This is a genomic window from Acinetobacter sp. V102_4 (genome assembly GCF_031799005.1).
Classification (GTDB): Bacteria; Pseudomonadota; Gammaproteobacteria; order Pseudomonadales; family Moraxellaceae; genus Acinetobacter; species Acinetobacter calcoaceticus.
Window position 1 is genome coordinate 112,417 of sequence record NZ_JAVQNR010000053.1, and the last position, 57,671, is coordinate 170,087.

Annotated in this window: 49 protein-coding genes and 2 pseudogenes (2 of these 51 only partly in view); 24 read left to right on the top strand and 27 right to left on the bottom strand. The window is 38.2% G+C overall.

Annotated features, from left to right (window positions below; all coding sequences use genetic code 11):
- Positions 1-640: the 5' portion of an urease accessory protein UreD gene (locus tag RMB13_RS20960; RefSeq protein ID WP_311086276.1), read on the bottom strand. 236 nt of this gene lie to the left of the window's left edge; the window shows 640 of its 876 coding nt (coding positions 1-640); it begins with the start codon at positions 638-640; its stop codon lies beyond the left edge, outside the window.
- Between the two features lie 201 nt (positions 641-841).
- Here RMB13_RS20960 and RMB13_RS20965 point away from each other — a divergent pair, with 201 nt between their 5' ends.
- Both RMB13_RS20965 and RMB13_RS20970 read left to right on the top strand, forming a co-directional pair.
- Complete coding sequence (locus tag RMB13_RS20965) at positions 842-1,165, top strand: hypothetical protein (protein ID WP_005042208.1); 324 nt, start codon at positions 842-844, stop codon at positions 1,163-1,165.
- A gap of 186 nt (positions 1,166-1,351) precedes the next feature.
- Positions 1,352-1,822 carry a copper resistance protein NlpE gene (locus tag RMB13_RS20970; protein WP_005042211.1) on the top strand — a complete coding sequence of 157 codons (471 nt, stop codon included), beginning with the start codon at positions 1,352-1,354 and terminating at the stop codon, positions 1,820-1,822.
- A 59-nt stretch (positions 1,823-1,881) separates the two neighbouring features.
- Here RMB13_RS20970 and RMB13_RS20975 read toward each other — a convergent pair whose 3' ends face one another.
- Positions 1,882-3,486 carry an isocitrate lyase gene (locus tag RMB13_RS20975; protein ID WP_003653024.1) on the bottom strand — a complete coding sequence of 535 codons (1,605 nt, stop codon included), beginning with the start codon at positions 3,484-3,486 and terminating at the stop codon, positions 1,882-1,884.
- A 587-nt stretch (positions 3,487-4,073) separates the two neighbouring features.
- Between RMB13_RS20975 and RMB13_RS20980 the strand changes: the two genes are divergently transcribed.
- From RMB13_RS20980 to RMB13_RS20990, 3 genes are all read left to right on the top strand, one after another.
- The gene (locus tag RMB13_RS20980; RefSeq protein WP_003653025.1) at positions 4,074-5,063 is read left to right on the top strand and encodes a LysR family transcriptional regulator; all 990 of its coding nucleotides are present in this window, start codon (positions 4,074-4,076) and stop codon (positions 5,061-5,063) included.
- A gap of 110 nt (positions 5,064-5,173) precedes the next feature.
- A complete protein-coding gene (locus RMB13_RS20985) occupies positions 5,174-6,499 on the top strand; it encodes a hemolysin family protein (protein WP_311086277.1) in 1,326 nt (441 codons plus the stop codon).
- Between the two features lie 567 nt (positions 6,500-7,066).
- The gene (locus RMB13_RS20990; RefSeq protein ID WP_005042217.1) at positions 7,067-8,404 is read left to right on the top strand and encodes a CitMHS family transporter; all 1,338 of its coding nucleotides are present in this window, start codon (positions 7,067-7,069) and stop codon (positions 8,402-8,404) included.
- Positions 8,405-8,445: 41 nt separating this feature from the next.
- Here RMB13_RS20990 and RMB13_RS20995 read toward each other — a convergent pair whose 3' ends face one another.
- Entirely contained in the window at positions 8,446-8,958 is a 513-nt protein-coding gene (locus RMB13_RS20995; RefSeq protein WP_005042220.1) for a hypothetical protein, read from the bottom strand.
- A 222-nt stretch (positions 8,959-9,180) separates the two neighbouring features.
- Here RMB13_RS20995 and RMB13_RS21000 point away from each other — a divergent pair, with 222 nt between their 5' ends.
- Positions 9,181-9,738 carry a DUF2239 family protein gene (locus tag RMB13_RS21000; RefSeq protein ID WP_311086278.1) on the top strand — a complete coding sequence of 186 codons (558 nt, stop codon included), beginning with the start codon at positions 9,181-9,183 and terminating at the stop codon, positions 9,736-9,738.
- 42 nt (positions 9,739-9,780) lie between these two features.
- Here RMB13_RS21000 and cysN read toward each other — a convergent pair whose 3' ends face one another.
- From cysN to lysS, 5 genes are all read right to left on the bottom strand, one after another.
- A complete protein-coding gene (cysN, locus tag RMB13_RS21005) occupies positions 9,781-11,394 on the bottom strand; it encodes a sulfate adenylyltransferase subunit CysN (protein WP_311086279.1) in 1,614 nt (537 codons plus the stop codon).
- Between the two features lie 30 nt (positions 11,395-11,424).
- The gene (gene cysD / locus RMB13_RS21010; protein ID WP_004641806.1) at positions 11,425-12,333 is read right to left on the bottom strand and encodes a sulfate adenylyltransferase subunit CysD; all 909 of its coding nucleotides are present in this window, start codon (positions 12,331-12,333) and stop codon (positions 11,425-11,427) included.
- Positions 12,326-12,457, bottom strand: a complete 132-nt coding sequence (locus tag RMB13_RS21015) for a hypothetical protein (protein ID WP_080026499.1) — start codon at positions 12,455-12,457, stop codon at positions 12,326-12,328. Before RMB13_RS21015 ends, cysD begins: the two co-directional genes overlap by 8 nt.
- A 253-nt stretch (positions 12,458-12,710) precedes the next feature.
- Positions 12,711-14,153 (bottom strand): capsule assembly Wzi family protein, encoded by a 1,443-nt coding sequence (locus RMB13_RS21020; RefSeq protein WP_311086280.1) that lies wholly within the window; start codon positions 14,151-14,153, stop codon positions 12,711-12,713.
- A gap of 186 nt (positions 14,154-14,339) precedes the next feature.
- Positions 14,340-15,869: a lysine--tRNA ligase gene (lysS, locus tag RMB13_RS21025; protein WP_004641802.1), complete on the bottom strand. Its 1,530-nt coding sequence runs from the start codon at positions 15,867-15,869 to the stop codon at positions 14,340-14,342.
- A 258-nt stretch (positions 15,870-16,127) separates the two neighbouring features.
- Between lysS and RMB13_RS21030 the strand changes: the two genes are divergently transcribed.
- Complete coding sequence (locus tag RMB13_RS21030; RefSeq protein WP_311086281.1) at positions 16,128-16,616, top strand: YqiA/YcfP family alpha/beta fold hydrolase; 489 nt, start codon at positions 16,128-16,130, stop codon at positions 16,614-16,616.
- A 54-nt stretch (positions 16,617-16,670) separates the two neighbouring features.
- Here RMB13_RS21030 and RMB13_RS21035 read toward each other — a convergent pair whose 3' ends face one another.
- Positions 16,671-17,111, bottom strand: a complete 441-nt coding sequence (locus tag RMB13_RS21035) for an SRPBCC domain-containing protein (protein WP_005042230.1) — start codon at positions 17,109-17,111, stop codon at positions 16,671-16,673.
- A 435-nt stretch (positions 17,112-17,546) separates the two neighbouring features.
- Between RMB13_RS21035 and rubA the strand changes: the two genes are divergently transcribed.
- From rubA to oxyR, 4 genes are all read left to right on the top strand, one after another.
- Positions 17,547-17,711 (top strand): rubredoxin RubA, encoded by a 165-nt coding sequence (gene rubA, locus RMB13_RS21040; RefSeq protein ID WP_000760495.1) that lies wholly within the window; start codon positions 17,547-17,549, stop codon positions 17,709-17,711.
- A 94-nt stretch (positions 17,712-17,805) separates the two neighbouring features.
- Complete coding sequence (gene rubB, locus RMB13_RS21045) at positions 17,806-18,987, top strand: rubredoxin reductase RubB (RefSeq protein WP_017388750.1); 1,182 nt, start codon at positions 17,806-17,808, stop codon at positions 18,985-18,987.
- A gap of 53 nt (positions 18,988-19,040) precedes the next feature.
- Positions 19,041-19,985: an esterase EstB gene (gene estB / locus RMB13_RS21050; protein ID WP_005042235.1), complete on the top strand. Its 945-nt coding sequence runs from the start codon at positions 19,041-19,043 to the stop codon at positions 19,983-19,985.
- Between the two features lie 6 nt (positions 19,986-19,991).
- The gene (gene oxyR, locus RMB13_RS21055; RefSeq protein WP_005042237.1) at positions 19,992-20,900 is read left to right on the top strand and encodes a LysR family transcriptional regulator OxyR; all 909 of its coding nucleotides are present in this window, start codon (positions 19,992-19,994) and stop codon (positions 20,898-20,900) included.
- Between the two features lie 40 nt (positions 20,901-20,940).
- Here oxyR and RMB13_RS21060 read toward each other — a convergent pair whose 3' ends face one another.
- A complete protein-coding gene (locus RMB13_RS21060; RefSeq protein ID WP_311086346.1) occupies positions 20,941-21,531 on the bottom strand; it encodes an SPOR domain-containing protein in 591 nt (196 codons plus the stop codon).
- 57 nt (positions 21,532-21,588) lie between these two features.
- Here RMB13_RS21060 and RMB13_RS21065 point away from each other — a divergent pair.
- Positions 21,589-21,732, top strand: a pseudogene (locus tag RMB13_RS21065) (hypothetical protein).
- 44 nt (positions 21,733-21,776) lie between these two features.
- Here the strand turns inward: RMB13_RS21065 and ppk1 are convergent.
- Both ppk1 and mtgA read right to left on the bottom strand, forming a co-directional pair.
- The gene (gene ppk1, locus RMB13_RS21070) at positions 21,777-23,858 is read right to left on the bottom strand and encodes a polyphosphate kinase 1 (protein WP_005042241.1); all 2,082 of its coding nucleotides are present in this window, start codon (positions 23,856-23,858) and stop codon (positions 21,777-21,779) included.
- Between the two features lie 105 nt (positions 23,859-23,963).
- Positions 23,964-24,641 carry a monofunctional biosynthetic peptidoglycan transglycosylase gene (mtgA, locus tag RMB13_RS21075; protein WP_056478512.1) on the bottom strand — a complete coding sequence of 226 codons (678 nt, stop codon included), beginning with the start codon at positions 24,639-24,641 and terminating at the stop codon, positions 23,964-23,966.
- Positions 24,642-24,717: 76 nt separating this feature from the next.
- Here mtgA and RMB13_RS21080 point away from each other — a divergent pair, with 76 nt between their 5' ends.
- On the top strand, positions 24,718-25,527 hold the full coding sequence (locus tag RMB13_RS21080) for a rhomboid family intramembrane serine protease (protein ID WP_311086282.1): 810 nt from the start codon (positions 24,718-24,720) through the stop codon (positions 25,525-25,527).
- Position 25,528: 1 nt separating this feature from the next.
- Here the strand turns inward: RMB13_RS21080 and RMB13_RS21085 are convergent, their stop codons facing one another.
- The gene (locus tag RMB13_RS21085; RefSeq protein ID WP_311086347.1) at positions 25,529-27,988 is read right to left on the bottom strand and encodes an FtsX-like permease family protein; all 2,460 of its coding nucleotides are present in this window, start codon (positions 27,986-27,988) and stop codon (positions 25,529-25,531) included.
- Between the two features lie 3 nt (positions 27,989-27,991).
- Positions 27,992-28,684 carry an ABC transporter ATP-binding protein gene (locus RMB13_RS21090; protein ID WP_311086283.1) on the bottom strand — a complete coding sequence of 231 codons (693 nt, stop codon included), beginning with the start codon at positions 28,682-28,684 and terminating at the stop codon, positions 27,992-27,994.
- Positions 28,685-28,728: 44 nt separating this feature from the next.
- On the opposite strand from RMB13_RS21090, the gene RMB13_RS21095 reads away from it, so the two are divergent.
- Positions 28,729-29,352 (top strand): arylesterase, encoded by a 624-nt coding sequence (locus RMB13_RS21095; protein ID WP_045434587.1) that lies wholly within the window; start codon positions 28,729-28,731, stop codon positions 29,350-29,352.
- 32 nt (positions 29,353-29,384) lie between these two features.
- Here the strand turns inward: RMB13_RS21095 and RMB13_RS21100 are convergent, their stop codons facing one another.
- Entirely contained in the window at positions 29,385-29,999 is a 615-nt protein-coding gene (locus RMB13_RS21100; RefSeq protein WP_003653067.1) for a carbonic anhydrase, read from the bottom strand.
- Between the two features lie 285 nt (positions 30,000-30,284).
- On the opposite strand from RMB13_RS21100, the gene RMB13_RS21105 reads away from it, so the two are divergent.
- Both RMB13_RS21105 and RMB13_RS21110 read left to right on the top strand, forming a co-directional pair.
- Positions 30,285-31,310 carry an alpha/beta fold hydrolase gene (locus RMB13_RS21105; protein WP_045434589.1) on the top strand — a complete coding sequence of 342 codons (1,026 nt, stop codon included), beginning with the start codon at positions 30,285-30,287 and terminating at the stop codon, positions 31,308-31,310.
- Positions 31,311-31,336: 26 nt separating this feature from the next.
- Positions 31,337-32,344, top strand: coding sequence for a hypothetical protein (locus RMB13_RS21110; RefSeq protein WP_080026493.1), 1,008 nt, complete (start codon positions 31,337-31,339; stop codon positions 32,342-32,344).
- A 23-nt stretch (positions 32,345-32,367) separates the two neighbouring features.
- Here the strand turns inward: RMB13_RS21110 and RMB13_RS21115 are convergent, their stop codons facing one another.
- Positions 32,368-34,632: a TonB-dependent siderophore receptor gene (locus tag RMB13_RS21115; protein ID WP_080026492.1), complete on the bottom strand. Its 2,265-nt coding sequence runs from the start codon at positions 34,630-34,632 to the stop codon at positions 32,368-32,370.
- A gap of 169 nt (positions 34,633-34,801) precedes the next feature.
- Positions 34,802-35,440 (bottom strand): Fe-S biogenesis protein NfuA, encoded by a 639-nt coding sequence (gene nfuA, locus RMB13_RS21120; RefSeq protein WP_003653074.1) that lies wholly within the window; start codon positions 35,438-35,440, stop codon positions 34,802-34,804.
- A 158-nt stretch (positions 35,441-35,598) separates the two neighbouring features.
- On the opposite strand from nfuA, the gene RMB13_RS21125 reads away from it, so the two are divergent.
- From RMB13_RS21125 to RMB13_RS21145, 5 genes are all read left to right on the top strand, one after another.
- Positions 35,599-36,216, top strand: coding sequence for a rhomboid family intramembrane serine protease (locus RMB13_RS21125; protein ID WP_003653076.1), 618 nt, complete (start codon positions 35,599-35,601; stop codon positions 36,214-36,216).
- A 167-nt stretch (positions 36,217-36,383) separates the two neighbouring features.
- Positions 36,384-38,060 (top strand): arylsulfatase, encoded by a 1,677-nt coding sequence (locus tag RMB13_RS21130; protein ID WP_311086284.1) that lies wholly within the window; start codon positions 36,384-36,386, stop codon positions 38,058-38,060.
- Positions 38,057-39,061 (top strand): SUMF1/EgtB/PvdO family nonheme iron enzyme, encoded by a 1,005-nt coding sequence (locus RMB13_RS21135; protein ID WP_311086285.1) that lies wholly within the window; start codon positions 38,057-38,059, stop codon positions 39,059-39,061. The genes RMB13_RS21130 and RMB13_RS21135 overlap by 4 nt, the downstream gene beginning before the upstream one ends.
- Before the next feature lie 107 nt (positions 39,062-39,168).
- Positions 39,169-39,333 carry a hypothetical protein gene (locus RMB13_RS21140; protein ID WP_004793999.1) on the top strand — a complete coding sequence of 55 codons (165 nt, stop codon included), beginning with the start codon at positions 39,169-39,171 and terminating at the stop codon, positions 39,331-39,333.
- A gap of 554 nt (positions 39,334-39,887) precedes the next feature.
- Positions 39,888-41,435: a hypothetical protein gene (locus RMB13_RS21145; protein ID WP_311086286.1), complete on the top strand. Its 1,548-nt coding sequence runs from the start codon at positions 39,888-39,890 to the stop codon at positions 41,433-41,435.
- A 46-nt stretch (positions 41,436-41,481) separates the two neighbouring features.
- Here the strand turns inward: RMB13_RS21145 and RMB13_RS21150 are convergent, their stop codons facing one another.
- Together RMB13_RS21150 and RMB13_RS21155 are read right to left on the bottom strand one after the other, a co-directional pair.
- Positions 41,482-42,816, bottom strand: a complete 1,335-nt coding sequence (locus RMB13_RS21150) for a D-serine ammonia-lyase (RefSeq protein WP_311086287.1) — start codon at positions 42,814-42,816, stop codon at positions 41,482-41,484.
- Between the two features lie 164 nt (positions 42,817-42,980).
- Entirely contained in the window at positions 42,981-44,612 is a 1,632-nt protein-coding gene (locus tag RMB13_RS21155) for an inorganic phosphate transporter (RefSeq protein WP_311086288.1), read from the bottom strand.
- Positions 44,613-45,076: 464 nt separating this feature from the next.
- Here RMB13_RS21155 and metH point away from each other — a divergent pair, with 464 nt between their 5' ends.
- Positions 45,077-48,763, top strand: a complete 3,687-nt coding sequence (metH, locus tag RMB13_RS21160) for a methionine synthase (RefSeq protein ID WP_311086289.1) — start codon at positions 45,077-45,079, stop codon at positions 48,761-48,763.
- A 46-nt stretch (positions 48,764-48,809) separates the two neighbouring features.
- Here metH and RMB13_RS21165 read toward each other — a convergent pair whose 3' ends face one another.
- The 6 genes and pseudogenes from RMB13_RS21165 to RMB13_RS21190 form a co-directional block, all read right to left on the bottom strand.
- Positions 48,810-50,078 (bottom strand): hypothetical protein, encoded by a 1,269-nt coding sequence (locus tag RMB13_RS21165; RefSeq protein WP_311086290.1) that lies wholly within the window; start codon positions 50,076-50,078, stop codon positions 48,810-48,812.
- Between the two features lie 198 nt (positions 50,079-50,276).
- Positions 50,277-50,409 (bottom strand): annotated as a pseudogene (locus tag RMB13_RS21170) (hypothetical protein); the annotation flags it as partial.
- Positions 50,410-50,515: 106 nt separating this feature from the next.
- Entirely contained in the window at positions 50,516-51,520 is a 1,005-nt protein-coding gene (locus RMB13_RS21175) for a transketolase family protein (RefSeq protein WP_151743961.1), read from the bottom strand.
- A gap of 10 nt (positions 51,521-51,530) precedes the next feature.
- Complete coding sequence (locus RMB13_RS21180) at positions 51,531-52,376, bottom strand: transketolase (protein ID WP_151744013.1); 846 nt, start codon at positions 52,374-52,376, stop codon at positions 51,531-51,533.
- Positions 52,377-52,395: 19 nt separating this feature from the next.
- Positions 52,396-53,697 carry an MFS transporter gene (locus RMB13_RS21185; RefSeq protein ID WP_017391710.1) on the bottom strand — a complete coding sequence of 434 codons (1,302 nt, stop codon included), beginning with the start codon at positions 53,695-53,697 and terminating at the stop codon, positions 52,396-52,398.
- A gap of 77 nt (positions 53,698-53,774) precedes the next feature.
- Positions 53,775-54,524, bottom strand: coding sequence for an SDR family NAD(P)-dependent oxidoreductase (locus tag RMB13_RS21190; RefSeq protein WP_311086291.1), 750 nt, complete (start codon positions 54,522-54,524; stop codon positions 53,775-53,777).
- Between the two features lie 256 nt (positions 54,525-54,780).
- Here RMB13_RS21190 and RMB13_RS21195 point away from each other — a divergent pair, with 256 nt between their 5' ends.
- Positions 54,781-55,656, top strand: a complete 876-nt coding sequence (locus RMB13_RS21195; protein WP_311086348.1) for a LysR substrate-binding domain-containing protein — start codon at positions 54,781-54,783, stop codon at positions 55,654-55,656.
- Between the two features lie 11 nt (positions 55,657-55,667).
- Here the strand turns inward: RMB13_RS21195 and RMB13_RS21200 are convergent, their stop codons facing one another.
- Entirely contained in the window at positions 55,668-56,114 is a 447-nt protein-coding gene (locus RMB13_RS21200; protein WP_311086292.1) for a hypothetical protein, read from the bottom strand.
- 192 nt (positions 56,115-56,306) lie between these two features.
- Here RMB13_RS21200 and RMB13_RS21205 point away from each other — a divergent pair, with 192 nt between their 5' ends.
- On the top strand, positions 56,307-57,452 hold the full coding sequence (locus RMB13_RS21205; protein ID WP_311086293.1) for an aldose epimerase family protein: 1,146 nt from the start codon (positions 56,307-56,309) through the stop codon (positions 57,450-57,452).
- Between the two features lie 73 nt (positions 57,453-57,525).
- Here RMB13_RS21205 and RMB13_RS21210 read toward each other — a convergent pair whose 3' ends face one another.
- Positions 57,526-57,671, bottom strand: the 3' portion of a protein-coding gene (locus RMB13_RS21210) for an MFS transporter (protein WP_311086294.1). 1,075 nt of this gene lie beyond the right edge of the window; 146 of the gene's 1,221 nt are visible here — the last part of the coding sequence; its start codon lies beyond the right edge, outside the window — the gene reads right to left on this strand; it ends in the stop codon at positions 57,526-57,528.

Here is a 57,671-nt window from a genome sequence, read left to right on the forward strand (position 1 = left end):
CGGCTGCCCAAAAGCTTCCCATTACTGCTTGATTGTTCATACCTAAACATGAACTAAGCCAACGATCTTCTCCTTCAAAATACAATGTATCTGCAACCAACAACTTATGTTCGCGCCACAATTTAAACTGATTGTAATAACTCCCTTGAACAAAGCGCTCAGCACGTGCCTGTCGCCCAAGTACCAACATATCCCATCCAATAAAACTTGCAGCATTATCAAGATGAATATGAGTTTCTGAATGCGCTAAAGCCCCATCAAAAAGCATTGTTTCTTGTGGAACCCACTCTAAAATAGACTGATCTTTCACATGCAAATGAATATGCTGAAAAGCTTGTTTCCCATTGGTTTTGTACCATTTCCCCGCTCCGGGAGTAGTCACTACCGCATGGGCTTGATCTTTGGTTTCAATTTCAAAAGTAAGATGATCTCCCCCTGCAATTCCTGCTGGTGGATGTACAATAATCGCATGGCATACACCTGTTCTTTCAGGCCAGAGCATTTTTTGCACCCTAACAGGGCCATAATGTTTTCGATGACTCATTATGGTGCGTGAATTTTCAAAACAAAATCCGAGCTCTAATTGCGCATACCAAAATGGTGCTAAAGAGTTTTTTGAAAACGTTTGTACCTGATTCATTCTGGTTCATATGTTCAAAATAAGTGCTTAAACTTATAAGCAAAATACGCACCAAATATAAAAAAAAGCCAACTGATAAAATTAGATACAATTTTTCGATTTTAATGAGTTAAAAAATCATCAATGTCTAACATAAAACCACAGTAACTTATGGAATTGTTTATACAATAGCGCCCACCGTTGCTTCCATACTTGCTCTCCATGAAACTTTTTTTCGTGTTAACCCCACTTGTCTTTTTAACTGGGTGTATTTTTGGCCAATCTAGTGAGGTCAAACGTGCAGAAAAGATCCTGCACAATTTCGAATGTAAAAATGTTGAGACAAGCCAGCTTGCAACAAGCTCGATTAATTCTTACTACCAGCAATCTTTAGCGGTAAGCAAAGAAAAAGCAACTTCATACGTAGAGAGCTACAAAAATGGTGAAGAATTATTCGACATGCCACTAGATGAAGTTTTAAAGCAACAATACCAACTCTATAAATCAGCATGTGACTCTCTAGGTGGAGTTTCAGCGCAACCGTAATTTATAAGGTATTCATTAAATCGTTTTAATGGATACCTCCTTTTTATTTTTGTTTTAATAATTATTCAAAATTTACTCATTTTACCTTTTGTTAAAATTAAATTACATACTTAAACTTTTATTAAGCTCTCATATTTCATAGCCTATTTATTGCTTTTTTATTTATTTTCCGAGGTTTAGATCATCATGAAAAAAACATTATTATCAGTTGCACTTGTAAGTGCCCTTCTTGTTGCTTGTAGCAAAAATGAAAATAAAGCTGACACAACAGCACAAGCCTCTGCTCCAGCACAAACTACTGAAGCTAATAACAATGCAGTAGATACCGCTCATACAGCTGAAAACTCACTAGATTGGGACGGTACATATAAAGGCACTCTTCCATGTGCAGACTGTGAAGGTATTAAAACTGAGTTAGAGTTAAAAGATGATAAAACTTATGAATTGACTGAAACTTATCTTGGCAAAGGTGATAAAAATCCATTTGAAACACATGGTACATTTACTTTTGACAAAGATAATACTTCTGTAATTACCTTAGATGACAAAGGACAAAATCGTAAATTCTTCATTGGTGAAAATACGGCAACTGCTTTAGATATGGAAGGTAAGAAAGTTGAAGGTTCTTTAGCTGAACACTATGTATTGAAAAAATAATTATTTTTTAATGATAAAAAACCCGCTCATTTGAGCGGGTTTTCTTTTGAAATCAGTTCTTAGTGAGCTGCGAATTGGTTCATTGTGTTTTTAGCATCGTCATGCGCTTTAAGTGCATTGTCACCAGAGAAGATTTCTTTGTGATCATCACCGATGTCAGAACCAGCCATTGCTTGGTGTTTCACACAAGCGATACCACCACGGATTTCTTTACGTTGTACGCCAGCAACATAAGCCAACATACCTTCAGAACCGAAGTAACCTTGTGCAAGCTCATGTGTAGAAAGAGCAGCAGTGTGGTAAGTCGGAAGTGTGATCAAGTGATGGAACACACCTGCTTCACGAGAAGCATCTGCTTGGAATGTACGGATCTTAGCGTCTGCATCAGCAGCTAATTCAGTAGCATCATACTCAGCGCTCATTAATTTAGCACGGTCGTAAGCAGAAACGTCTTTACCTTCAGCAACCCAACGATCGTAAGCTTGTTGACGGAAGTTTAAAGTCCAGTTGAATGATGGGCTGTTGTTATAAACAAGCTTCGCATTTGGAACAACTTCTTTAACACGGTTAACCATGTGAGCGATTTCTTCTACGTTTGGAGTCGCAGTTTCGATCCAAAGAAGGTCAGCACCATTTTGAAGGCTAGATACACAGTCAAGTACAACACGGTCAATTTGTGTGTCAGCACGGAACTGATATAAACCAGAAGGTAAACGCTTAGGACGGTGTAATTTACCATCACGTTTAATTAAGATTTCGTCTTCTTGAGCATCAGCAATGTCAATTTCAACAGTGTCTAAGAAACCGATGTATTGAGAAGCAATGTCACCTGGCTCTTTAACCACTGGGATTTTTTGAGTCAAGTCAGCGCCTTCAGAGTCAGTACGCGCAACGATGATACCGTCATCAAGACCCATTTCTAAGAATGCATAACGTAATGCATGGATTTTAGAGATGAAATCTTCATGTGGAACAGTTACTTTACCAGCTTGGTGACCACATTGTTTAGCATCAGATACTTGGTTTTCGATTTGAAGCGCACAAGCACCAGCTTCGATCATTTTACGAGCAAGCAAGTAAGTCGCTTCTTCGTTACCAAAACCAGCATCGATGTCAGCAATAATTGGCACAATGTGAGTTTGGAAACCGTCGATTTGAGCAGTGATTTCAGCAGCTTTAGCAGTATCACCAGCTTCGTTTGCTTTTTTAAGCGCACGGAATAAATCATTTAATTCTTTTGCGTCAGCTTGACGTAAGAAAGTGTAGATTTCTTCGATTAATGCAGGCACTGAAGTTTTTTCGTGCATAGATTGGTCAGGAAGTGGACCAAATTCTGAACGAAGAGCAGCAACCATCCAACCAGAAAGGTAGATATAGCGACGTTCAGTAGTACCGAAGTATTTTTTGTTCGCAATCATTTTTTGTTGTGCGATAAAACCGTGCCAGCAACCTAATGATTGAGTGTATTTGCTAGAGTCAGCATCATAAGCAGCCATATCACGACGCATAATCGCAGCTGTATATTTAGCAATGTCTAAACCAGTTTTGAATTGGTTTTGCATTTGCATACGTGCAGCATCTTCTGGGCTAATATCGCGCCAAGTGCTACCGAATTTTGCTTTTAGTTCGCGGATTGCATCAATCGCTGTTTGATATGTAGTCATGATATTGTCCTGTATTCATTTTAGGATTTCATCGATTGAAGCCTAGAGTCATGTACTTAAATTTCTTATGACACCAGCTGCTTCTTCATGAACACAGCTTAGACTTAGCCAATCAATTAATCCAATATCCTTTATTAATCTTCAGTATTTATTTAAAAAATATACCGATAAATCGATATTATAGATAAAACCAAAAACATTAACACTTTGTTTATAAAAATAAAATTATTCTAAAGGAGTATAGAGTTTTATTCTAAAAACTTAGTAAGTCTTATTTTTATACAATTTTTGAAGTTTTTCCACCCATTTTTAACCTTAAAAGTCAATTGTAAATTAGGCTATTTTTGCCAATGTAAAAAGTCAATTTCCATGCTAGAAAGTAATAAGTTATATATAAATATATTCTATTTGTCACCCTCATACTTAAAAATGTAGCAAAGATAATAAAATCGAGCCTTTGAAGTACTTTTTCCCCCTACTTAATTCCTACAAAAAATGTCGTTTTTCTCATCATTTTTTCACACAATAGTTATTAGATATGGCATAATTTGAAACAATTTCAGGGTTTTATTTTCGGTATTTTTTTTATGAATCTGGAGCGAGTAGATCTTAATCTATTAATATATCTTGATGTACTTCTTCGTGAAAAAAATGTTACGCGCGCGGCCGAACAGCTTGGGGTAACTCAGCCTGCAATGAGTAATATTTTACGTCGCTTACGTAATTTATTTAATGACCCTCTTCTTATCCGTTCTTCTGAAGGGATGACTCCAACAGAACGTGCTCTTGAATTACAACCTCGTATTCGTGATGCGCTTGCTGATCTCTCCATGATTTTGGAACCCCGTACCGAATTCCGCCCTTATACAAGTAATCGTGTTTTCCGCATTATGACATCGGACTATGCCGAGGCAACTTTAGTTCCTCGTCTTGTTAAAGCGCTCCGCTCTGAAGCTCCAAACGTTGTTCTTGATTTTCTTACACCAAGTGATGTGTCTTATAGAGACATGGAACAAGGTAAAGTTGATCTCGCAATTAATAGATTTAATGAAATACCGCAAAGTTTCCATCAGGTTTTAGTTTGGCGTGATAGTTTCAGTTGTATTCTTAACGATAAACACCCTGCTGTAACTCATTTAAATTTAAAAAGCTATTTAGATGCACAACATATCTGGGTTTCTAAAACAGGTATGGGTGTCGGTTTTGGCGTAAACCCTGATAAACAAGGTGGTTTAGGCTGGATTGATCAGGCATTAGAACGTATTGGTCAACGTCGTAAAATTTCTGTATTTACTCGCCACTACCAAATGCCAGCTTTACTTGCTCAAAACGTAGACCTTATTGCCACATTACCAACACGGATGGCACGTCTACAAACACAGAACCCTAAACTGGTTATAAAGGATCCTCCTTTTTATATTCCAGAGTTCGAACTTAAAATGGCTTGGTGCCCGTTGTTACATCATCACCCTGCTCATCGCTGGTTGCGCCAACTTATCTTATTTGTTGCTCGTCAAATGATTGAAGAGGAAAACCGTGAATTTCTAACCAATAATTCACAATTTTCTCACTATTAAATAAATTTTAATTTAATTGTCGATTTCAGGCGCTGAGCAATCAATCTGATTACCTCAGCGCTTTTTTATGTTAAAACATAGTCATAATAATGATGAATCTCAGGTGATTTGTGAGTCTCTTTCAAAATATCATTATCATCGTACTGCTTATCATCGGAGCAGGCTTTTTATCTTTAACTGAAATTGCACTCGCTGGTGCCAGAAAAGTTAAGTTAAAAATTCTAGCCGAAGCTGGTGAAGAACGCGCCCAACAAGTACTAGATTTACAAGAACAATCTGCTGACTTTTTTGCAGCCTCTCAAATTGGCCTAAATGCAGTTGCGATTTTAGGCGGTATTTTGGGTGAAGCTGCTTTTCGTCCTTATTTCGTGACTTTAGTTGACCGTTTCTACGGAGGTCCTTGGACACAAACGATTGGTTTTGCCCTATCCTTTACTTTAGTGACATCACTCTTTATTTTATTTGCCGATCTTATGCCAAAACGTTTGGCTATGATTGCCCCTGAAAAAATTGCAATTAGTGTTATTAATCCAATTCAGGTTTTTATTAAGGTTTGTAAACCTTTAGCTTGGGGAATTAACGCAATTGCCAACCTGCTATTCCGTTTATTTAAAGTGAATACAACACGAGAAGACAACATTACTTTTGATGATATTTCAGCAGTAATGGATGCAGGTGCTCAAGCAGGCGTACTGCAAAAACAAGAACATCACTTTATCGAGAATGTTTTTGAATTAGAAGAACGCAACGTACCTTCCAGCATGACAACACGTGAAAATGTTGTTTATTTCACCTTAAATGAACATGAAGATAGTATTCGTCAAAAATTAGCAGAGTATCCTTATTCAAAATTTTTGGTATGTAATGAAAATATTGATCAGGTCATTGGTTACGTCGACGCCAAAGACTTTCTTGTTCGTATTTTAAATAATCAATCTCCAACGCAATTGAATGAAACAACCATTCGTACTGTCCTGATGATTCCGGACACCTTAACCCTATCAGAATTACTTGATCGCTTCCGCTCTACCAAAGAAAAGTTTGCGGTTGTTATAAATGAATATGCGCTTGTTGTAGGGGTTATTACCTTAAGCGATATTATGATTACGGTTATGGGCGACTGGGTAACACCAATTGAAGAAGATCAACAAATCATTAAACGCGATAATAACTCGTGGTTAATTGATGGCAGCACACCAATTGATGACCTAAGACACGCACTTGAAATTGATGAAATGCCTGATGAAGAAAATTATGAAACATTAGCAGGTTTCATGATGTACCGCCTGCGCAAAATTCCACGCCCAGCAGATTTTGTGGAATTCGGTGGCTACAAGTTTGAAGTAGTCGATGTCGATCATTTTAAAATTGACCAACTCCTTGTAACTCGAATTTTAGAACAAAGCGACGTACATTCATCAATTGATGAAAACTGATTTATATTAATTTAAATACCTCACAATTTTTTGTGGGGTATTTTTTAATCTAAATAAATTTTTCAAATATATGTAATAATTATTTTAGATTCATAAATTCAATTTGCTCTTTTAATTTAAAAGCAATATTATTTAGATTATCACTTATATTAAATCTTAAACACTGAAAAATAATAGAATAATCTACATATCTTAATCAACATGAAGCGATTCACCCCCATTTACATTGCCATCAAACTTATGTAACTTAGCTCAAAGCAAGTCTTTAAATGGTTCTTCTTCTCATTTCATCCATCAAACCACATATAATTAAAAAAAATATCATATAATTTTTATTTTTATAAAACCTTTATAACCCATCATAATGAATTACATTTATTATATACCTACTATAATCCTAATATATATGTTCAGTATTTCGTATAAATATACCCCTCCAACTGAATATATATTAACCAAATAAACTAAATATATTATTTGTCTTTTTAATAAAAATTAATAAGAATAACCAAGGTCAGAGTTTTGAATAAACTTGTTCAGTAAAACTATAGGCAAAGGATTGATTGTATGCTGACATTACTTGGTGTTGGCATGATTTTGTGCTTCATGTACTTAATCATGTCCAAACGTTTAAGCCCTATTATTGCTTTAATTCTCATCCCATTTATTTTTTCTCTTATTGCCTGGGGCCTAGGTCACTATTTTGAAAGTTTGAGTCACATTGAACTCAAAGGTCTCAGTGAGATGATGCTAGAAGGCATCAAAAAATTAGCGCCAACTGGCGTAATGCTTTTATTCGCAATTTTATATTTTGCCTTAATGATCGATGCAGGTCTTTTCGATCCACCGGTTAAATGGATTTTAAAAAAGGTTAAAGGCGATCCTTTAAAAATCACAATGGGAACCGTGTTCTTAACCACAATGGTTTCTTTAGATGGTGATGGCTCAACAACTTATATGATTTGTGTAGCTGCAATGCTGCCACTTTATCAACGCTTAGGAATGAATACGCTCATCATGACTGCACTTATGCTGTTATGTAGCGGTGTAATGAACCTAACACCATGGGGTGGCCCTACAGCTCGTGCTGCAAGCGCCCTGCAAATTGACCCAAGCCACATTTTCGTACCAATGATCATTCCTATGGTCATTAGTATTGGTTGGTTATTTTTCTTGGCGTACTTATATGGTCGTTACGAGCAAAAACGTTTAGGCGTTATTGAGCTTGAAACTCACCATGGCGACAATATTACTGTATCGAAAGATCCTGAAGCGACTCGCCCACATTTACGCAAAGTAAATATGGTACTTACCATCCTTCTTATGATTGCTTTGATCAAAGGCATTTTGCCTATGTCTGTGTTGTTCATGATAGCATTCTGTATCGCAATGCTCATTAACTACCCAGATGTTGATATGCAGAAAAAACGCATTGCAATGCATGCAGACAGTGTCTTAGCTGTTGTGGGCTTAATTTTTGCAGCAGGTATTTTCACAGGAATTTTATCTGGTACAGGTATGGTTGAGGCGATGTCTAAAGAGTTCGTCGCAATGATTCCTCCAAGCATGGGTCCATATCTTGCACCAATCACTGCTTTAGTGAGTATGCCGTTAACATTCTTTATGTCAAATGATGCTTTCTTCTATGGTGTTTTACCAATTCTTGCTGAAGCTGCTTCACATTATGGTATTAGTGCAGAAGCGATTGCTCGTGCTTCGATTGTAGGTCAACCTGTACACTTACTTTCACCACTTGTTCCATCTACCTATTTGTTATGTGGTCTTGCTAAAGTCGATTTTGCCGACCATCAAAAGTTCACTTTAAAGTGGGCATTTATAACTTGTCTGGTATTGATGGGAACTGCTTTAGTGATTGGTGTTTTCCCACTCTTTAGCACGCTTTAATTATTCATATGCAATAAAAAAAGCCCCAATCGGGGCTTTTTTTATTTCTGTACATATTCAATTAAGTGATCTAACACAATGTTAAAATGCAATGTAATGTCTTCTTCTAAAATTTTATAAGCATTATCAAACTGAACCATTGGCCAACCTTCTTTCCAAAATGGAAAAATATTGTGTAGACCTTCAGTCACGATCGCATCTTCACGACTAATCGCTTGAGCAACTTGAGCTAAAACCTGAGCGGTTTCTGCACCATCAATAGCTAAATAATCAATACCACGTGCTTTAAAAATACGGATACGGTCTTTTTTATAACGAATCTTTTTCGCCTGACCTGAATTCAAGCCTAATGCCAGCGTAGCAGCTTCTACAAACTTTTCTTCAAAGTTTGCATTCAATGCAACTAAAGCCTGTTTATGTGCTTCTTGACGCCCAGCTTTCCCCCCATTACGGATAATCTCATTTGCTTCCGTATCCAGCTTATCTTTTTTCATAGACTGTAAAATGTCTAAAATTTCGATATCGCTTAAAGATTCAGGAGATTGCTCAAACATAGGAGTCCTTATACATACAACTAAATGCATATTCTCTCATAAAAGCACTACTAAAGCAGAGTAAAATTTTAAATAGCCTATTATCTTGACTATTTTTATAGTCCTAACTTCATAGACTACACTCATAAAATCAAATAATTCTTTGATTATAATTTTAATTATTTGCCAAATTAATTTTACCCTGATAATATTATTTTACCCAGATAAAAATATACGGCTAAAATGAATACTAAAATCACCTATACTGCTTTCACTGGAAGCACGCTTATTGCGAGTGACTCCCTAGTTGAACTTGCAAAAAAACTCAAAGATATTCCTAAAACAACGGAAAATATTCTGATTTTTAATGATCAAACAGGTCAACAAATTGATCTTGATCTTTCTGGTTCAGAACAAGAATTTCAACAACGTTATGCCGAACCAGAAGAAATTAAAAAAGTTGGACGACCTAAACTCGGAGTAATTTCTCGTGAAATCACCTTACAGAAAAAACATTGGGATTGGTTAGATCAACAAAGTGCGAGTGCATCAGCAGTAATTCGTAAGTTAATTGATAAAGAGTTAAATAACCCAAATTCTGAAGGTAATATTATGCTCGCTAAACAAGCCATCGACCGTTTTATGTCTGCCATGTTGGGCAATATGCCAAATTACGAAGAAGCAACACGCGCCTTATATCAAGGCGATCGAGATATATTTTTAAAGATGATTCAGAGCTATCCCAAAGATTTAAGGGAATATTTAACTTTAAAAACTCAAAGTATTTTCTCAACCCAATAAAAAACCCGCTTACGCGGGTTTTTTCAAAATCAATTCAGCCTATTAAAGACGGACTAACGCAATAATTTGTTCAACCAACTCATCTACATTTTCAGTAGTAATGCTAGTATCAGTACCTTCAGCTACAGTAGTCAAAACAGTTACGCCAGTTTGACGGAGCAAAGCAACTAGTTCTTCCGTTAAATCAGCTTTAGCAATAGCAACTACGCCTTGCTGAATTAACGAACTTTCGATGACTTGAGCTTGCTCGAGTACTTTTGCAGAAACTTGAACTGCTGCTGGCTTTTGGCCCAAACGTGCAGCACGGTCTTCAGCAGTAACAGGATTACTATGCGCAGTCCACTCTACCGCAGACTCAACCATACCCGCACCAACCGTTACATTGCTTAAACGATCAATGAAAATAAATGAACCTGTGTATCGTGAATCTTGATACTGATCAAATACGACTGGCGCATCAAACTCAACAACAACGTCTGCAATTGCATTTAATTCAAGCTCTTCCACCTGAGTATGCTCAAGCGTATTCACATTCACACGATAGTGAATATTAGTCACTTTCGCAGGAACAGTCTGCGTACCAATCTTAACGTTGTACAACTTGCCTTTCACTAGTGGATGTTCATTCATCCACACCACTGAAGCACGAACACTACGTGAAATTAATGGTTGCTCGCCAGCACGTACCAAAACGTTACCACGGCTAATATCAATTTCATCATTCAACGTTAATGTTACAGCTTGACCTGCTACAGCCTGCTCAAGGTTTCCATCAAAAGTAACGATTTCTTTAACTGTTGAACGCTTACCTGATGGTAATGCAACAATCTCATCACCAACATTGATTTCACCTAAAGCAACAGTACCAGCAAAACCACGGAAATCTAGGTTTGGACGGTTCACATATTGAACAGGGAAACGGAATTCGTGTTTGTTTGATTCGCGACTAATTTCAACTGACTCAAGAATGCTCATCAAGGTTTGACCCTTGTACCAAGCTGTATGCTCAGAAGCATTTACCACGTTATCGCCATTTAAAGCAGAAATCGGTACAAACTGAATATTGGCTGGACGACGATCACCCAATTGGCTTACGAAAGCATCATATTCAATCTGAATTTCATTAAAACGCTCTTCAGAGTACTCAACCAAGTCCATTTTATTGATAGCAACAACGATATTTTTAATACCAAGTAAACTAGCAATAAACGTATGACGACGAGTTTGAGTTTGCACACCATAACGCGCATCAATCAAGATAATTGCAAGATCAGCGGTTGATGCGCCTGTTGCCATGTTACGGGTATATTGTTCATGCCCAGGTGTGTCAGCAATAATAAACTTACGCTTTTCCGTTGAAAAATAGCGGTAAGCCACATCAATGGTAATACCTTGCTCACGCTCAGCTTGTAAGCCATCTACAAGTAATGCCAAATCTGGTGCATCGCCCGTGGTTCCAACTTTTTTACTGTCACGCGTTACGGCTTGCAATTGATCTTCATAAATCAATTTTGAGTCGTAGAGTAAACGTCCAATTAAAGTACTTTTACCATCATCCACATTACCGCAAGTCAAAAAGCGCAGAAGGTCTTTTTGTTCATGTTGCTTCAAATAGGCCAAGATATCTTGACTGATTAATTCTGATTGATGAGACATTGCTCAAACTCCACAAATTTAGAAATTGTCTTAGAAATAGCCTTCTTGCTTTTTCTTTTCCATTGAGCCCGCTTCATCATGGTCAATCATACGACCTTGACGCTCAGAACTAGTGGCTAAAAGCATCTCTTGGATAATTTCAGGTAACGTATCTGCTTCAGACTCAACTGCACCAGTTAATGGATAACAGCCAAGCGTACGGAAACGTACAGACTTCATCTGTGGAACTTCACCTTCTTTTAAACGCATACGTTCATCATCAACCATGATTAACGTACCGCTACGCTCTACTACCGGACGAACAGCAGAGAAATAAAGAGGAACGATTTGAATATTTTCTAAATAGATATATTGCCAGATATCCAACTCAGTCCAGTTAGATAAAGGGAATACACGAATACTTTCACCTTTGTTCACTTTACCATTGTAAAGATTCCAAAGTTCAGGACGCTGGTTTTTCGGATCCCAACGATGCTTGCTATCACGGAATGAATAAACACGCTCTTTCGCACGTGATTTTTCTTCATCACGGCGTGCTCCACCAAAAGCAGCATCAAATTGATATTTATCCAAAGCCTGTTTCAAAGCTTGGGTTTTCATAATATCTGTATATTTTGAGCTACCATGATCGAATGGATTAATACCAGCTTCGCGACCTTCTTTGTTCTGATGAACGATTAAATCAAAGCCATGCGTTTTTGCCATGTTATCGCGAAATGAAATCATCTCTTTAAATTTCCACCCAGTATCTACATGTAATAATGGGAATGGAAGTTTAGCTGGGTAAAATGCTTTTAACGCAAGATGAAGCATTACCGCAGAGTCTTTACCAATTGAGTAAAGCATTACCGGATTTTCAAATTCAGCAGCAACTTCACGGATAATATGAATGCTTTCAGCTTCAAGTTGCTTGAGATGTGTGAGTCTTGATTCAGTCATGAACACGTCCTTCTCTATCCATTTTGCCCATAAAATCTAGAAGTGGTATTAAACCACCACGTAGAAGACCATGTGGAGGAACGAGTGCCATAACAACTCCAATTTTTCGTGATAAATAATCCAACCACAAGCCTTTATATGGCTTATAGCATTAGTTATGCATTATAGTGATTTAAAACCAATTCCTTTTGCTTGTTTTTTCATATTGATATTCGATTTCATCATATACATATAATATGCTGATTCACTTGCACAACTTTGCAATCGTAGCTTGTGCAGACAACTTAAGCAAATCATGATCTACTCTTTAGATTTCTCTAAAAACCATAAAAAAGAGAAGCTTTGATAGCTTCTCTTTTCTAAAACATGATCTAATCTTAGAAACCGAACATTTTACGTTCTAATGGAATTTCAATACCAATAGATGCGCCAGCGTCATTACCTTCTAGATCAGAATCACTTACCCAGCCATTAATTTTTAATGGAAGATCAGGTTTAATGTAATGCGTCCAAGTTAAATCAAGCGCTTTAATTTCATCATCTTTAGGGAATGCTTTATTGATGGCCAAGTTAGATTGGTTCACTTTAACCACCATAGCACGACCGCTTAAACGGTTCATGACATCAAAGCGGATATCACCACCCACTGAATACATTTGCCCATCACCACCCATCGCGTGACCTAATGGGAAACCATGTTGATAATAACCATCTTTATAAACCGAATGTGTATAAGAAATACTCTTTACATCACCATTAGTACGTGTATCGGCCCATTCAGCATATAATTGATATGGCATATTGTTATAATTAGAAGAGTAGTCAACACCAGCTAAATACATTTTCTTCGATGGTAAATAACCAGCTTCGTCCTCTCCCACATATTGACCATAAATACTCGCTGGGATATTCAACAAAGGTTGCAATGATAAACGACCATCGAAGCCAGCTAACTGATTCGATGGATTTTCAGTATTTCCATAGACATTATCATTACCCTTAATTGCATCCCATAAAGAGCTAAAGCTTTCTGAGCGACCGTCTCCACCCCACTGAATCGTACGTGAAGCTCCTAATTCTAAATATGGTAATGGCTGTGCAGTTATACGTAGACCCAATAATTTAGCATCTGGAACTGCTTTATAGTCATCTAATTGACCAGCAAAAGCTTGATATTGCCACGGTCCAATCCAAGATAACCATTTACTCTCAAAAGCATTTTGTACTGCACGTTGTGCGGTTACACCATAAACTGGACGGCTAGCATCACCACGAATTAAGCTACCATCATGGCCAGGACCCCACCATGTTGGAATTTGACCCGCAACTACCCACTGATTCCAAAGTTTACCAGCGACATATGAGCCTTCAACATTCACATCTTGCCCATTATCAATTTGTGGGTCTTTTTCTGCATTTACTCGGATTTTTGCATCCCAGTTTTCACCACCTGCATTAAACTCTAAAGAACCTTGATATTGAGCTTTTTGGCTATCACCAAATGCTTGTGGAATATTTTTGCTATCGGTTTCAGCAAAAACACCCACTTTAACCGTATTGTTATCTGCTTTTAATGCATCAAGAACTGAATTAATAACTTTTTGTTGAGCTGGATGCGTCACTTGTGCTTGAGAGAGTGCTCTCTGGATTTCATCACCACTTAATGGCCAAGTTGAAGTGCTAATCTTGATAACACCTTGTTGATTCAACCAATTTAAGTCTGTGCGTAAGTCCTCATTATTTAGCACTAAACCTTGTGCAAAAATAGCGGATGAAGCAGTTGCCAATATTGCAATCGAAAGTGTTTTTCTTAGAAACATGCCAGCCAATTCTCAAAGTTATTTATGAGCAACACCTTAAATTTTTTATCACAACTTTGCAATTGTTAAACTGTGCAATTACATTTTTTAACGCTATCTTAAGATTAGTGTAGATAGGTAAGTTTTTGAGATATAAAAGTAATAAAAAAGGCAGTATAAATACTGCCTTTTTTTGCCTTTAGAAGATTAACCTTCTTTACGGCGCATGTGTGGGAATAAAATTACATCACGAATACTCGGCGCATCGGCAAATAACATGACCAAACGGTCAATACCGATACCCTCACCCGCTGTAGGTGGTAAACCATACTCAAGCGCTTCAACGAACTCTGCATCGTAATGCATAGCTTCATCATCACCAGCATCTTTCTCTGCAACTTGGGCTTGGAAACGTTCAGCCTGATCAATTGGATCGTTTAACTCGCTGAAACCATTTGCCAATTCACGACCACCGATGAAAAACTCAAAACGATCAGTAACATGTGGATTGTCATCATTACGGCGAGCAAGTGGAGATGTTTCAGCTGGGTATTCAGTAATAAATGTTGGCTGACGTAGTTTAGTTTCAACTGTTTCTTCAAATACGATAGTTTGAAGCTTACCTAAACCAAAACCTGGCTTAACTTGTTCTTTTAATTCTTCACGAATAAATTGAGCAAGAAACTCACGGTCACCAACATTTTCAGGTGTAAACTGTGGGTTATTCTCTAAAATCGCATCAAACATAGAGATTTTCTTGTATGGCCCTTTGAAGCTAAACACTTCACCTTGGTAAGGCACATCAGTGGTACCTAAAATATCCAAGGCCAATTTTTCAATCATATTTTCAGTTAATGCCATCAAGTCTTTATAGTCAGCGTAAGCTTGATAAAACTCGATCATCGTAAATTCAGGGTTATGACGTGTTGAAACACCTTCGTTACGGAAGTTACGGTTAATTTCAAACACACGCTCAAAACCACCAACAACCAAACGTTTTAAGTAAAGCTCAGGTGCAATACGCAAGAATAAAGGCATATCCAAAGCATTATGATGTGTTTCGAATGGACGTGCAGATGCACCACCCGGAATCACATGCATCATTGGCGTTTCAACTTCCATGAAACGTTCATTGTTTAAAAATGCTCGAATTCCAGCAACAACTTTAGCGCGGATTTCAAAAGTTTTACGTGTTTCTTCATTCACAATTAAGTCAAGGTAACGTTTACGATACTTAACTTCTGTGTCATTTAAACCGTGAAATTTATCTGGTAACGGGCGAAGCGATTTCGTTAAAAGCTCAAAACCTTCAAGGTGAACATATAAGTCACCTTTTCCTGAGCGTCCGATATAACCTTCAGCAGCAATAATGTCACCAAGATCTAAACCTTTAATGGTCTCGAGGATATCTTTTGGTAAACCTTTACGGTCAACATATAACTGAATACGGCCTGTCATATCTTGAATAACCATGAAAGAACCACGGTTTAACATGACACGACCAGCAATTTTTACATAGACATGCTCAGCGCTTTCAATTTGTTCTTTCGACTGATCTTTAAATTGTTCTTGTAGATCAGCAGCGTAATGTTCACGCTTAAAAGTATTCGGCCAAGGACTCTTTCCAGTTTCCTTCGCAACATCTTGGATTTGCTTTAATTTGGCATGACGCTGTGCAATTAAATCGTTTTCGGAAATAGTTGGTTCAGAAGTCGATTGAGCGTTTTGTTGCGTCATCTCTGCCTCGATTAAGTAAAAATTAAGGGCTATATCTTAACAGATTGCGGGAGTTTTTCGAATGATTTCAATCAAACAAAAATGAAAAAAGACAATTTTATAGAACCGAACACTACTTTTTAAAGGCAAAATGACTTAGACCAATCGCTAAGATCATTTTTTAAAGCATTTAGTAAAATATAAAAAAATCCAAATAACCTCGATATTCAAAAGGCCCTATTTGCCTTTTATTTTATCAATGAGATTGTGTAGCAAATAATGAAAATTCTATTTTTACATGGCTTGGATTCTTCTCGTGAATCGACAAAGTTCCATGCCATTTTACATCCTGAAAAATTTTGTATTGACGTCGATTATCGTAACTTAAGTTATGCATCTGTTGAGTACTTTTACCATCAGGTTATTCAGACGATCAAATCAGATTTATTGGTGGGCCATAGCATTGGAGGCTATTGGGCGCTAAAAACTGCTGCTCAACATAAATTAGCTGTTATTGTGGCGAATCCAAGTCTTACACCTAACTTTCGGACTGACTATCCTCAACTTTCTGAAGACGAACTCACTCTCTCTAACCCTAAAATGGCCTATTTAGAGTTAGGGGATGAGCAACTTGATATGTATCACGTTCAAGAAAAACTTGCCCCCTACATGAACATCGAAACTTTTGAAGGTGGACATCATCGCTTGGCCTATCCTTCACGACTTAATGATCTCATTATGAAAATTTATAAAAAATATTTGGCTTAGATTTATATAGTTTGATTTTTGAAAAAATGGTTTTATGCATAAATAAATGAAGCTCTATTTTGCTTCTGCCATTTTTTTAACCACCTCAAAACCTTGAATAAAGCCACTTTTCAACATGCCCATATATTCAGGTAAGGTGGCCAATTCAACTTTTAGAGTGGTTATATTATCTTTTTGGGTTAGAAAATATTTTTCTAAGGAACCACTCCACCCTTTAACCTCTTCACTTTCTAAATCTTCCTTACCCTCCTTAATCATTCCTAAATGTTTAAAAATTAATATTTCTGGTTTTTGCATTTGTTCAATCGTAGAAACCATGCCATTTCCTTCACCATCAAGAAAATAAGTTTTACCGCCTATTTGCCAGTCTGTACGCATGGAGGAATCCGGTGCAAAAAATTTCGTCCAAGCGTTATATGTCTCGCTATTCCAAAGTATGTCCCATACTTTTTCTATAGGCGCCTCAATTTCCACTTCATATACTAGATTTTCCATATTTCACTTCCCTGATTTATACCGCCTTGAAGACAGCAAATTTTAATTTGGGGTTTTAATAATGACATTCTGTCGCATCATAGTTTGTTGTTATTTAGCTTTCGTATGAGATGAATCTTTTAAATTATGAAGTGCTCTTTATTTCAAGATATTTTCATCAATAAAATTAATTTTAAGAATGCATTAGTTATTATTAGTTTATGGCGAAGTTTTGCCTAAATAACCACTTATTTGTCCTAACCTGCCATTCATCTTTGCTTACGAATGATTAAACTCCGTTATTTACTTTACTTTGAATGTAGAACTGCGTAAAAATTTGATATCCGATCAAAGGCACATTGGTTATTATTGACCGGATCGTAGTTACATTATTAATAGATGGAATAGTTTTACTGAAAGGCAGCTTTGAGCAAACTTATCAGTGCGGAGAGTCTCATGAAAAAATATCAATGTATCGTTTGTGGATGGATTTATGACGAAGCGGAAGGTTGGCCACAAGACGGCATTGCAGCTGGAACAAAATGGGAAGATATTCCAGATGACTGGACTTGCCCTGATTGCGGCGTTTCAAAAGCTGACTTCGAAATGATCGAAATCTAAGAACGTAAAGTAAAAGGCCATGATCGACATGGTCTTTTTTACGAATATTACCAATCACCGTATTAAATAAATAATTCTAACTCTGGAGAAAAAAATGCATCCTATCGTCATTATCGGATCAGGCATGGCGGGTTATACCTTAGCACGCGAGTTCCGTAAGCTTAGCCCAGAGCAAGAACTTGTGATGATTTGTGCGGATGATGCAGTGAACTATGCAAAGCCAACATTATCAAATGCATTTGCAGGTAAAAAAGCACCTGAACAAATTCCTTTAGGCGATGCGACAAAAATGGGTACTCAACTCAATATGCGTATTGAGCCTTTTACCTTTGTGAAAGAAATTTTAGCTGAACGCCATGAGCTTGTTCTTGAAAAAGACGGTGTAACTTCACAACAATCCTATTCAAAATTGATTTTAGCCGTGGGTGCTAACCCAATTCGCCTTGCAATTGCAGGTGATGGTAGCGATGACATTCATGTTGTGAACTCACTTATTGATTACCGCGCTTTTCGTGAAAATCTAGCTCAGCGTAAAGACAAACGTGTTGTTATTTTGGGTGCAGGTTTAATTGGTTGTGAATTTGCCAATGACTTACTTCATAGTGAATATGACATCACTGTCATTGATTTAGCACCGCAACCATTAGGTCGTTTACTTCCATCACATATTGCTTCTGCTTTCCAGCAAAATCTTGAGGAAGCTGGAGTAAAATTTGCACTCGGAACCACTGTTGAAAAAGTTAGCAAAATTAATAATGGCGAAGATTATGCGATAACACTCGCAAACGGACAAACATTGGTTGCGGACCTTGTTCTTTCTGCGATTGGTTTACAGCCAAATATTTCACTTGCTCAAAGTGCAGATATTCAAACAAGCCGTGGAATTATTACCAATGGTTTACTGGAAACAAATCAAGCAGACATCTATGCAATTGGGGATTGTGCAGAGGTAAATGGTACTTTACTTCCATATGTAATGCCTATTATGCAACAGGCTCGTGCGCTCGCAAAAACACTCAGTGGACAACAAACTGCTGTGCACTACCCAGCTATGCCAGTTGCAGTAAAAACGCCAGCGGCTCCGCTTACAGTATTGCCTGCTCCAGTTGATGCGGAAGTGAACTGGGAAACAGAAGAGTTCGACGATGGTATGCTTGCCAAAGCAATTGACAATGAAGGAACATTGCGTGGTTTTGTATTGCTAGGTGCAACCGCAGGTAAACAACGCTTAACTTTGACAAAGCTTGTTCCAGATCTTATTCCAGCCCAAGCATAAGGTTTGTATCAGGAATACTCACTTACAGAGTATTCCTTTAAGGAATGAATAACATGAATAGCGCCTTACAGTTTAACATTTCACCGTACACATCTTTCATGCAAGAAACCAAAGTCAACTTAGGCAATGGAATTGAACTACATGTAGAAGTAGGTGGAAAACCAGAACATCCAACCATTTTGCTGATTATGGGCCTTGGTGCTCAAATGCTTTTTTGGCCAGATTTCTTCTGTAAATCGCTGATTGATCAAGGATTTCGTGTTATTCGTTTTGATAACCGTGATATTGGCCTTTCTTCAAAAGTACGTCATGAAGGTAAACGTTTAAATACCGTCAAATTGATGGGTCGCTTTGCACTGGGGCTAACTAATCAAGGTGCACCTTATACTCTGCATGATATGGCAGACGATGTATCTATGCTAATTGATCGTTTAGGCGTGAACAAAGCGCATGTCATTGGTGCATCAATGGGTGGGATGATTGCTCAAATTCTTGCAGCAAAATATCCAGAAAAGGTTGAAAAATTAGGGCTTATGTTTACAAGTAATAACCAGCCTTTTTTACCACCACCTTTTCCGAAACAACTTTTGAGTTTAATCGGTAAACCTGAGTCACGTGACGAAGAAGGGATTGTTAATCATAGTTTAAAACTATTTCAACTGATTGGTTCACCTGGTTATATCAACCAGATTGAAGCAATACAAACTGCGCGTAAGCTTTATCAACGTAGCTACTATCCTGCTGGTGTACTTCAGCAGTTTTTAGCAATATTATGTACAGGCTCCTTACTACAACTGGACCGTGAAATTAAGCAACCCGCTTTAGTCTTACATGGCTCTCGCGATCGCTTACTTCCCCCTAGCCACGGTAAGGCTGTAGCAAAAGCAATTTCCGGTGCTAAGTTTGAATTAATTGATGGAATGGGGCATGATATCCCTGCACATTTTATTCCACAGCTTAGCGGTTTATTTGCGCATCATTTTAAATCATCAGACTAGGACACTATGGCTGCATTACCCTCACTAAGACAGCTATCATATTTAGTTACGTTGTCGGAAACTTTGCATTTTACTGAAGCAGCACGCCGCTCTTTTGTCACTCAATCGACGTTATCAGGCGGCATCATGGAGCTTGAACGGTTATTAGGTGGCGTTCTGGTAGAACGTGATCGTCAGAATGTGCGTTTAACACCTTTAGGTGAACAAGTCGTTGCTCGTGCCCGTGTACTACTAGCAGATGCTCAAGATTTAATGCGTTTGAGCCGTGAAATGAGTGAGCCGTTAACGGGTGATTTGCATTTGGGTGTTATTCCAACCATTGCACCTTTTATCCTGACACGCTTACTTAATGAAGTGCATCAGCAGCTACCTAAAATTCAGCTACATTTGCATGAAGCACAAAGTGAAAAAATTGTAGAGCGCCTAGAACACGGTAATCTAGACATGATCGTTCTTGCTCTACCGTTTGACACCAGAGGTCTAAAAGTCGCTGAAATTTCGAAAGAAAATTTGTACCTTGTATGTAGTAAACAAGATACGAATGCTCTTCAAGCAAACTCTCTAGATGATCTTGATTTATCAAGATTAATTTTGCTTGAGGAAGGTCACTGTTTACGTGACCACGTTTTGAGTGCGTGCCCTATCGGTGAGCGTAAAAACGACAACCGTTTAAAAGCAAGCTCTTTACCAACGTTAGTTGAAATGGTTTCTTCTGATTTAGGCTTTACGCTTTTACCAGAAATTGCAATTGAAAATAGTATGATCAAGTTTAATGATCAGATTACTGCAAAACCAATTGAAGATGCACCGAGCCGCACTTTAGCGCTAGTAACTCGTAAAAGTACACCATTACAAAGTGAGTTCGATGTATTACTGCAAATTATGCAGAAAATTACAACCAACTTGCACGCATAAAACATGTATAAAAAAAGGAGTCTTCGGACTCCTTTTTATTTTACTGTGGTGTTAAAGATGCCCACTTAAACACCCAAGCAGATGGCATATTCAAACTATTATCAGCGATAATTTTTTCTCTAATAATTTGTGCTATAGCATAGTCATTTGCAGGGTCTACCATAACTCGTATTCCTTTAGTGGTTGCGCTGGTTACAACCTTATAGCCCTTCGCTTCTAACTGCGACTGAACTGTACTTGCCTTATTTTGATTAGCCGCCAATGCAACTTGTACCATCCATTTCTTTTCACCATTTTCCAAAATTTCTTTAGCGATCGCTGCATCAAGTTGCTTTTTACTGTCAAAATTTTTCTTTTCTTCTACTTTTTTTGTGTGGACGTCTTCAATTTTCTTTTGGGCTAATAACTCATCTTGTTTTGGTTTTCTTTTTTGGATGACTATTGTTTTATTTTTTTCCCCACTTTTTTTCGCTTTATCATTAGAAGGATTTACAAAATAAGGATATATTGCTTGATCATCAAATCTTTGAAATACGATGATATCCCCATAACACTTCTGATCTGCATAGGCGGTCACTGGCATTATCCCCAAAAGTATTTTAATAAGTAAACTTCTAATAAAGCATTGCATCTTATTCATTTACCAAAGTTAAGTATATTTAATGCGCCGTATTAAAGTAGATTTTTTGTGATTTGTATATTTTAAAAATTCAATGTTTTATGTAAAAAATCACATATTTTAAAAACATATTGCAGTGCTTCAAATTATTGTCGTTTATCCAGCAACCATTTAGAAAAACTAACTAAATTACTTGGAATTTCAGTTAATTAAAAAAGCCGACAAAATGTCGGCTTTTATTTAATCTTGAGAGTTCATTATTTAATGATTTCCAATAATGCCCTTTGAGCATTATGCAACTTTTCACCCTCAGCTGGCTCAGCACGGATCCAAGTACCGTCACCTTGTAAAAGCCATGCTTGTTGATTATCTTGTAAGTAGTTCACCAAACCTTGTTGATAAATACGTTTTTTCAACGCAGGATCTTCAACAGGGAAACACGCTTCAACACGATTAAATAAATTACGGTCCATCCAGTCTGCACTTGAACAGTAAATACGTGCATCACCATTATTACTAAAGTAATAAACGCGAGTATGCTCAAGGAAACGTCCTACAATTGAACGAACTCGAATATTCTCTGATAAGTTAGGCAAACCCGGACGTAAACAACAAATCGAACGGATAATCAGGTCAATCTGAACACCCGCCTGAGAAGCTTCGTACAATTTATTGATTAACTGAACTTCGGTTAACGCATTTACTTTAACAATGATTTGAGCCTTACGTCCTGCTTTAGCATTGGCAATTTCTTCATCAATAAAGTTAATAAGCTGAGCATGTAAGGTAAATGGTGCATGTAATAGCTTTTTCAATTTCGCCATTTTGCCCATGCCAGTCAATTCTTGGAATATACGGTGTACGTCTTCACACAGATCTTTATCTGTGGTCATGAGACCATAATCTGTATAAATTCGAGCATTCATCGCATGGTAGTTACCTGTTCCTAAATGAACGTAACGCACCAGTTTATTATTTTCACGGCGCACGACCATAATCATTTTGGCGTGAGTTTTATAACCAACTATGCCGTAAACAACGACTGCCCCAGCCTCTTGTAAAACGTTCGCTACTTCAATATTTGATTCTTCATCAAAGCGAGCACGTAACTCAATGACTGCAATAACCTCTTTTCCATTACGAGCGGCTTCAGCCAAAATTTGCACAATTTCAGAATTAGCACCACTACGATATAGCGTCTGTTTGATTGCTAATACTTGTGGATCACGTGCAGATTCGCGTAGCAATTGAATAACTGGCGCAAAAGACTCAAACGGATGATGCAGTAAAATATCCTGTTTTTGCATTGCCGAGAAAATACTCTCGGTCTTTTTAAACACTTTAGGCACAACTGGCGTATGCGAGTCATAACGCAAATGCGGACGTTTAAAATTTGAAACCAGACGAGCTAAGTTTACCGGACCATCAACTTTGTATAATTGCTCATCGGTTAAATCGAACTCTTCAAGTAAGTACTCATAAATATGCTGTGGACAATTATGGGTTACTTCCAAGCGAACTGCTCGACCAAAACGGCGAGAACTTAATTCACCTTTTAATGCTTTAGCTAAGTCTTCAACATCTTCATTCAATGCCAAGTCTGCATTACGTGTAACGCGGAATTGGTAACATCCAGTTGCTGTCATTCCTGGGAATAAATCAGACACATGCTCATGGATAATTGCCGATAACATTACATGATGTTCTTTACCACCCGTTAATTCATCTGGTAGTCGAACAACGCGAGGTAATGAACGTGGTGCTGGCACAACAGCCAAATCAATTTGACGACCAAAAGCATCTTTACCTTCGAGGGTAATAATGAAGTTCAGGCTTTTATTCACAAGGCGAGGAAATGGATGTGCTGGATCTAAGCTAATTGGTGTTAATACAGGTGCAACTTGTTCCTGAAAATATTTTTTTACCCAAGCAGATTGGGCTGGAGTTAACTCACCACGACGTAAGAAGCAAATATCTTCTTCACGTAGCTTAGGCAAGATTTCCTCATTTAAAATACGATATTGACGCTCAATCGCAGCATGAGCAGTTTCAGAGATTTTTTGTAAGACCTGTCTTGGCGTAAGACCATCCGGGCTACGACTCTCATTGTCTAGAGAAAATTGCTCCATCACTCCGGCAACACGAATTTCAAAGAACTCATCGAGATTACGTGAAAAAATGAGTAAGAAATTCATTCGCTCAAGTAATGGATGTAAAGGGTCTACCGCTTGTTCCAATACACGCAAATGGAAGTCAAGAATAGACAATTCACGATTGATATAACGGTCATTATAACTATATTCTATTGGGGTCGTTGTTGGTGTAATCGCTGTATTCATGTCTAACTCAATTCTCTATCCAGCCAAAATCTCTATAAACCAGTATGCTGCAAAAATATGACAATTTGGTAAAAACTAAAAAATTAACACATCTTTAAAACAGCATTATTCAGGAATCTGGGTGCTATTCATATAACGTAAAATAACGCGTTTTCTATATTGTAGTTTATGATCGTTGCGGTGATCTTGATAATATTTCGGATCAGGCAATAACGCAGCTAAGAATGCGGCTTGTTCACGCGTTAAGCTTTTAGCACTTTTACCATAATAATGTTGAGCGGCTGCTTCAACACCGTACAAATTCTTACCGAATTCAACCGAGTTCATATACACCTCAAGAATTCGGCGTTTTGACCACATGCGCTCCATCATCCAAGTCGCGACTGTTTCTTGACCTTTACGAATAAACGAACGCTTATTGTATAAAAACAGATTTTTTGCCAATTGCTGAGAGACTGTAGAACCGCCAGCAACAACTTCACCCTCTTCATTATTTCGCTCAAGGGCAAAACGAATACCCTGCCAGTCAAAACCATGATGATGGATAAATTTTGCATCTTCACCCGCTAAAATCGCATGTTTGAAATTATCGCTAATATCATCATAATCAAGCCACTTATGGATGATTGGCTCTGATGTATCAGACCAATAATCTATTCGCATGAACATGGTGGTGTCCACTTCATGTGTCCGCCACCAGACCAAACTCGAAAAAATCCAAAGTTGAATAAGGAGAATCGCCCCAATAAAAATTAACAACACGCGAACAATAAAAGCTTTCATGTTCGTCCTGATCTCCTGTATTCAACTTTTTTCATGTTAAGCTGTAAAGCATGTTCATATATAACAAAAGCATAGCATGACTCAATATCAGCCTCCGCACATTAATCGTAAACTCAATGTACAAAATTGGTGGCTGACCGCCCTACTCATCACAATCAATGTAGGTTTGTTTGTCTGGCAAATTGTCTCTGGCGTCGATATTAGTGACCCAGCCATGAAAGATGCTATTCATTGGGGAGCTGATTTTACACCACTTACTTTTTCTGGGCAGCCCGAACGTTTATTTACCAGCATGTTTTTTCATTTTGGTTTAGTTCATCTCATGCTTAACATGTGGGCCCTCTATATTTTCGGTAATGTTGCTGAGTCACTATTTGGTCGCTTCTATTTTATTGAGATGTACTTACTCGCTGGCTTATTTGGTAGCCTTTTAAGTAGTTATATGACCATTCAAAATGGACATGAATTGCTGCAACATTTTGACCAGAGCTTGCTTCCTCATGTCAGTGCAGGTGCTTCAGGTGCTGTGATGGGATTAGGTGCTGCGTTAACAGTGCTTTCTTTATTTCCACCGCTACCTCATCAAGCCTACATACTCGATAAAAAAGCATTATTAATGATTATGGCAATCAACCTTATTTTTGGTTTTGTCGCAACGGGAATTAATAATGCCGCGCATATTGGCGGCATTATTATTGGCGCATTTCTTGCGCTGATGTGGTACTTAAGTTATGTCAGCAAATTTAAAAATACACTCAAACTTCTAGGCTTATTAGGAGCAGTTGTAATTACAGGTGGTTTTTATATGTACTGTGTACAACTCAACTCACCTTTACTTCCGTTATGGCATGAAATCATCATCCAGAATCCTGACATTATTCCTTAAGCTACAACTGGTTTAGTTCTCTTAAGCTTTGTAAAGGTGGTAAGTTGCAAAGATAGCCCAGTCGATAACGTCCTATCAGGGCACAAACCAGCATCATGCCAAGAGGTAAAATTAGCCATGTTTCAATATGCCACTGTAGTGCCATATTCATTTTATAGCTTGCAATAGCACTAATCACTTCTGCAAAACAGCAGGCAACTATGCCTGCTAACAATCCTAAAAATCCAACTTCAAGACTGAGCATCTGCTTCATTTTATTCTTAGACAATCCAAATGAACGTAACAAAGCAACTTCACGGCGTCGCTCATCCATTAATAAGTTTAAGCATGCGATAAGTACTAAAACCCCAGAAAAACCCACTAAAGCCGCCAGCACGGTCACAATTTTCACTAAAACATTCATTAAACGCTTTACTTCATCTAAAATTCGATCGACGTCAATAAATACCGTATTCGAAAACTGCTGAATGATATTGATCATTTTTGGCTGATCTTGTTTAGGTACATAAAAACTGCCTAAATAACTTCCAGCATTTTCATCTAAAGTTTTCGGTGAAAAAATAAAGAAAAAATTAGGACTAAAACTTTCCCATTCTACACTTCGAAAATTAACAACTTTGGCCTGTAAATTGCCTTCCGGCAAGCTAAAGGTAAGCTTATCTCCAATTTGAATACAAAGGCTTTCAGCCGTTTTGTTTTCAACAGAAACTTGCCCTACACCACTAAACTGAGCTTGACCATTTGTAATGGCATTGTCATTCGGTAAGTGATTAGACTGAGTTAAATTTAACTCACGACGTAAAGAGTTATTTTGTTTTATAGCCTCTTCTGAAAAAGGTATATCATTCTTCGCTAGCAATCGGCCGCGGATATTTGGATATAAAGGTGTGCTTTGCCAACCATTTTGTTTCAACTGTTGTTCAAAAGCTTTTAAATCAAATGGAGGCAAACCATAAACAAACTGATTAGGCGTTCCTTCTGGGAGTTGTTGCTGCCAACGTTCTAATAAATCAGTTCTTAATACACTGAGTACTGTAATAAGGCTTAATCCTAAAGCTAGAGCAGTAATCTGTAATGCACTTTGGGAAGGAGAACGAATATAAAAAGACAAACGATTTTTCATCTTTTTTAGACTACGAAGCAATAACCAGACAACGGTGTAAAGCAAAATACAAAGAACGATAATCGCAGCCAAAACCATAATGCTGAGCATCAAGTTTTCACTCAACACCAAGCTAAAAACAATGAGGCTAGTAATGCCTGCAAAAAACATAAAAAATAATGATTTTCGAGATTTTGCTTGTTCACGAATAACACGAATTGGAGGCGTATTTAAAAGCTCCCAAATGCTTGGCAAGATAAACCCAAGCAAAACAATTACACTTGTAAAAATGGCAATTGGTAAAGGCCCAAGTAAAAGTGGTATTACCGAAAAATTTAATTCCAATTGAGGTATCAATTGCAACATGAGTTGAAGCAGGCCATAGCCCAATATCAGCCCCAATAGGCTTCCTATAACAATCGAAATCGCACTAACAACACAAAGTAATCCAATATATGCCAATAAAATTTGGAATTTACTTCCCCCTAAACACCGGATGAGCGCAATGTGATCTTGGTTTTGTTGAACATATCTTTGGCTCGTTAAAGCGATGGCAATACCACATAATAAAATCGTTAAAATATTGGCCAATTGCAAAAAGGTATCAAGGTTTTCAAGTGGACGTAATAATCTGCTATTCGAATCACTTGCATCGCGTAACCGTAAACCCGCTGTTTCGTCTAAATCTTTAGTGGTTTGATGTTGTTGTTTAAACTGCTTAGCAAAAGTCCGTACCTGTTCTGGTTTACCCGCCATTAATAAACGATAGTCAATTCTACTGCCTGTCTGAATTGCATGAGTTTTAGCAATATCAGCTTGATGGATAATAACCGTGGGAGAAAAGCCAGAGAAACCTAACTCTTGATTTGAATCACGTACAATCACACCACTAAAACGAAATGTACCATCCGCAATAGAAACAGCATCACCCAGTTTTACTTTTAATAAATCTGCTGCCCTTTGGCTTAACCACACCTCACCAGACTGAATCCCTTGCGTAGTTGGCTCAATTTCAAGCTGTCCTCTTAACGGAAATAAAGGCTCTATTGCTTTCACGTTGACCATGACAAACTGATCGTGTGTATGGGCCATAGAACTAAACATAGTGACATTGGTTTGCTTAAAACCAAGCTGCTCTGCTCTTTTTTTCCATGACTGTTCTATCGGTTCGTTATTCGACAGAACTAAATCGGCACCCAACATTTGGGAAGCCTGTAAACTGACAGCATTTTTAACTTGGTCATTGCTAAATTTCAGAGCAGTTGTGGCACTAATCGCAAGCGATAGAGCAATAATAAGTAGATACAGACCACCCGTGCGGAAACTTTGAAGTAAAAGTGGTTTTAGAAGATTACGCATCATTTAACCACCCTGTACTGTCTTTAATCGGCCATCATCTAACTCAACATGGCGCTGACAAAGGCTTGCTAAGTTACGGTCGTGTGTAACCAAAATAAGGGTTGTACCTAACTCTCGATTTAAATCAAAAAGCAGATTTTCAATTTCTTGAGCTGTTTGACCATCTAGGTTTCCAGTAGGTTCATCTGCAAAAATAATTTGTGGCTCTGCAATGAGTGCACGCGCAATCGCTACACGTTGCTGTTCCCCTCCAGACAAGACTTTAGGCGTTTGTTCTACCTGACGACCAAGCCCCACTCGATGCAACCAATCTAACGCTTTTTTCTCTGCGGTTTTATAATCGAAATCTTTACGTAACCGTAAAGGTAACATCACATTTTCAAGCGCACTCAACTGAGGTAAAAGCTGAAAAGACTGAAATACAAAACCAATATGTTGCATTCTAATTTGAGTGCGTTGTTCTTCTGTTAACTCATGTACTGCCTGACCACATAGCCACACTTCTCCTTCAGACGGTTGATCTAAAGTCGCTAGAATTCCTAGTAAGGTTGATTTACCTGAGCCGGAACGTCCCGTAATTGCTACCTGTTCCCCTTCAAAAATCTCTAAATCGATATCTTTTAAAATCGTAAACTGATTTTGGTTAATCTGAATAGTTTGTGTAACTTGATGGGCAGCAATGATGGGTTGTGGCATGATGTGAAAAGTCCTATGTATTCAGAATCAGGGTCGAAGTACAAATGTATAAATCTTTTTTGATTGGTTCTAAAAGCATCATGCTCATCTCATTAAGTATGCTGCCCATGCTTGTATCGGCGAAAACTATTTTAATTTTAGGAGATAGTATCAGTGCCGGTTACGGAATTGATCCCAAACAAGGTTGGGTACAATTACTGCAAAAACGTTTAGACCAACAGTATCCCAAACAACACAAAGTGGTCAATGCAAGTGTTAGTGGTGAAACAACAAGCGGAGCTTTGGCACGATTACCTAAATTATTGCAGACCTATAAGCCTAGTGTAGTCGTGATTGAATTAGGCGGAAATGACGGCTTGCGAGGGCAACCACCTCAAATGATTCAAAAAAATCTGGATCAGCTCATTCAATTAAGCCAAAAACAAAAAGCCAAAGTTGTTATTTTTGGTATGAAAATTCCGCCAAATTATGGGGCTGCATATAGCAAAGCTTTTGAAAATAATTATAAAGTTGTAAGCCAGAAATATCAGGTGAAATTGCTTCCGTTCTTTCTAGATGGTGTTGCTGGTCAAAAACAGCTTATGCAAAATGATTTGATTCATCCAAATGCACAAGCACAATCAAAACTACTTAATTTAGCTTTTCCATACATAAAAGGTGCCCTATAGGCACCTTTTAGTTTTAAATATTTTTATTATGATCAGAAATCAAAAAAAGTAACTTCACCAGTTTCTAGTGAATACTCTGCACCAACGACAATCAACTCACCTTTTGCGATCAAGCTTTCAAGGACACTTGAACCATGACGTAATTGATTTACCGAAGCAAAAACGTTTGAACGTACTGCATGACATGATAATTTTTTCAAATCATTTTTTAAGTCAGTTTGCATTAAAATTTCAACTGATGGACGAACACGGTTCACAATCGACATTAAGTTAGATGATGGCGGTTGATCAGGGTTCATTAACGTATCAATTGTCGCTTGAATCGCGCCACAATGGCTGTGTCCTAATACAACTACAACCGGACAGTCATAGCGTTCTGCTGCGAACTCAACACTACCGACTTGTGAAGGTGCCACAACATTACCAGCAACACGAATTACGAATAAGTCACCAAGACCTTGGTCAAATACCATTTCTGCTGGAACACGAGAATCTGAGCAACCCAATACAATCGCAAATGGATTTTGATCCTTTGCCATTTCAGCGCGTTCATGATGAGATAAGGTTTTTGCAAGGGAAGTATTTCCATTTACAAATCGTTGATTACCAGCTTTCAGACGATCTAAAACTTCTTGCGCAGTAGGCATTTTATATTTCCATTGTTTTTTCAAGGTTGGAAATCATTTTAATGTGTCAAAATTTGAATGTCACTGACAAAAAATTAAATCATTTCCCATGAAAAACTTTAAAAATACTTCCTCTATTTGAATGGAGAATTTACTGCATATTTCCTACTGTTTAGTGAAAAAATAGACATACTTTGGTTCTGGGATTGACTATAATTTTTCTCCTTTTAATCATTTAGCAAATGACTCATTGGCAAAGTTTTTCAATAATTTTCAAACTCGCTTATGCATCAAGGATGAAATCTTATGACAACGCTGTCCGCATCAAAAAAAACTGTTCTAAAAAAAACCGTTGCAGCATTTACCTTAGCATGCAGCCTTACAACAATAATGAGTATATCTCAGACACAAGCTGCCGATACGATTGATATAAGCTTTCAAAATATTTTGCAGCAAGAACGAAGCTGGGCAGGTTTACAAAGTAAAAGTTTAAAAGTTGGTGATATAACTTGGTCATATAGTGAAGGTGGATCTACCACTAAACCTACGTTGTTACTCATCCATGGATTAGGAGGGAGTCGTGATAACTGGAACCGTGTCGCCCGTTATCTGACAGCAAATTACCATGTCGTTATTCCTGACTTACCTGGCAGTGGTGAAACCTTAGTTACACAAGACTTTGATTATTCAGTGCCTAATCTTGCCGAAAAATTACGTCGTTTTGTTGAAGCTGCAAATTTAAAAGGCCCTATTCATATTGCTGGCCACTCACTTGGCGGTTCAATTGCCCTACTCTATGCTGGACAATATCCATTTGAAACCAAAAGCCTATTCTTAGTTGATAGTGGCGGTATTTTCCGTTCTGCCAATACAATTTATCTAAAAGATCCTGCTTACCTAAAACAACTTTTAGTATCTAAAAAGGGTGACTTTAATTATTTGTTAAAGCAAACCATGTTTAATCCTCCGTTTATTCCAAAAGAATTTTTAGAAGCTCAAGAAAAGCTCATGATTAATCAGGCACCTCAAACACAGAAACTGGTTGATCAGCTTATTGCGCTAAATAAGGTTTACACTCCCGATTCATTTGCAGTTCTCACAAAAACAATAGATGCACCGACACTGATTTTATGGGGTAAGCAAGATAAGATTATTAATGTCGAAGTCGCAAGTGAATTAAAACGACTCTTAAAGAATGCCCAACCTCCAGTTATTTTAGAAAATGTTGGCCATATGCCAATTTTGGAAGCTGAGCAGCTGGTTATTCAACAATATGTACCGTTTTTACTGAAAGTAGAAACAAATCAGTCGCCAAAAGCGACTACACCTTAAATAAAACTTCGGACTTGTGAGACCTTATGTCTACCCAACCGCTTATAGAAAAACTCATTGAAGCTCATCTTGATTTTTTAGATGAGGAATTTGCTCAGCCCCATGTTATCCAACAAGAATTTGAGCAATTTTATCATTGGTTGGGTAGTCGACAACTACAACACCTCTGGACTTTCGAACAAATTCAGCAGCTGATTCAAAAGCAGATTTTAGACACCCCTGCTTCTGATTCCCTGCTTGAACAAATTGCAGAACATATCCGTTTTGCACTGATTCATCCTGCTAATGACAGTACAACAATTGAAGATGTTATTCCTGTTTTAACAATTGATGGAATTGCGCAATACGTTGCAAGTAAAGATCAGCATCGTAAGAAGCTAATTAAAACGATTGTGAATAATCCTGCATTTTCAGCACTTCTAACACAGCTGATTCAACAAACGATGCATGACTATTTAGATGAGTCGATGTCAAAACGGGTGCCAGGTGTAGGTCGTTTTATGAAGATGGGCAAATCGGTTCTAGAAACCGTAACCGATTCAAATCTAGACGACACGATTCATCATTATTTGCAAAAGAATATTTTAAAACTCACTCAAATGAGTGAGCGTGTTTTAAACCAACATTTTGACAATGATAAGCTCTACCATTTTCAGGCAAATATTTGGCATAAAGTTAAAACCATGCCGCTTTCTGTTTTGAAAAATTATGTAGAAGTTCAGGATTTATCAAAAACTGTGGGTTTAGGACATCAGATTTGGGATCACATTCGCCAGACTTCTTATTTGAAACAACAAGTACATGATGGTATTTACACGTGGTATGTGCGCAATCAGGAACATAATTTTGACTTGTTACTTCGTGACCTCAATATTGATGAAAGCTTAATTCAACATGAACTGACTCAGTTACTTGTGCCGGTATTACAGCAATTAGTTACAACTGGTCATTTAAGACGACGTGCTCGTGTTTACCTAGAGAAATTTTATTATTCTGAAAAAGCATTAGATATTTTAAATAACAAAGGCGCTTAAAGCGCCTTTGTTATTACTATGGATTAAAATGAATATTTTAGAGAGGCGTAATAAGCTCGACCTGGCTCATTGTAAGTTTGGCTAATCGAATTACTGTCTCTTAAAATTTGTTTATCAAACAAGTTACTTACACCAACACGCGTACTAATATTGTCTGAAATTTTATAACCAACATTAATTCCAGCCGTACTATAGCTTTTTACAGTGCTTGGCTTAATCGCAGAATTTGTTCCACCTGAACCAATGCCAGATTCAATTCTATTTTCGGCAAACTGACGCGATTTTTGACGACCATATTGAGTAAATACAAAATTCACATCTAATTGATCTGTAATGTCGTAATCAAAAATTGAGTTAATTGTATAGTTAGGAACTAAAGATAATGGGTTGCCCGTTTGCTTATCTTTCGAGTCCATCATATAGGTAAAGTTGTTGGTCCAACGAATATCACCAAAGTCTAATCCTAAGCTTCCTTCAAAACCTTGAATTAATGCTTTAGGCGTATTTTCCCAACGTAAGATATTCCACTTCGTATTGGTCACAGCTCCTGTATTTGCATTGGTACTTGAGCCATCTACAGTGCCAACAACATTCGTTCCTGCCACAATCTTATCTTTATAGTCATTACGGAACCACGTTAAGCTCGCGTTGACAATGTCTTTTTGGAACTGGATGCCTAACTCTTTGTTTACCGAAGTTTCAGGTTTTAAATCACCATTACCTTGTAATAAACAACGCGATTCAATATTGGCTGGACAACCATTGCCGTTCGTACTGAGTAAGTACCCTTCGGCATTTTGATACATATTTGGTGCTTTATAAGCTTTTGCTATCCCACCTTTTAACGTGAAATAATCATTGAGTCTTTGAGTAACGTTTAAGCTTGGGCTCCAGTTAGAACCAGATTTGCTATGGTCGTCGAAACGTAAACCTAATACGGCATCGGTGCTGTCTGTGAGTTTCAAGTTGTCTTCGATATATGCAGAAGCAATCCGTGATTCCATTTTACTGCGATTGCCTTTAGCTAATTGATCGCCATAACCTGAACCGCTGCTGTCTGTCCCCTGATTTGTCGAAATATTATCTTTAAATCTGTCTTCAACCCATTCAGTACCGAGTGTTAATACATGTGGTACATAATATTCAAAAGGAATATTGGCTTCACCATTCAACCGAAGAGTCTCTAAGCGTGAAGTGGCTTTATCATCCAAATTATTAATTTTTCCTTCTGTGCTACCACCCAGACCTTCAGGTAAACGTTTATTATGAGTTTTATCGTATTGAGCAACTAACTTACTTTTACCCCAAGACCAATCACCTTCATGTGTTAAAGCATAGCTATCACGGTACATCGTATTGGTTTCTTTACCAATAAGTTCAGAAAGAATCGCATCTGCTTCAGCATTTGCATTTAACTGAGAATCACCAGAGTAAATATTCCCTTGCTTGCTAGATGAGACATCGAGCAACACGGTTTGTTGGTCTGTTGCTTGCCAAGCTAAACGTCCTGAAATATCTTTATTTTTAACGCCTTCACGCCCAGCTGCCGTACTGCCTATTGATTTATTAATATCGACATCGTCAGCTTCGGTTTTGTTGTAATTACCATATAAACGGTATGACAAAACATCTTTAATCAGTGGCCCACTTAAATTAAAGCCAACTCGATTTGATGAACCTTCTTTAGAGTCTTCAGGTTGTGAAGTATATAGTTCTACCGAACCATGGGTTTCATTCGTCACTTTTTTAGTGATGATGTTGACTACACCACCTGCTGCACCTGAACCATATCGAGCTGCCGCTGGCCCGCGTAAAACCTCAATCGATTCGATTGCTTCTGCTGGAACCCAGTTTGAATCACCGCGTGTATCACGTTCTCCTTTCCAACCATAGCGAACTGAATTACGAGAGTTAACAGGTTTTCCATCCACTAAAATGAGCGTATTTTCAGGACCCATTCCACGAATGTCGATTTGTCTATTATTACCGCGCTGCCCTGTTGCACTGTTTCCAGTTAAATTTACACCAGGCATACGACGCACATAATCTGAAATATCATTACGAACTGGAAGTTTTTCTAAATCTTCTTGGGTGATCACTGATACACCGAGCGATTGCTTTACTTGCTCTTCAGCTGTTACAAAAATTGTTTCCAATTTCACAGGTTCAGCAGGCTTTTCTAATGCTGGTTCAGCTTGTTCTTGCTCATTTTTTGCAGCATAAGCCATAGACATCATACTTGCCAGTACTGAAACAGAAAGCACTGACTGGATAATACGCTTCGACATAAGTATTCCCAATATATTGATTTATTAAACATCTCTCATTTTAAGTTCCGCATTGTAACAAATCTAAATAAAATTACAAATGATATTGATAATAATTATCATTATTTATATTGAATAATAAAAAAACCTCATTCCGAGGCTTTTTTATGTCACTTTTCAAATAATTTAATTATTTGAAATAAGCACCTTCAGCTTGTGTATGGTCAGTTTGGTCAACCACACGTTGAAGCTCTGGAATATGCTCTCTTAACGTCGTTTCTACACCTTGTTTCAAGGTAACGTCAATTGCAGAACATCCTTGGCAACCACCACCAAATTTCAATACAGCAGTTAAACCATGTTCTGGATTATCTTGTACTTCTACCAAGCTACAATTCCCGCCATGGCCTGCAAGACCCGGGTTAATTTCTGCTTGAAGAATGTAAGTAATACGTTCTTCAATTGATGCATCTGGACCAACACGTGGAACTTTAGAGTTTGGCGCGCGGAAAGTTAACTGCCCACCAAAACGGTCCTTATTGTAATCAATTACGGCATCTAAAAGATAAGGAATAGATGGCGCGTCAATATATGCAGGGAAATCTGGATAGTCCTGTTTATAATCCGTTGGGATTACTTCTTCTGGTGCACTATATGCCATACAGCATTCTGCACGTGGCGTACCCGGATGTTCAACAAAAACTCGAACGCCAATTCCCGGAGTATTTTGCTTCGTCAATAAATCGTGCAAATACTCTTGTGCAGATGGTGTAATCAAAAGGTTTGGAATTTCTTCTGCAACAGCAGTGTTGGTGTTCTCAGTCGACATAACAATATTCCTCAAGCTGATGCCTTTATATTAACCGAAGATGAGGTAGATTTAAAAAAAATCAACTAAATTTGTCGGATTTATACACAACAGGGTTTCAACTGAAGTTTTTAATGGCATTATTGGACTCAATATTGATCATTTTTTAAATATTTCTTATGTTGCATCTGCCGTTTAACCATACCATTACCCTTATTATTATTACGGTCATTGTTTCTTTACTTGCCTTTAGCAATCAAAACGTGATGAATCGTTTGATTTTTTGGCCACCTGCAATGCAACGTGGGCAATTTGATCGTTTCATTACTCATGGCTTTATCCATGCAGATGGTACACACCTACTTTTCAACATGATTACCCTGTTCTTCTTTGGCAGCATTATTGAAAGTTTTTATCGCCAATATTTTTATGACATGGGTTTTGTTTTGTTCTATTTAGGCGGTTTAATCTTTGCGATTTTACCAAGCTATTTACAACATAGAAATGATACAAACTGGGCGAGCCTCGGTGCCTCTGGTGCTGTCTCAGCTGTTTTATTTGCTTATATTCTATTTCAACCATGGAAGCTGATTTTTGTATTCTTCATTCCAGTACCAGCCATTATTTTTGCAGTTTTATATGTAGCGTACAGCATTTGGGCTGGTAAACGTGGTAATAGCCATATCAACCATAGTGCTCATTTATGGGGTGCAGCTTACGGGGTCCTTGTAACCATTTTGATCGAACCTAAAGTGATTCCACATTTCTTAGATCAACTGACTCGTATTCCGTTCTAAGTCAGGCACTCAAAAAAGCCCGTAATGGGCTTTTCTTTTTTTCTCATTTATTTATCACCATAAATTCTCAGTCTTTTTTCTGATTTTCTTTGATCTTTTCCTTGTTTTGATTGCAAAAACCATCTGATTAAACTCATGCCAAATCTTTTAATAATTCAGATGATACAATGAAGTACAAAGCAATTTTATCTAGCCTTTCCATTGCTTTATTTAGCTTATCTTTGGCTGGATGTAATGACAATGATTCACAAGAAAATGTGGTCAGCACTCCTAAGCAGCCCAATATCTTATTCATTATGGCGGATGACTTAGGCTATTCAGATTTAGGGGCTTTCGGTGGTGAAATTCGTACACCCAATATTGATAGCCTAGCTCAAGAAGGTCGCCTTTTAACTGACTATCACACCGCCCCGACCTGTTCCCCAACACGCTCACAACTGATTTCAGGTACTGATCACCATTTAGCTGGTATTGGTGCAATGGCTGAACTCACGCCAGAACATTTAAAGGGCCAGCCCGGCTATGAGGGCTATTTGAATGAGCGTTCGCTATCCATTGCACAAGTGCTGAAAGATAATGGCTATCGTACTTATATCAGCGGTAAATGGCATTTAGGGCTAACCCCTGAAACGAATGCCCATGCAAAAGGTTTTGACCATTCATTTACCTTGTTACAAGGCCTAGATCACCACTTTAAGCAAGCGCCAAGTGCATTTAAGCGAAATTCGACCTATACGGAAGATGGGCAAATTATTCCTGTTTCAGCATTGCCTGATGACTTTTTCTCGACAAATTATTTTACTGATAAATTACTTAGCTATTTAGACTCAGGCAAAAATAGCGGCAAACCGTTCTTTGCTTATGCTGCCTATACAGCGCCTCATTGGCCAATTCAGGCACCTGCTGAATACCGTGAAAAATACCGTGGAGTTTACGATGTTGGTTACGATGCAATTCGTAATGCACGTATCGCACGCCAAAAACAGCTTGGTATTATCCCGGCAAACTTTGAAGCAGCCGAACCGATTGCAACTCAAAATGCTCCACAAAAATATGGAAAATGGAATGAATTAACTGCTGAACAAAAAACACTAGAAGCCCGTAAAATGGAAATCTATGCAGGTATGGTAGAAAATCTCGATGCCAATGTGGGCCGAATTATTCAATACCTCAAACAAAATAATCTTTATGACAATACCTTAATTTTCTTTGTTTCCGACAATGGTGCAGAAGGTTTTGTACGTGGAGGATACGGCAGTGAATCTGGCTTTGATAATTCTGTAGCAAATGTAGGTACACCGACTTCATATCACTATATTGGACCACGTTGGGCTGAGGTCAGCGCGGCGCCATTTCATTTATGGAAAGATACCGCTGGTGAAGGTGCAACTACTGCCCCTGCAATCGTGAAATTACCAAATCAGAAAAAAGCAGAAGAAACGAATGATAGCTTTGCATCCGTACTCGATGTTTTCCCAACTTTACTAGAATATGCTCATATTCCAGTACCTCAAGGCCAATACAATGGTCGTACCATTAACACGCCATCAGGGATTTCATGGAAACCTTTACTTGAAAATAAAACAACTACGATTCGCCCCGAAAATTTTAGTTTTGCTGATGAATTACATGGTAGTAAATATGCAAAACAAGGCGAGTGGAAAATTGCACTTCAAGGGCGCCCTGAATTAGGTACAGGAACTTGGGAGCTATACAACATTAAAGCGGATCGAGGGGAAAGACAGAACGTTGCTCAGCTTTACCCTGCTAAAGTGCAAGAACTCTTATCGGTCTATCAAAAATATACTGAAAAAAATGGTGTGCAGGAATATAACGCCAAATGAGATTGAAACCATTTTTAGTTACGACCATCAGCCTGTCTTTTATAGCAGGCTGTAGTCAATCTTCACAAGTTTCTGAACCCGCACCATCGTCTCAGCAGCAAACCTCGTTAGCTGACTTGGGGTCTATTGAGAAGTGTAAAAACTACACAGGACTACCTCAAGGTTGGCTAAAACAACCTACAGCTGGAATGGTTTTAATTCCTGATGGACATTTTAATTTTGGTTCTGAAAAAGCCTATCCCGATGAACTTAATTTTGGAAAAAAACAACGGGAAGTTAAAGGATTCTGGATTGATCAAACAGAAGTCAGCGTTGCTCAGTTTGCTAGTTTCGTAAAAGCAACGGGTTATATCACCGATGCCGAAAAACAAAAGCAGGCTGCTGTTTTTTCACCAGACCCTCAACACCCACAGCAATGGTGGCAGCTAAAATCGGGATATACATGGAAAACTCCAAATGGTAGTAAAGGTGCTACTCCCCATCCTAACGAACCTGTGCGATATGTGAGTAAAAACGATGCTGAACATTATGCGGTCTGGCTAGGACGTGATTTACCAACAGAATTAGAGTGGGAATATGCAGCTAAAGCAAATTCAAAAACTGATACACCATTACATCAGGCCCCTACCGATGAACACCAACATCCACAAGCAAATTACTGGCAAGGTGAATTCCCTTTTCAAAACCTAAATCAAGATCACTTTAAAGATGTTGCGCCCGTTGGATGTTTTGCAGCAAATCATTTCAAACTATTTGATATGATCGGAAATGTATGGGAATGGACATCATCTCCATATCAAGGTGCTCATGACCAGCATATGGGAAATTATTCTGATTTAAGACAACAACAAATCACCAGTACACAATATGTAATTAAAGGCGGATCTTTTCTTTGCGCACAAAATTATTGTTCACGTTATCGTAGCAGTAGCCGCTATCCGCAAGACTTTGATTTAACAGCAACCCATGTGGGCTTTCGAACGATTTTACGATCTGATTAGTTTCTTTAAATCAGAATTATTAAATATATTCTTAACCAAAAGTAGATCGAAAAATAATCAAAATATTTCTATAGTAAAATGGAGAATGATAAAAAAGTGAGAACAAGATGAAAACATTACTTCTCTGTGCAGCAGCAATTTTCACAATGTCATTATCAGCCTGTGCAGTTCATACACCTGAAGGTAGTATTGTGATTGATCCAGATTCACCTTATCACAACCATCCAGGAGACTTTTGCCCACCAGGACAAGCGAAAAAAGGACGTTGTTAGAGATAGCTTCTTTTAAAGTAATTTTGAAGTTACTTTAAACAAATAAGGTTCAATCAAGTGATAAAGTGAGTACAAAAATGGAGGGTTCCAACCCAAAAATAGATGGGGTGAAACTAGAAAATTATGGTGTAAAAAAATCACCATATCCCCAAGATTTTTAAAAGACAATCTTATGTTGTCTTCTATCTAGTTTCACCCCAATTCTTTCTTATTCAGTCTGACTTTTCTTATCTTTTAATAAAAAAGTCTAGTTTTTAATCATTTCTGTATCTGTATTATTGATACATTTTGAACATTTTACCTTCAGGCTAAAACTGATGTATTTGCTTAATACAAAATAATCATTTATGTAACGTAAGTCTATAAAAATGTTCTAAAATTGTGAAAAAAATTAAGACCAAAATGAGATGAATTTATCATAATAATTCCCTCTTCCATGTTTCATCACATAAATAATCAATATTATTTTGTCAGTTATTGCCACTCGTTTCCTTTCATTGGCATAGATAATGTATACATCTGTATATTAACCCAGTCGTATAACGAGATATTTTATGTCCAGCACAAGTCAAGTCGAAGGTCTACAATTTCCAGTACACGCCTCAACAAAAAAACAAAGCACATCTCTTACTGGCCAAGAAATTTTGTCAGAGGCTTTATCTGTTGTAGATAATAAAACCGCACAACAAGTGTTGAATGAAAAAAACTGGCGAAAAAATTACCCAATATATTTTAAAGCACTTGTTAAACAAGGAATTTCTAATAGTAACCACCCCATTACTATTGCGAAGCAAGGTTTGCATAAAGCTCACCATATTTTTGACTATTATCGTGATAGTAAACACTACCTTTTAAAAGATGCGGTTAATATTGCTTCATCTACGCCACTTCATACAGTAAAACTTAAAGGTGAAAGTGATGCAGCACCTGAATGGTATGTTCCTTACAAAGGGCAAAAACTAAGCGGGCAAAGCTTACTGGACCAGATTCAACGTTGGGAAGAGGCTGGTATTATTGAACCAAGTCATGCAAAAGCTTTGCGTGAAGCTATTGCTCACCCAGAATGGTTTGATTTATCTGACCGTACTATGGTGCTGTTTGGTGCAGCTTCAGAAGCAGGACCTCTACCTTGGTTAGCCAAATGGAAAGCGAATATTGTTGCTGTCGACTTACCAAATCCACGTGTCTGGGGCAAGATTTTAAATACGATTCAACAGGGAAACGCAACCCTCATTGCGCCTAGTGTTGAACAAATTGATTCTTCAGCAAAGGTTTCTGAATTAAAAGATAAATTGGGTGCAAATTTATTGACTCAATTACCAGAAATTGCACAGTGGTTAGTTCAGTTTCCGCAAAAGTTAGATTTGGCCGCAATTGCCTATTTAGATGGCGAAAAGCATGTTCGTGTTTCCATGGCAATGGACAGCATCATGCAATTTGTGAGCGAGCATAAGTCTGATACAAGCCTTATGTTTATGTGTACGCCAACCGATGTTTATGCGGTTCCTAAAGAAGTCGCCAAAGCTGCTCAAGAAAAGTTTAAATCACGCACAAAAATACAAAAAATGGCGGTGAAAGGTGTTTCCGCTCTTTCACTCAATCGTTTTTTTCAAGCACCATATCAAGACTTAATTGCTTGTGAAAATGGAAAAACTTATGGCATTGCCGACTGTCTAGTTGTTGAACAAGGGCCAAACTATGCTTTGGCTAAACGCATTCAACAATGGCGTGCTATTTTGGCCCGCCATCAAGGACAACACGTCAGCATTAATATTGCACCATCAACAACGACTCACTCTGTGACTAAAAATCCATTGTTGAAAGCAGCTTTTAATGGTGCGGAGCTTTTTGATGTAGAAGCATTTAGCCCTGAAACTACCAATGCAATTATGGCTGCAATCTGGATTCATGACTTAAGAAATGAGTCTTCTGTAGCAAATCCTGAAACTGAGCTGGACCATCCGCTTGAGCTTATGATGGAAGGTGCCAACCACGGCGGATTGTGGCGTGTGGCTTATTTAGCAAGAACTGCCCTGCCTTTTGCTGCAATCTATGGCTTTGCAACCGAAAAACTACCTTTCGGAAAATCATCTAAAAAATAATTATATTAAAGCCCAATTCTAGAATTGGGCTTTTTTCTGTATTTATCTATTTACTTTGAAAGTGTGATAGATATTTTTGCATTTCATCAGGCGGCACCATACCGCCTCCTGTCGCCCATATCACATGGGTTGCCTGTTTTAATTGCTCAACTGATAATTGATGTAAAGCCAAATAATCAGGGTTAGTCTGGACATAGTATGGTCCCATCATTCCAGCCACCGCAGAAGGCTCAAGCTGAATATTTTCGGTTTGATTTAAAAGCGCAATGAGCTCATACAAACGCTCATCATCAATGGTGTAATAGCCATCGATTAACTGCTGCATAGCACGCCCAACAAAACCTGAAGCACGGCCTACCGCAAGCCCATCTGCGGTAGTTACATTATCGAGGCCAATGTCATTCACTGAAATCTGATCATGCAAACCTGTGTGGACACCCAGTAACATACATGGTGAATGGGTGGGTTCTGCAAAGATACAATGTACATGCTCACCAAAAGCCAGTTTCAAACCAAAACTTACCCCACCAGGACCACCACCAACGCCACACGGCAAATAAACAAATAATGGGTGTTCAGCATCGACTTTTATTTGTTTTTGCTCAAATTGCTGTTTTAAGCGTATTCCTGCAACTGCATAACCTAAAAACAATGTTGTTGAGTTTTCATCATCAATAAAAAAGCAGTGCGGATCTTGCTCTGCTGCTTTTCTTCCCTCTTCAACAGCTACTCCATAGTCACTGGCATATTCCACAACATTAACGCCCAATGAACGCAGTTTGTCTTTTTTCCACTGTCTCGCATCAGCAGACATATGAACAGTGACTCTAAAACCCAGTTTGGCGCTCATAATGCCTATGGAAAGCCCTAGGTTACCTGTAGAACCTACTGCAATTTGATACTTAGAAAAGAATGCCCTAAATGAATCTTGATCTAACTTACTGTAATCGTCTTCCAACTTGAGAAGTCCAGCCTCAATTGCCAACTTTTCGGCGTGAGCCAAAACTTCATAAATACCACCACGCGCTTTAATTGAACCTGAAATAGGTAAATGGCTATCTTTTTTCAGCCAGAATGTTCCACTCAGTTGCACTTGTTCTGTTGAAGATAGTGCTTGTTTCATATGGCCAATTTCAACGATCTCTGATTCAATTTTTCCATGTTGCGCTTGAGTTTCAGGAAACACTTTTGCCAAATAAGGTGCGAAACGCTCTAATCTAGCTTCTGCTTCACTTACGTCTTCGGCTGTTAATCCAACTTTTTCTAAAGCTTCTTTTAAAGGATAGCAATGAGGTGTAAACCAAAATATTTCTTGATAGGCTTGCAGTGTCTCAATAAGTGGAAATTGTTGTTTTAGCTGATCTATTTGAACCACATCCATAATCTATCCTGATATAAAAGTTTTAAGCCTAGCCTCTGAAGTTACTTGAGGCTTTATAAGGACTCGTTAATTTATAATTGAATGTACATGAAAATAGACTGAACGTTAAAAAGAAACAAATAAAAAAGCCACTGTGAACAGTGGCTTTAATTTTTTAAATACTTTTATACAAACTGTAAGAATAACCAGTACAAACCGCCTGACAAACAGATTGTTGCAGGAAGTGTAAATACCCATGCAGATAAAATCGTTTTAACTGTATTGAAGTTTAAGCCTGATCTATTCGCTACCATGGTACCAGCAACAGCACTGTTTAAAACGTGTGTTGTTGAAACAGGCATACCTAAACCATCGGCTGCTGCAATTGTACTCATTGCGACAAGCTCAGCAGACATCCCTTGACCATAAGTCATATGATGTTTACCAATACGTTCACCTACAGTCACAACAATACGTTTCCAGCCAACCATGGTGCCTAAGCCAAGTGCCAAAGCAACTGCTACTTTCACCCAAGTTGGAATGTATTGTAAGAATGAATCTAAGCTACTACGGTATTCTTTCACGAGTTTTTCTTGTGATTGATCCATTTTTGGTAAAGCATCTGCTTTATCCAAACGCTTAAACGTCGTTGTACTTAAATACATGTCATTACGAATTTCACTGATTGCAGCTTCTGGAATGTCTTTTAAGTTGCTATAGCTAGAAACTCGCGCACCCAAATGATCAGTCATGCTTGCCAATGCAGCCACTATTTCCGGAGTTTGCTGTTTAGTTTGAATATATTTAGTCAAAATAACACGTGCTTTTTCATCGGTTAATTCTGGCTGATTTTGATTCAAAAGTACGGCAGTTTGAGAAGAAAGCTGATGGAATGATTGAACTTGTTGTGTATCAAGGTTTTTATTCAATGAATAAGCCAAAGGCACCAGACCAACCAAAATCAGCATGATTAAACCCATACCTTTTTGACCATCATTAGAACCATGTGCAAAACTTACACCTGTACAGGTAAAGATTAAAATTGCACGAATGATTGCTGGTGGTGGTTTATTACCTTCTGGTGGTTGGAATAATTCTAATTGGCGTTTAAAAATAGTTTTAACCAACAAGAATACAATCGCTGCAAAAGCAAAACCAATTAAAGGTGAAAATAATAAGGCCTTACCGACTTTAATCACCTGATCCATATCAACACCACTGGTGGTTACCCCAGTCGATGCACTCAATAGATGGTTCATAATGCCCACACCCAAGATTGAACCAATCAAAGTATGAGAGCTAGAAGCAGGAATACCCAAGAACCAAGTACCTAAGTTCCAGAGAATCGCAGCAATAAGAAGCGCAAAAACCATTGCGAAACCTGCACCGCTACCCATGTTCATAATCAATTCAACAGGCAACAATGCAATAATGCCGTAAGCGACTGCGCCGCTTGCAACCATTACCCCAAGAAAATTACAAAAACCTGCCCACATGACTGCAACCGGTGCAGGTAAAGCATTGGTGTAAATCACTGTCGCTACTGCATTTGCAGTATCATGGAAGCCATTTACAAACTCAAAGCCTAAAGCAATCAAGAGTGCAGTAGATAAGAGAATAACCGAATAAAGACTCAAAGGCGGTACATGCGCTAAATCAGCACTCACCTGAAATCCAATATAAATAAGTGTTGCAATAATAATTGTCAGAAACACCGGCATAAAGAACTTAGGTGTCGGGACATGTACATTCGTCGATTTGACTTGCAGGTTTGCCGCAAGTTTTGAATCCGAAACAGGGGGTAGATTAGAATTCATGCAGACGGTAAGAGGATAGAAAAATCCTCTGTATTCTTAAGTTAAATTATGACAATTATATGACAAAGCGGCGCCTGATGAAGTCAATTTTTCATATTTTGACCTCATTTGATGCACCTTTCCTCGATCCATTTTATTTTTTTATTAAAATACAATAATTTAAATCAATTTATATCTTCCTTATTTATGACTATTTTTAAAGCAAAAATATCTAAAAAATTACCTATATGACGCTTTTTTAAACAGCCCAATTGTCATAAAACAGAATATTGGAGATGAAATATTTCAATATCATGATCATTTTATGAATATTTGATGAAAAAACACCCTCTTTTTGTTCGAAAACACTTTTTTTTACGACTAATTTACGGTGAATGGTGGGTCGTCATAGATCATCAATTGTGCTGCTATTCTGTTACAATAGCGCCGCATTTTTAAATTCATATAAAAGATCGGGGTTTTCTATGTCTACGCTTGCCACCCTAAAAGCGCTTCTTGCTAAACGCATTCTGATTATTGATGGTGCAATGGGAACGATGATCCAGCGCCATAAATTGGAAGAAGCCGACTACCGTGGTGAGCGTTTTGCCGATTGGGCACATGACTTAAAAGGTAATAATGACCTTTTAGTTTTGACACAGCCAGAAATCATTCAAGGCATTCATGAAGCTTACCTTGATGCTGGTGCAGACATTATTGAAACCAACAGCTTTAACGGCACACGTGTTTCTATGTCTGATTACCACATGGAAGACCTTGTTCCCGAAATTAACCGTGAAGCAGCCCGTTTAGCCAAAGCAGCCTGTGAAAAATATTCAACACCTGACAAACCTCGTTTTGTAGCGGGTGTACTCGGCCCAACATCGCGTACCTGTTCAATTTCACCCAATGTAAATGATCCTGCCTTTCGTAACATTACCTTTGATGCGCTAAAAGAAAACTATATTGAGGCCACTCATGCGCTGATTGAAGGTGGTGCAGATATCATTCTGATTGAAACCGTTTTTGATACATTAAACTGTAAAGCTGCAATTTTTGCGGTGAAAGAAGTCTTTAAACAAATTGGTCATGAATTACCACTCATGATTTCAGGGACTATTACCGATGCATCGGGCCGTACATTAACAGGTCAAACTGCTGAAGCGTTCTGGAATTCTGTACGTCATGGTGATTTGCTTTCAATTGGTTTTAACTGTGCCCTTGGTGCAGATGCCATGCGCCCTCACGTTAAAACTGTGTCTGATGTTGCTGATACTTTCATTTCTGCCCATCCAAATGCTGGCTTACCAAACGCTTTTGGTGAATATGATGAAACCCCTGAGCAAACTGCTGCCTTCTTAAAAGAATTTGCAGAAAGTGGCCTCATTAACATTACAGGTGGATGCTGTGGTACCACACCAGATCATATTCGTGCTATTGCCAATGCTGTAAAAGACATTGCACCCCGTCAAATTCCTGAAACTAAGCCAGCTTGCCGCTTAAGTGGTTTAGAACCATTTAATATTTATGATGACTCATTGTTCGTTAACGTGGGTGAACGTACTAACGTTACAGGTTCAAAAAAATTCCTACGCTTAATTCGTGAAGAAAACTTTGCCGAAGCTTTAGAAGTTGCACAGCAGCAAGTAGAAGCTGGTGCCCAGATTATTGACATCAACATGGATGAAGGGATGCTCGATTCGCAAAATGCGATGGTTCATTTCCTAAACCTTGTGGCCTCTGAGCCAGATATTTCACGTGTACCTATCATGATTGACTCATCAAAATGGGAAATCATTGAAGCTGGCTTAAAATGTGTACAAGGTAAACCTGTTGTTAACTCGATTTCCTTAAAAGAAGGTTATGACGAGTTTGTCGAAAAGGCTCGCCTCTGCCGTCAATATGGTGCCGCGATTATTGTGATGGCTTTTGATGAAACTGGTCAGGCAGATACTGCTGCACGCAAGCGTGAAATCTGTAAACGTTCTTATGATGTTTTGGTTAATGATGTTGGCTTCCCTGCTGAAGATATTATTTTTGACCCAAACGTGTTTGCAGTGGCAACAGGGATTGAAGAACACAATAACTATGGCGTCGATTTTATTGAAGCCACAGGTTGGATTAAACAGAACTTACCTCACGCCATGATTTCTGGTGGTGTATCGAACGTATCGTTCTCATTCCGTGGAAATGAGCCTGTTCGTGAAGCCATTCACTCTGTGTTCTTGTACCATGCCATTAAACAAGGCATGACCATGGGGATTGTAAATGCTGGCCAAATGGCAATTTATGATGATATTCCTAAAGAACTCAAAGATGCGGTTGAAGATGTTGTTTTAAACCAGAACCAAGGTGAGTCTGGCCAAAATGCCACAGAGAAACTGCTTGAAGTCGCTGAAAAATACCGTGGTCATAGCGGTGCACAACGTGAAGCCGAAAACCTTGAATGGCGTAACGAACCTGTAGAAAAACGTCTTGAATATGCGTTAGTCAAAGGTATTACCACGTACATTGATGAAGACACAGAAGAAGCTCGCCTAAAAGCTAAACGTCCATTAGATGTGATTGAAGGCGCTTTGATGGATGGTATGAACGTGGTCGGTGACTTGTTCGGTTCAGGCAAAATGTTCTTACCACAGGTTGTGAAATCTGCACGTGTCATGAAGCAAGCTGTGGCTTGGCTCAACCCGTACATTGAAGCTGAAAAAACAGGTAGCCAATCTAAAGGTAAAGTCCTAATGGCAACTGTTAAGGGCGACGTACACGATATTGGTAAAAATATTGTGGGTGTTGTACTCGGTTGTAATGGTTACGACATTGTTGACCTCGGTGTGATGGTACCTTGCGAGAAAATCTTGCAAACTGCGATTGATGAAAAATGTGACATCATCGGGTTGTCAGGTCTTATTACTCCGTCTTTAGATGAAATGGTGTTTGTTGCTAAAGAAATGCAACGTAAAGGCTTTGACATTCCTTTATTGATCGGTGGTGCTACGACATCGAAAGCACACACAGCAGTAAAAATTGACCCTCAGTACCATAACGATGCTGTGATTTATGTTGCCGATGCCTCACGTGCTGTAGGTGTTGCAACTACCCTACTTTCAAAAGAAATGCGTGGAAAATTCATTGAAGAGCACCGTGCTGAATATGCCAAAATTCGTGAGCGCTTAGCCAACAAACAACCTAAAGCTGCCAAACTGACTTATGCAGAGTCTGTTCAAAATGGCTTTAAAATTGATGAAACCTACGTTCCTACAAAACCAAATCTTTTGGGAACTCAAGTTTTAACAAACTACCCGCTTGAAACATTGGTTGAATATTTTGACTGGACACCATTCTTCATTTCTTGGAGTTTGGCAGGTAAGTTCCCGAAAATTTTACAAGATGAAGTGGTTGGCGAAGCTGCAACAGATTTGTACAACCAAGCTCAAGCAATGTTGAAAGATATTATCGACAACAACCTTTTTGATGCACGTGCTGTATTTGGTATGTTCCCTGCGCAGCGCACTGACGCCGACACCGTCAGCGTATTTGATGAAGCTGGTCAAAATGTTACGCATACATTTGAACACTTACGTCAGCAATCAGACAAAGTCACAGGTAAACCAAACTTGTCTTTGGCAGATTACATTCGTACTGACCGTGAGCAACAGGACTACTTGGGTGGTTTCACTGTATCGATTTTTGGTGCAGACGAATTGGCAAATGAATACAAAGCTAAAGGTGATGACTACTCTGCAATTTTAGTTCAGTCGTTGGCTGACCGTTTTGCTGAAGCCTTTGCAGAACACTTGCATGAACGCATTCGTAAAGAGTTCTGGGGTTATAAAGCAGATGAAACACTTAGCAATGAAGAACTGATTAAAGAGAAATATGTCGGTATTCGCCCTGCACCGGGTTACCCAGCGTGTCCAGAGCACTCTGAAAAAGCGGTGTTGTTTGACTGGTTAGGTTCTACAGACAAAATCGGTACTAAACTGACTGAACACTTTGCAATGATGCCGCCATCTTCGGTAAGTGGTTTCTATTATTCGCACCCTCAAAGTGAATACTTTAACGTGGGCAAAATCTCTCAAGACCAACTTGACGATTATGCAAAACGTAAAGGTTGGACACTTGATGAGGCGAAACGCTGGTTAGGGCCGAATTTAGATGATTCGATTGTTTAAGTTATTAAAGGAAAATCCCCTCAATTGAGGGGATTTTTTATAGCATTTAATCTATAACTCCTGGAATATAAATTGCTCCATCTAAAATATCTTTACCTAATTTAACATTATTAAATCTAAAAGTTTTTTTATCGTTTTCCATTGACACACCTAAACAAGGTTTATAACGCCCCCCACAAACTATCTTTTCATTTTCTTTGATAGTTTCAATTGTAACATTACCATTAAATTCCTGAGTTATTTCTAGTGGATAATTTCCTGCTTTCCCTACTAAATTAATAGCATACTTTTTCTGATCATTAATCACATAAGCAAAACCATAATCCTGCCTTAATATAAGAATTTTTTCGTTATTGATTGTAAGATTAGAGGTATTTCGAGGAATATTAAATTTCAAATCCAACATTTTAGTTTTAGAATTTTCTCGATTAACTAAAATTAATTTTTCTATATTAATAGATAATATTTTACCATCCTCATTCCATGATACAAATGAAGCAGGAATTAGATCATTGAATAAAAAAAATGATTCATTGTTTTTATTATAATTATATATCTTCAGTCTTATATCTTTAAACGATTGACTTTCCTCAATTCCTTTATATATTTCAATATTAACACTATCATCACCTTTTTTAAAATCAAGTTGATCTACACTACCAATATACTCACCATTATCATCTTTATAGAAATTAATATCTGAATTCATCTCAGATAACTTATATATTTGACTATCTACTTTAAGATTACCTATCCCATCTTTTTTTGGAAATCTATCTTTTTTAAAGGCTAGCCAGTTAGAGGGTATTTTTAATTCTAAATCACCTGTAATCGTTGCAGGTATAGTTTTTTCCCATCCCGATCCTTCCAAATAGTTTTCAAATAAATTATTAAAGTTACTTTTAAATCTTACATTCAATTTCCGACTAATATTATCAAAACTATATTCTGTATTACTCGAACAATTGGCATAATCTATGCAAAATAAAAAACTAATATTTTTATCTTTATTTAACCAACCCAATGTAGAAAAACTTGCTTTTTTACTTTCACCCAAAAGCTTTAATACACCATAAATAGGAAAATCAGTTTTATCAGATTTGTTAAAATGGAGAGTTACGTCAGGGTTATTACCATCAGCACTTAAACTATACTCCTCCTCTTTTACATTCAAGTTAACTTTATCATTAAAATTTTTAGCTTCTACTCTAAGTATATTTTTTTCATATTGATTTTCTTCTCTTTGGGAATCCTCCCCACAACCAATTAAAAAAATGGTACTTAACAAACCTATTTTGATTAGCTTATAACTCATAGAATCCTCATATTATTTTTTGTTTTTCAAAGTTGAAGAGATATTATCTTTACTTATAAAAGCTATCACTTGTAAATTCAATTAAAAATTATAAAAAATAATCAGCCTTTCCAACTTACCTATACTTTGAGTTCTGACTGCTCTTATATGACACTTAAGATTGCAACACAGACTGGTATTATTTTAAAAAGTGATTTCTTAAATGATTTGAATTTCCTTAACTCTTAAGTGATGCATCATCTCTCGAATAAATGCAACGTAGGTAAAAAACATAAAGCTGATTTTGGGACACTTGGCTTGTGTAGTAGCTCAAACGCTCAATAAAATCATTTAACCTAACAATTTTAGATTAAACAATCCGTAAATAAAAAAATCCCCCAACCTTTAAGATTAAGGGATTTCTTTTCGGTACTATCTGTATCAAACACACATTACTTTTATTTCAAATGTGACTTAATCTTCTCTTTAACTGCTTCAGTTGAAATACCATATCGATCATGCAAAGTTGGTAATGCCCCTGCATCTAAAAATGCATCTGGCAAACCAATCATATCAAAACGAGGGTGTTGCCCATTTCTTAAAAGCAATGACCCAACTGCTTCCCCTAATCCACCAATCACAGAATGGTTTTCGGCAGTTAAAACAGGTCGTCCGCCTTTTGCGACTTCATCCAAAATAGTTTGTTCATCTAAAGGTTTAATTGTAGGTACATGCAGCACCGAAACCTCAATACCCTCTTTTTCAAGCTCTTCGGCTGCCTCAAGCGCACGCATGGTCAATAAACCCGTCGAAATAATGAGTAAATCTTTACCCGGTTTAATCACCTGCGCCTTACCCAATTTGAACTGGTAATTGTATTTATCGAGCACTAATGGAACCTGACCACGCAATAAACGCATATATACAGGACCGTTATGTGCGGCAATCTGAGGAATCGCCTGTTCGATTTCCAAGGCATCACATGGGTCAATTATCATGAGATTCGGCATTGCACGGAAAATCGCAATATCATCTGTTGCCTGATGACTTGGACCGTAGCCTGTGGTTAACCCCGGAAGTGCCGCCACAATTTTGACATTCAGATTATCTTCCGCAATCGCCATACAAATAAAGTCATAGGCACGGCGTGATGCAAACACAGCATAGGTGGTCGCAAAGGGAACAAATCCTTCACGAGCGAGTCCTGCTGCTGCGCTCATCAAAAGTTGTTCTGCCATGCCCATTTGGAAAAACTTGTCTGGGTTTTCTTTAGCAAAAATATGCAGGTCTGTATATTTTGATAAATCGGCTGACAACCCCACAATATCATCACGCTCTTTTGCCAAGGCATTCAGTGCATGTCCAAATGGTGCTGGTTTGGTCGGTTGCCCCTCGGCAGCAATAGAAGCAATCATTGCCGAAGTGGTTAGTTTTTTCTTAGGAGGATTGGCTAACTGGCTCATGGTATATTCCTTACTGTCCGTAGTGGGTCAAAATGTTTAAAGCATCATCCCATTCATGTTCATCAACACGAATGAAGTGTGTTTTTTCGCGGCTTTCCAAGAACGACACGCCTTTGCCCATTTTGGTGTCACAAATAATGACTCGTGGGCATGCTCCCTCATGGTTTCGTGCTTGGTCGAATGCCTCAAGTAAAGCTTCCATATTGTTGCCATCGACACGCTGGGTGTACCAACCGAATGACTGCCAACGGTCTACAATGGGTTCAAAAGCCAAAATTTCGCTTGAATGCCCATCTGCCTGTTGGTTATTTACATCAATAATGGCAATCAGGTTATCTAGTTTCCAATGAGAGGCAGACATCACCGCTTCCCATGTTGAGCCTTCATTTAACTCACCATCAGACAGCAAGTTATAAACAAAAGCATCCGACTTTTTCTGTTTCAGTCCTAAACATGCGCCTACTGCAATCCCCAAACCATGACCTAATGAGCCTCCTGTAATTTCCATACCTGGGGTGTAAGAAGCCATGCCCGACATCGGTAAACGACTATCATCTGCCCCATAGGTTTCAAGTTCTTCAAGCGGAATAATGTTGGCTTCAATTAACGCTGCATAAAGTGCAATTGCATAGTGTCCAATAGAGAGATAAAAACGATCACGGCCTTCCCACTCTGGGTTTTCTGGCTGATATTTCATGGCATGAAAATAAGATACTGCGAGTAGATCTGCGGCACCTAATGCTTGTCCAACATAGCCTTGGCCCTGTACCTGCCCCATACGTAAAGCATGTTGGCGAATGTGATAGGCACGTTGTTGCAACTCGGCAATTTGGCCTGATTTATCAACATTTAACATTGTCATTTACTATTCCTTATTAACGATTGACCAGTTTTGCCGGAACGCGCAGAACCAAACTGGCACCGAAAATTAATACTGCTGTGATTAAGAACATGCCGATTGCATTTGAGCCTGTGTTGGTGGTGACCCAACCGATTAAATAAGGTGAGCAGAATCCAGCAAGGTTAGCAAAGCTATTGACTGCTGCAATACCTGCTGCTGCCGAAACACCACCCAAAAAGTTGGTTGGTAACATCCAGAATAAAGAAGATGCAGTGAGCACACCTGAGGCTGCAATGCAGAGGAAAATTAAAGAAAGTGTCAGATTTGAAGCGAGCAAAGTCGCAAGTGTAAGTGCGATCGCACCCGCACACATTGGGATAATTAAGTGCCAACGGCGTTCTTGGAAATGGTCACCACTGCGCCCTGCCAAAAGCATAACTACAATGGCGCACATATAAGGAAGGCTCGTAAGTAGCCCAATATGCCAGTTATCACTGATGCCTGAGTTACGAATGAGAGTAGGTAGCCAAAAGGTAATGGCGTATTGACCCATCACCACACAGAAGTAAATGCCTGCAAGTAACCATAAACGTTTATCCGCGACAAACTCTTTAATGCTACCGTGACCTTCTTTGTGTTGGTTATCTTGAGCAAGCTCTTGCTTCACCAAGTTTTTCTCGTCTTGAGTTAGCCAGTTCGCGTCTTGAACGGAATCTTTTAAAACAGCGAGTACGAGCAAACCGACGACAACCGTAGGAATCGCTTCAATTAAAAACATCCACTGCCAGCCAAACCAGCCATGCACACCGCTCATTCGGTCCATGATTAGACCCGAAAGTGGCCCACCAATCATTCCCGAGATTGGAATCGCGATAAACCAAAGTACGGTCATGCGTGCACGGCGGTAAGACGGAAACCAGTAAGTGAGGTAAAGCAATAAGCCTGGGGCCAAACCCGCTTCGGCAACACCGAGTAAAAAACGTAAGGTGTAAAATTGCCATTCGGTTTGAACAAAGGCAAAACAGCCTGACAAAATGCCCCATGTAATCATGATGCGGGCAATCCAGCGTCTTGCTCCTACTTTGTGGAGTACGATGTTACTTGGCACTTCACATAGGAAATAACCAATAAAGAAAATCCCTGCGCCTAGCCCATATACAGCTTCACTAAACTGTAAATCGCTCATCATCTGGAGCTTGGCAAAACCAACATTTACTCGATCTAAATAGGCACAAAAATAACAAAGCATTAAAAATGGCATGAGCCGAAATGCAATTTTTCGATACGCCGATTTACGAACTGCCGTATCTACTTCAGATGAAAATACTGTATCCATCATGCGAATCCCTTTACATTTGGCCACAGTATCCTCTTGTGACCATCATTCTATTTTTAGTTTTTAAATGGCAAGCTTTAGTGAATCAGCATGCCACCATTTACATCGAGTGTTACACCAGTTAAGTAAGCTGACAGATCACTTGCTAAAAATAATGCTGCATTTGCAACATCTTGTGCTTTACCTAAACGGCCAAGTGGAATACCTGCAAGAATGTCATGACGACGGTCATCATTCATTAAACCACCCGTAATATCAGTCTGGATTAGACCCGGAGTAAGAGAATTTACACGGATCTGGTCAGTGCCAAACTCACGAGCCATCGCTTTTGCCAAACCTAAAACCCCAGCTTTTGCAGCGCTATAATGCGGCCCGCCAAAAATACCACCACCGCGTTGTGCTGAAACAGAAGATAGACACACAATACTTCCACCACCATTTGCTTTCATGGATGGAATAACGGCTTGCGACATAATGAGTGTTCCGCGCAGGCTGACATCTAAAACACAGTCATAATCATTGCGTTGAATATCAAGTGTTTTTACAGGCTGGGTAATGCCTGCATTATTAATTAAAATGTCGATTTTTCTATAGTGTTGTATAGCTTGTTCAACAGCTGCTTTGACCTGCTCTTCATTTGCAACGTTTGCAGCAAGACCTAAATGCCCTTCGCCAAGTGCTTTTGCAGCGTTTTGGCTTTGAGCAAGATCTAAATCAACAATAATGACTTTGGCACCTTGTTGGGCAAAGATTTCTGCGGTTGCTCGCCCAATTCCACGTTCTGATGCTGCACCGGTAATTAATGCCACTTTTCCTTGTAGTAACATGTTGAATCCTCTTTTACACTTTATTTCCTGAGTTCTGACTTAGAATCCCTTTTTTCACAAAGCCCAGCAATCATGTCGAATTCAACAAGGCATGAAAAAAATTCATGCCTATGCTATTTTCAAATAAGTTTTAGGGATAAAAACGGATCATTTCATGGATAGTAGTGAAAAAATTCATGCCTATGCTATTTTCAAATAAGTTTTAGGGATAAAAACGGATCATTTCATGGATAGTAGTGAAAACAATTTCAACCAGATGCCCTCAATTAAAACATTACAGGCTTTTGAACAAACTGCCCGTTTTGGCAATGTTGCCAAAGCAGCAGAGAATTTAAATCTCACGCCTTCAGCAGTCAGTCACCAAATTGCCAAACTCGAAGAAATGATTGGGCAAAGTTTATTTATTCGTGGTGCCCGTGGTGTGACGCTTACTCCTTTAGGTGAACGCTATTTTCAGGATGTCACGACCATTTTGCATAACCTGATGTTAGCCACTGAAAAAGCTGCCGATAAAAGCCCTAAAGACAGTTTATATATTCATTCATCCCCAAGTTTTGGTTTGCTTTGGCTACTGCCACGCCTCGAATCATTTAAAGAAAAGTTCCCAATGATTCAGGTCAACCTGTCGTGTTCATATGAAAATTTGCACTTTACTCGCGATAAGATCGACATAGATATTCGACATGGTTTGCCCAACTGGACAGGGGTAGAAATCAGAACCATTCGTAATGAAAAGCTAGAAGTGCTTGCATCGCCTAAGTTGCTTGAGCGTAGCCCAGTGCATAAGCCCCAAGATTTATTAAAAAAAGAACTGATTTTATCGCGCTCAACCTTAGTCACTTGGCCCCAGTGGTTTGCGCATCAGGGCTTAAGCATTCCTGAGTTTCCCTATACTTTGAGTTTTGACCGCTCTTACATGTCACTTGAAGCAGCCACACACGGACTAGGTCTTGTTTTAGAAAGTAATTTACTCACTCAAAATTATTTGGAATCTGGAAAGTTAGTTAGAGTTTTTGCAGATGAGCTATCGATTCCTATCTCTGCTCATCATTTGGTTTACCCGCGAACCCATCAGTTTATTCCTAAAATTGAGCTGTTTTTAAACTGGATTCATGATGAGTTGGCAGATTGAGAAAGTGATTATTAAATGATTTGAATTTGCTCAACTCTTAAGTGATGCATCATCTCTCGAACAAATACAAAGTAGGTAAAAATATAAAGCTGATCTGGGGCTACTTGGCTTGTGTAGTGACTCAAACGCTCAATAAAATCATTAAATCCATGTTCAAGCTCAATACGGCTGATTTGCTTTTGAGCACTAAAAAATAAATCACTAAGTTGTATCATTGCTGTATCAGCAGTAACAGCTACACCACCTATATTTAGATTTCTTAGTGGCTGAGACTCTATGATTTCTTCAATAAAATAAATCATTTTTTCAATAGCAAGTTCATCAATCACACTACGGCTAATGCTTTTTGAATTAATAAAACTCAAGCCTTGTTCAAGTTGAATATGTTGGTTGTCTATGTCAAATGATAGGCCATTAAGACCGAGTGAAAATTTTAAAGCCGAGTCAGAATGAATCATAAAAATAGCTTACTGTTGAATTTTGATAATAAAGTTAATTTGTTTATAACCTTAAATAGTGTCAGTTTGTTCAATACCTAAAATGAACTGAGTTAATAATCATTAACACCATATAATAAAAAACTCATTAAAAAGATGAAAAATCAATCTTATATTCATCAATATCCTACCATTACAAAATAGAGTATAAACATGAAAAAATTAGTAATTTTAAGTTTTACGATCTATAGCTTTGCACAAATTGCGAATGCAGCTACATTAAACGTAAAACCATATGGCACGACTCAAGATGGTCAAAAAGTTGATCTATACACCATGAGCAATAACAAAGGAGTCTCTGTATCTTTTATTAGTTTTGGTGGCGTAATTACACAGATTTTGACTCCCGATGCACAAGGTAAACAAAATAATATTGTTTTGGGCTTCGATGATCTAAAAGGCTATGAAGTAACTGATACCAAGGAAGGCATTCATTTTGGCGGATTAATTGGTCGTTATGCGAACCGTATTGGCAATGCTAAATTCAGCTTAGAAGGGAAAACTTATAACCTCGAAAAAAATAATGGACCGAATTCATTACATAGCGGTAATCCGGGTTTTGATAAACGTGTTTGGCAAGTTAAGCCCCTCGTTTCTAAAGGTGAAACCGTCAAAGCTTCTCTTAAGTTAACCAGTCCAAATGGTGATCAAGGTTTTCCCGGAAAGTTAGATGTGGAGGTGATCTACAGTCTTTCAGATCAAAATGAATTCCAGATTGAATATAAGGCCAAAACTGATCAACCGACCGTCGCCAATCTCACCAACCATATTTATTTCAACTTGTCAGGTGCTGGAAATAACCCTTATGGTGTACTAGATCATGTGGTACAACTCAATGCAGACCGTGTATTGGTAACCGATCAAAATTCTTTACCAACAGGTGAAATTGCTTCAGTTGCAGGTACGCCTTTTGATTTTCGGACTCCTAAAGCAATTGTAAAAGATATTCGAGCGAATCATCAGCAATTGGCGTATGGATATGGCTATGACCAAACTTGGGTGATTAATCAGAAGTCTCAAGGGAAATTAAATCTTGCTGCTAGTGTTGTTGACCCAAAATCTAAACGGACTATGCAAGTCCTAACCACTGAACCAAGCGTTCAAATGTATACGGCGAATCATTTATTAGGAAATGTTGCAGGTGCAAACGGTGTACTTTATCGACAAGCAGATGCTCTAGCATTAGAGACACAGCATTTTCCAGACAGCCCCAATCAACCGACTTTCCCATCTACACGTTTGAACCCAAATCAAACGTATAACAGTGTCACCGTATTTAAATTTGGTATTCAAAAATAGTCTTTTTAATTAGAACTATATTTAATTTATCTAAAAAAGACTCTCAGTTTAATATGACTGAGAGTCTTTTCATTTATTTAACTTTTGTATTTGGTAAAAATGCGGTTGCGAAACCTAATAATGGTAACAATGAACACAATCCAAATACCCATTCAATGCCGTTAACATCGGCCAAATGCCCTAAGCCTGCTGCGGCAATACCACTTACCCCAAACATAA

Excerpts from the sequence above, each read along its gene's own strand:
- RMB13_RS20965 (WP_005042208.1), top strand. The coding sequence starts at position 842 with ATGAAACTTTTTTTCGTGTTAACCCCACTTGTCTTTTTAACTGGGTGT.
- RMB13_RS20970 (WP_005042211.1), top strand. The coding sequence starts at position 1,352 with ATGAAAAAAACATTATTATCAGTTGCACTTGTAAGTGCCCTTCTTGTT.
- RMB13_RS20975 (WP_003653024.1), bottom strand. The coding sequence starts at position 3,486 with ATGACTACATATCAAACAGCGATTGATGCAATCCGCGAACTAAAAGCA.
- RMB13_RS20980 (WP_003653025.1), top strand. The coding sequence starts at position 4,074 with ATGAATCTGGAGCGAGTAGATCTTAATCTATTAATATATCTTGATGTA.
- RMB13_RS20990 (WP_005042217.1), top strand. The coding sequence starts at position 7,067 with ATGCTGACATTACTTGGTGTTGGCATGATTTTGTGCTTCATGTACTTA.
- RMB13_RS20995 (WP_005042220.1), bottom strand. The coding sequence starts at position 8,958 with ATGTTTGAGCAATCTCCTGAATCTTTAAGCGATATCGAAATTTTAGAC.
- RMB13_RS21000 (WP_311086278.1), top strand. The coding sequence starts at position 9,181 with ATGAATACTAAAATCACCTATACTGCTTTCACTGGAAGCACGCTTATT.
- cysN (WP_311086279.1), bottom strand. The coding sequence starts at position 11,394 with ATGTCTCATCAATCAGAATTAATCAGTCAAGATATCTTGGCCTATTTG.
- cysD (WP_004641806.1), bottom strand. The coding sequence starts at position 12,333 with ATGACTGAATCAAGACTCACACATCTCAAGCAACTTGAAGCTGAAAGC.
- RMB13_RS21020 (WP_311086280.1), bottom strand. The coding sequence starts at position 14,153 with ATGTTTCTAAGAAAAACACTTTCGATTGCAATATTGGCAACTGCTTCA.
- lysS (WP_004641802.1), bottom strand. The coding sequence starts at position 15,869 with ATGACGCAACAAAACGCTCAATCGACTTCTGAACCAACTATTTCCGAA.
- RMB13_RS21030 (WP_311086281.1), top strand. The coding sequence starts at position 16,128 with ATGAAAATTCTATTTTTACATGGCTTGGATTCTTCTCGTGAATCGACA.
- RMB13_RS21035 (WP_005042230.1), bottom strand. The coding sequence starts at position 17,111 with ATGGAAAATCTAGTATATGAAGTGGAAATTGAGGCGCCTATAGAAAAA.
- rubA (WP_000760495.1), top strand. The coding sequence starts at position 17,547 with ATGAAAAAATATCAATGTATCGTTTGTGGATGGATTTATGACGAAGCG.
- rubB (WP_017388750.1), top strand. The coding sequence starts at position 17,806 with ATGCATCCTATCGTCATTATCGGATCAGGCATGGCGGGTTATACCTTA.
- estB (WP_005042235.1), top strand. The coding sequence starts at position 19,041 with ATGAATAGCGCCTTACAGTTTAACATTTCACCGTACACATCTTTCATG.
- oxyR (WP_005042237.1), top strand. The coding sequence starts at position 19,992 with ATGGCTGCATTACCCTCACTAAGACAGCTATCATATTTAGTTACGTTG.
- RMB13_RS21060 (WP_311086346.1), bottom strand. The coding sequence starts at position 21,531 with ATGCAATGCTTTATTAGAAGTTTACTTATTAAAATACTTTTGGGGATA.
- ppk1 (WP_005042241.1), bottom strand. The coding sequence starts at position 23,858 with ATGAATACAGCGATTACACCAACAACGACCCCAATAGAATATAGTTAT.
- mtgA (WP_056478512.1), bottom strand. The coding sequence starts at position 24,641 with ATGAAAGCTTTTATTGTTCGCGTGTTGTTAATTTTTATTGGGGCGATT.
- RMB13_RS21080 (WP_311086282.1), top strand. The coding sequence starts at position 24,718 with ATGACTCAATATCAGCCTCCGCACATTAATCGTAAACTCAATGTACAA.
- RMB13_RS21085 (WP_311086347.1), bottom strand. The coding sequence starts at position 27,988 with ATGCGTAATCTTCTAAAACCACTTTTACTTCAAAGTTTCCGCACGGGT.
- RMB13_RS21090 (WP_311086283.1), bottom strand. The coding sequence starts at position 28,684 with ATGCCACAACCCATCATTGCTGCCCATCAAGTTACACAAACTATTCAG.
- RMB13_RS21095 (WP_045434587.1), top strand. The coding sequence starts at position 28,729 with ATGTATAAATCTTTTTTGATTGGTTCTAAAAGCATCATGCTCATCTCA.
- RMB13_RS21100 (WP_003653067.1), bottom strand. The coding sequence starts at position 29,999 with ATGCCTACTGCGCAAGAAGTTTTAGATCGTCTGAAAGCTGGTAATCAA.
- RMB13_RS21105 (WP_045434589.1), top strand. The coding sequence starts at position 30,285 with ATGACAACGCTGTCCGCATCAAAAAAAACTGTTCTAAAAAAAACCGTT.
- RMB13_RS21110 (WP_080026493.1), top strand. The coding sequence starts at position 31,337 with ATGTCTACCCAACCGCTTATAGAAAAACTCATTGAAGCTCATCTTGAT.
- RMB13_RS21115 (WP_080026492.1), bottom strand. The coding sequence starts at position 34,632 with ATGTCGAAGCGTATTATCCAGTCAGTGCTTTCTGTTTCAGTACTGGCA.
- nfuA (WP_003653074.1), bottom strand. The coding sequence starts at position 35,440 with ATGTCGACTGAGAACACCAACACTGCTGTTGCAGAAGAAATTCCAAAC.
- RMB13_RS21125 (WP_003653076.1), top strand. The coding sequence starts at position 35,599 with ATGTTGCATCTGCCGTTTAACCATACCATTACCCTTATTATTATTACG.
- RMB13_RS21130 (WP_311086284.1), top strand. The coding sequence starts at position 36,384 with ATGAAGTACAAAGCAATTTTATCTAGCCTTTCCATTGCTTTATTTAGC.
- RMB13_RS21135 (WP_311086285.1), top strand. The coding sequence starts at position 38,057 with ATGAGATTGAAACCATTTTTAGTTACGACCATCAGCCTGTCTTTTATA.
- RMB13_RS21140 (WP_004793999.1), top strand. The coding sequence starts at position 39,169 with ATGAAAACATTACTTCTCTGTGCAGCAGCAATTTTCACAATGTCATTA.
- RMB13_RS21145 (WP_311086286.1), top strand. The coding sequence starts at position 39,888 with ATGTCCAGCACAAGTCAAGTCGAAGGTCTACAATTTCCAGTACACGCC.
- RMB13_RS21150 (WP_311086287.1), bottom strand. The coding sequence starts at position 42,816 with ATGGATGTGGTTCAAATAGATCAGCTAAAACAACAATTTCCACTTATT.
- RMB13_RS21155 (WP_311086288.1), bottom strand. The coding sequence starts at position 44,612 with ATGAATTCTAATCTACCCCCTGTTTCGGATTCAAAACTTGCGGCAAAC.
- metH (WP_311086289.1), top strand. The coding sequence starts at position 45,077 with ATGTCTACGCTTGCCACCCTAAAAGCGCTTCTTGCTAAACGCATTCTG.
- RMB13_RS21165 (WP_311086290.1), bottom strand. The coding sequence starts at position 50,078 with ATGAGTTATAAGCTAATCAAAATAGGTTTGTTAAGTACCATTTTTTTA.
- RMB13_RS21175 (WP_151743961.1), bottom strand. The coding sequence starts at position 51,520 with ATGAGCCAGTTAGCCAATCCTCCTAAGAAAAAACTAACCACTTCGGCA.
- RMB13_RS21180 (WP_151744013.1), bottom strand. The coding sequence starts at position 52,376 with ATGTTAAATGTTGATAAATCAGGCCAAATTGCCGAGTTGCAACAACGT.
- RMB13_RS21185 (WP_017391710.1), bottom strand. The coding sequence starts at position 53,697 with ATGGATACAGTATTTTCATCTGAAGTAGATACGGCAGTTCGTAAATCG.
- RMB13_RS21190 (WP_311086291.1), bottom strand. The coding sequence starts at position 54,524 with ATGTTACTACAAGGAAAAGTGGCATTAATTACCGGTGCAGCATCAGAA.
- RMB13_RS21195 (WP_311086348.1), top strand. The coding sequence starts at position 54,781 with ATGCCCTCAATTAAAACATTACAGGCTTTTGAACAAACTGCCCGTTTT.
- RMB13_RS21200 (WP_311086292.1), bottom strand. The coding sequence starts at position 56,114 with ATGATTCATTCTGACTCGGCTTTAAAATTTTCACTCGGTCTTAATGGC.
- RMB13_RS21205 (WP_311086293.1), top strand. The coding sequence starts at position 56,307 with ATGAAAAAATTAGTAATTTTAAGTTTTACGATCTATAGCTTTGCACAA.